37 protein-coding genes and 2 tRNA genes (2 of these 39 cut by a window edge) are annotated in these 57,671 nt (G+C 61.5%); 20 read left to right on the top strand and 19 right to left on the bottom strand.

Annotation, left to right across the window (positions count from 1 at the left end):
* On the bottom strand, positions 1-1,517 hold the 5' portion of the coding sequence (locus VJZ71_19410; GenBank protein HKQ50250.1) for a hypothetical protein. The gene continues 127 nt to the left of window position 1, outside the view; only the first 1,517 of its 1,644 coding nucleotides appear in the window; it begins with the start codon at positions 1,515-1,517; its stop codon lies beyond the left edge, outside the window.
* A gap of 124 nt (positions 1,518-1,641) precedes the next feature.
* Between VJZ71_19410 and VJZ71_19405 the strand changes: the two genes are divergently transcribed.
* Together VJZ71_19405 and VJZ71_19400 are read left to right on the top strand one after the other, a co-directional pair.
* Positions 1,642-1,724, top strand: a tRNA-Leu gene (locus VJZ71_19405).
* 139 nt (positions 1,725-1,863) lie between these two features.
* Positions 1,864-1,949: transfer RNA gene (locus VJZ71_19400), tRNA-Leu, on the top strand.
* A gap of 67 nt (positions 1,950-2,016) precedes the next feature.
* Here VJZ71_19400 and VJZ71_19395 read toward each other — a convergent pair.
* Complete coding sequence (locus VJZ71_19395; protein HKQ50249.1) at positions 2,017-2,502, bottom strand: GNAT family N-acetyltransferase; 486 nt, start codon at positions 2,500-2,502, stop codon at positions 2,017-2,019.
* A gap of 287 nt (positions 2,503-2,789) precedes the next feature.
* Here VJZ71_19395 and pip point away from each other — a divergent pair, with 287 nt between their 5' ends.
* Entirely contained in the window at positions 2,790-3,830 is a 1,041-nt protein-coding gene (gene pip / locus VJZ71_19390; protein ID HKQ50248.1) for a prolyl aminopeptidase, read from the top strand.
* A gap of 4 nt (positions 3,831-3,834) precedes the next feature.
* Here the strand turns inward: pip and tsaD are convergent, their stop codons facing one another.
* Both tsaD and VJZ71_19380 read right to left on the bottom strand, forming a co-directional pair.
* Positions 3,835-4,860: a tRNA (adenosine(37)-N6)-threonylcarbamoyltransferase complex transferase subunit TsaD gene (tsaD, locus tag VJZ71_19385; GenBank protein HKQ50247.1), complete on the bottom strand. Its 1,026-nt coding sequence runs from the start codon at positions 4,858-4,860 to the stop codon at positions 3,835-3,837.
* Positions 4,861-4,881: 21 nt separating this feature from the next.
* On the bottom strand, positions 4,882-6,285 hold the full coding sequence (locus tag VJZ71_19380) for a S41 family peptidase (GenBank protein HKQ50246.1): 1,404 nt from the start codon (positions 6,283-6,285) through the stop codon (positions 4,882-4,884).
* Positions 6,286-6,527: 242 nt separating this feature from the next.
* Between VJZ71_19380 and VJZ71_19375 the strand changes: the two genes are divergently transcribed.
* On the top strand, positions 6,528-7,283 hold the full coding sequence (locus tag VJZ71_19375; protein HKQ50245.1) for a hypothetical protein: 756 nt from the start codon (positions 6,528-6,530) through the stop codon (positions 7,281-7,283).
* Positions 7,284-7,841: 558 nt separating this feature from the next.
* Positions 7,842-8,138 (top strand): HU family DNA-binding protein, encoded by a 297-nt coding sequence (locus VJZ71_19370; GenBank protein HKQ50244.1) that lies wholly within the window; start codon positions 7,842-7,844, stop codon positions 8,136-8,138.
* A gap of 101 nt (positions 8,139-8,239) precedes the next feature.
* Here VJZ71_19370 and aat read toward each other — a convergent pair whose 3' ends face one another.
* The 3 genes from aat to VJZ71_19355 all read right to left on the bottom strand — a co-directional run bounded on the left by aat (position 8,240) and on the right by VJZ71_19355 (position 12,166).
* A complete protein-coding gene (aat, locus tag VJZ71_19365; protein ID HKQ50243.1) occupies positions 8,240-8,839 on the bottom strand; it encodes a leucyl/phenylalanyl-tRNA--protein transferase in 600 nt (199 codons plus the stop codon).
* A gap of 88 nt (positions 8,840-8,927) precedes the next feature.
* The gene (locus VJZ71_19360; GenBank protein ID HKQ50242.1) at positions 8,928-11,468 is read right to left on the bottom strand and encodes a S8 family serine peptidase; all 2,541 of its coding nucleotides are present in this window, start codon (positions 11,466-11,468) and stop codon (positions 8,928-8,930) included.
* 239 nt (positions 11,469-11,707) lie between these two features.
* A complete protein-coding gene (locus VJZ71_19355) occupies positions 11,708-12,166 on the bottom strand; it encodes a hypothetical protein (GenBank protein HKQ50241.1) in 459 nt (152 codons plus the stop codon).
* Positions 12,167-12,512: 346 nt separating this feature from the next.
* Here VJZ71_19355 and VJZ71_19350 point away from each other — a divergent pair, with 346 nt between their 5' ends.
* The 6 genes from VJZ71_19350 (at position 12,513) to VJZ71_19325 (ending at position 19,177) form a co-directional block, all read left to right on the top strand.
* Positions 12,513-13,235: an outer membrane lipoprotein-sorting protein gene (locus VJZ71_19350; protein HKQ50240.1), complete on the top strand. Its 723-nt coding sequence runs from the start codon at positions 12,513-12,515 to the stop codon at positions 13,233-13,235.
* A 546-nt stretch (positions 13,236-13,781) separates the two neighbouring features.
* Complete coding sequence (locus VJZ71_19345) at positions 13,782-15,647, top strand: hypothetical protein (GenBank protein ID HKQ50239.1); 1,866 nt, start codon at positions 13,782-13,784, stop codon at positions 15,645-15,647.
* Positions 15,647-15,955 carry a DUF4286 family protein gene (locus VJZ71_19340; protein HKQ50238.1) on the top strand — a complete coding sequence of 103 codons (309 nt, stop codon included), beginning with the start codon at positions 15,647-15,649 and terminating at the stop codon, positions 15,953-15,955. The genes VJZ71_19345 and VJZ71_19340 overlap by 1 nt, the downstream gene beginning before the upstream one ends.
* Before the next feature lie 114 nt (positions 15,956-16,069).
* A complete protein-coding gene (locus VJZ71_19335) occupies positions 16,070-18,325 on the top strand; it encodes an ABC transporter transmembrane domain-containing protein (protein HKQ50237.1) in 2,256 nt (751 codons plus the stop codon).
* A gap of 118 nt (positions 18,326-18,443) precedes the next feature.
* A complete protein-coding gene (locus VJZ71_19330) occupies positions 18,444-18,698 on the top strand; it encodes a hypothetical protein (GenBank protein ID HKQ50236.1) in 255 nt (84 codons plus the stop codon).
* Positions 18,695-19,177: a putative toxin-antitoxin system toxin component, PIN family gene (locus tag VJZ71_19325; GenBank protein ID HKQ50235.1), complete on the top strand. Its 483-nt coding sequence runs from the start codon at positions 18,695-18,697 to the stop codon at positions 19,175-19,177. Before VJZ71_19330 ends, VJZ71_19325 begins: the two co-directional genes overlap by 4 nt.
* A 22-nt stretch (positions 19,178-19,199) precedes the next feature.
* Here the strand turns inward: VJZ71_19325 and VJZ71_19320 are convergent, their stop codons facing one another.
* Both VJZ71_19320 and VJZ71_19315 read right to left on the bottom strand, forming a co-directional pair.
* Entirely contained in the window at positions 19,200-19,874 is a 675-nt protein-coding gene (locus VJZ71_19320; protein HKQ50234.1) for a cyclase family protein, read from the bottom strand.
* A 69-nt stretch (positions 19,875-19,943) separates the two neighbouring features.
* Positions 19,944-21,668 (bottom strand): class I adenylate-forming enzyme family protein, encoded by a 1,725-nt coding sequence (locus tag VJZ71_19315; GenBank protein ID HKQ50233.1) that lies wholly within the window; start codon positions 21,666-21,668, stop codon positions 19,944-19,946.
* A gap of 215 nt (positions 21,669-21,883) precedes the next feature.
* Here VJZ71_19315 and VJZ71_19310 point away from each other — a divergent pair, with 215 nt between their 5' ends.
* From VJZ71_19310 to VJZ71_19300, 3 genes are all read left to right on the top strand, one after another.
* Positions 21,884-22,609, top strand: a complete 726-nt coding sequence (locus VJZ71_19310; protein HKQ50232.1) for a hypothetical protein — start codon at positions 21,884-21,886, stop codon at positions 22,607-22,609.
* Between the two features lie 96 nt (positions 22,610-22,705).
* Positions 22,706-23,245 carry a hypothetical protein gene (locus tag VJZ71_19305; GenBank protein ID HKQ50231.1) on the top strand — a complete coding sequence of 180 codons (540 nt, stop codon included), beginning with the start codon at positions 22,706-22,708 and terminating at the stop codon, positions 23,243-23,245.
* A 149-nt stretch (positions 23,246-23,394) separates the two neighbouring features.
* On the top strand, positions 23,395-24,702 hold the full coding sequence (locus tag VJZ71_19300) for a PQQ-binding-like beta-propeller repeat protein (protein ID HKQ50230.1): 1,308 nt from the start codon (positions 23,395-23,397) through the stop codon (positions 24,700-24,702).
* Between the two features lie 18 nt (positions 24,703-24,720).
* Here VJZ71_19300 and cls read toward each other — a convergent pair whose 3' ends face one another.
* From cls to VJZ71_19275, 5 genes are all read right to left on the bottom strand, one after another.
* On the bottom strand, positions 24,721-26,169 hold the full coding sequence (gene cls / locus VJZ71_19295) for a cardiolipin synthase (GenBank protein ID HKQ50229.1): 1,449 nt from the start codon (positions 26,167-26,169) through the stop codon (positions 24,721-24,723).
* 61 nt (positions 26,170-26,230) lie between these two features.
* Complete coding sequence (locus VJZ71_19290) at positions 26,231-27,358, bottom strand: aminotransferase class V-fold PLP-dependent enzyme (GenBank protein ID HKQ50228.1); 1,128 nt, start codon at positions 27,356-27,358, stop codon at positions 26,231-26,233.
* 234 nt (positions 27,359-27,592) lie between these two features.
* On the bottom strand, positions 27,593-28,684 hold the full coding sequence (locus VJZ71_19285; protein HKQ50227.1) for a hypothetical protein: 1,092 nt from the start codon (positions 28,682-28,684) through the stop codon (positions 27,593-27,595).
* 215 nt (positions 28,685-28,899) lie between these two features.
* A complete protein-coding gene (locus tag VJZ71_19280) occupies positions 28,900-30,279 on the bottom strand; it encodes a dipeptidase (GenBank protein ID HKQ50226.1) in 1,380 nt (459 codons plus the stop codon).
* 85 nt (positions 30,280-30,364) lie between these two features.
* On the bottom strand, positions 30,365-30,652 hold the full coding sequence (locus VJZ71_19275) for a (2Fe-2S)-binding protein (protein ID HKQ50225.1): 288 nt from the start codon (positions 30,650-30,652) through the stop codon (positions 30,365-30,367).
* Between the two features lie 140 nt (positions 30,653-30,792).
* On the opposite strand from VJZ71_19275, the gene VJZ71_19270 reads away from it, so the two are divergent.
* The 3 genes from VJZ71_19270 (at position 30,793) to VJZ71_19260 (ending at position 33,585) form a co-directional block, all read left to right on the top strand.
* On the top strand, positions 30,793-31,464 hold the full coding sequence (locus VJZ71_19270) for a PEP-CTERM sorting domain-containing protein (protein HKQ50224.1): 672 nt from the start codon (positions 30,793-30,795) through the stop codon (positions 31,462-31,464).
* Between the two features lie 356 nt (positions 31,465-31,820).
* Positions 31,821-32,333, top strand: a complete 513-nt coding sequence (locus tag VJZ71_19265) for a hypothetical protein (protein ID HKQ50223.1) — start codon at positions 31,821-31,823, stop codon at positions 32,331-32,333.
* A 373-nt stretch (positions 32,334-32,706) separates the two neighbouring features.
* Positions 32,707-33,585: an IS1595 family transposase gene (locus tag VJZ71_19260; GenBank protein HKQ50222.1), complete on the top strand. Its 879-nt coding sequence runs from the start codon at positions 32,707-32,709 to the stop codon at positions 33,583-33,585.
* Positions 33,586-33,727: 142 nt separating this feature from the next.
* Here the strand turns inward: VJZ71_19260 and VJZ71_19255 are convergent, their stop codons facing one another.
* The 3 genes from VJZ71_19255 to VJZ71_19245 all read right to left on the bottom strand — a co-directional run bounded on the left by VJZ71_19255 (position 33,728) and on the right by VJZ71_19245 (position 49,201).
* The gene (locus tag VJZ71_19255; GenBank protein HKQ50221.1) at positions 33,728-38,416 is read right to left on the bottom strand and encodes a S8 family serine peptidase; all 4,689 of its coding nucleotides are present in this window, start codon (positions 38,414-38,416) and stop codon (positions 33,728-33,730) included.
* A gap of 261 nt (positions 38,417-38,677) precedes the next feature.
* Entirely contained in the window at positions 38,678-44,677 is a 6,000-nt protein-coding gene (locus VJZ71_19250) for a S8 family serine peptidase (protein HKQ50220.1), read from the bottom strand.
* Between the two features lie 138 nt (positions 44,678-44,815).
* The gene (locus VJZ71_19245) at positions 44,816-49,201 is read right to left on the bottom strand and encodes a S8 family serine peptidase (GenBank protein ID HKQ50219.1); all 4,386 of its coding nucleotides are present in this window, start codon (positions 49,199-49,201) and stop codon (positions 44,816-44,818) included.
* Positions 49,202-49,530: 329 nt separating this feature from the next.
* Here VJZ71_19245 and VJZ71_19240 point away from each other — a divergent pair, with 329 nt between their 5' ends.
* Entirely contained in the window at positions 49,531-50,166 is a 636-nt protein-coding gene (locus VJZ71_19240) for a sigma-70 family RNA polymerase sigma factor (protein HKQ50218.1), read from the top strand.
* Positions 50,156-53,047, top strand: a complete 2,892-nt coding sequence (locus VJZ71_19235) for a serine/threonine-protein kinase (protein ID HKQ50217.1) — start codon at positions 50,156-50,158, stop codon at positions 53,045-53,047. Before VJZ71_19240 ends, VJZ71_19235 begins: the two co-directional genes overlap by 11 nt.
* Before the next feature lie 39 nt (positions 53,048-53,086).
* On the opposite strand, the gene VJZ71_19230 is transcribed toward VJZ71_19235, so the two are convergent.
* Entirely contained in the window at positions 53,087-55,489 is a 2,403-nt protein-coding gene (locus tag VJZ71_19230; protein ID HKQ50216.1) for a tetratricopeptide repeat protein, read from the bottom strand.
* Between the two features lie 16 nt (positions 55,490-55,505).
* Positions 55,506-56,105, bottom strand: a complete 600-nt coding sequence (locus tag VJZ71_19225) for a sigma-70 family RNA polymerase sigma factor (GenBank protein ID HKQ50215.1) — start codon at positions 56,103-56,105, stop codon at positions 55,506-55,508.
* A 224-nt stretch (positions 56,106-56,329) separates the two neighbouring features.
* Between VJZ71_19225 and VJZ71_19220 the strand changes: the two genes are divergently transcribed.
* Positions 56,330-57,671 carry the 5' portion of a hypothetical protein gene (locus VJZ71_19220; protein ID HKQ50214.1) on the top strand. The gene runs 662 nt beyond the window's last position, so only the first 1,342 of its 2,004 coding nucleotides appear in the window; its start codon is at positions 56,330-56,332; the stop codon falls past the right edge of the window.

Here is a 57,671-nt window from a genome sequence, read left to right as displayed (position 1 = left end):
AAGTCCGGGACGTCGAAGAGATTAATCTGCGCGTCGCCGTTCATATCACCCAGGAGTGGCGGGAGGCCGAGTTCCGGCGGCGGAGCCAGTGGATCGCCGATGAACTCGCGATAACGCGTCAACCAGAATTGATAGTCCACCAGGTCCACGCACCCGTTGTCTTCCATGTCCGCCCCGGCGGAGTATTCAAATGCCTCCTGACAATATCCAAACGCCGCGAGAAAGAGCCCGAAGTCGTCGCCGTCGATGTCACAGTCCTTATCGATATCCCCATCCTTGAAACACCCGGTTCCGGCTCCGGGACCGATCATCAGCGTGTTCAGCGTCCGGCTCGGCGTGCGAAACAGACCCAGCGAGACGTTGCCGTAGCACGTCGGCGGCGCGTCCGCGTCGAAGCGGAAATTGTACAGCGTCGCCCAGCGCAGGGCGTTGGCGTTGATGTTGTCCGCAAAGGGCTGCGTGGCCCAGGAAATCGAATTCGACGAGACCGTCGCGGGCCAGTCCGCTCCGCTATACGGCTCGCCGCTGTGATAGTCCACGTCGTGAAACCCGATGTTCGTGACGGTCACTCCCTCGGGGAGGTCCACCGAAAAGGTCCCGCCGGATTGGAAGGAGTTGAGGTTCTGCACGGCGTACTCGTAGTGCCAGGTGCACCCGCCGAGGAACGTGGCCTGCCCGGCGACCCAGAAGAAGCCCAGGTAGCCGGGGCCTCCATCGTCCGTGACAAAGATTTGCGCGAACTGGACGGTCGGATCGTCCGCCACCCACGCCATGATTCCCGGCTCCATCTGATAGGTCGGGCCGATCGCCGAGGGCTCGAAGGGAAAGGTCGGCGTGAAGGTAATCTCACGCCACGAGGCGTTGTTCCAGGCGTTGTTGAAAAGGGCGTCGTCGGACGCGACATAGTGGCCCTCGACGAAGTAGCGCGCCCCGGGATTCAGGGCCGCTTCGAGGTCGCTGTCATGGACCTGAAGCCGACGACCAATGCCGGGCGGCGCGCTGGGCGCCGTAAAGGGGTAGGGAAACGTGCCGCGCGAGGCGTTGACCTGCGACTTCGGGCCCAGAAGCGTTTGGTTGCCGTTGAGAAACGCAATATAGGTATCGGAGCAGCCGACGCCGAGCGTATCGCTTCCTTCCGTCGGAATACAGTCACCGCAGAACGGCTCGTCTTCAGCAAGAAAGCCGTGTTTGAGCCAGGCCTGGCCGATTTGCTCGAAGCGGCCGTCCTTCAGCCGGAACATGTTTTGCGAGATGACGGGGTGCAACGCGCTGGTGGAATACCAGTTCACCGGCAGACTGCCGACGTTGCAGGACTGCGTGCCCATGGAGTAGGCGGAGATTCCGCCGGTCGATGAGCGGCGCAGTATGTCGCTGGCGTCATCGTTGCCCGCCAGCTTGCTGACGATCACATCCGGGCCCGTCGATTGCGCCGTCGCCCGCGCGCACCACGGCCCGAAGGCGGCAAAGGCGACCACCAATACCGGGCCGCAAAGGCGGCGCTTTAACGGGACGCGCATCGGGGACTCCCAGGCCGATTATCGGAGGTGCGACCTCTTTCCCTACCGGTTAGAAACGGACGAGACATTAAGTATAATCCGGCAGGGCCGGCGTTTTCCACTGCAGGAAGGGGTCGGTCCGGTCGGGCGTGTGGCGGAATGGCAGACGCTGGGGATTTAAAATCCCTTGTCCGTAAGGACGTGCGGGTTCGAGTCCCGCCTCGCCCATCAACTTGGTCCAACGACTCACCTATCAGCAATCCGCCCGACGTCGATTGGGTCGATGGCGAATCGTGTGCCTACGAACGATTCGTTGACGCACGGAGACTCAACGGCTACGCTTCATCCTGCCCTCAGGATCCCCCCAGCCCGGGTGGCGGAATTGGCAGACGCGCTAGGTTGAGGGCCTAGTTCCGGTTATACGGAGTGCAGGTTCGATCCCTGTCCCGGGCAGTTCGTATCCCCGAAAGGTCGACTCACCAATTGACCGGATCGCGCGACGCGATGGCCGCCGTTGGAACTAACCCGCCAAATCGTCCATTGCTTTTCCGGACAGGCTGAACACGCGCCACCCGTCCAGCGGCTTGGCGCCGAGGGTCTCGTAGAATCGAATCGCCGGCTCGTTCCAATCCAAGACCACCCATTCCAAGCGTGCGCATCCCCGGTCCCGCGCGATGGTAGCCAGCCGGGCCAAAAGGCGACGGCCGATGCCTTTTCCACGAAGAGCGGGACGAACGAAGAGGTCTTCCAGGTAAATCCCCGGCCGGCCCGCGAACGTCGAATAATTCTGGAAATAGACGGCAAAGCCGGCGGGTTGTTGGTCCACGGTGGCGATTAGGGCCTCGGCCGCCGGTTTGGGGCCGAAAAGCGTTTGCGCGACGCGCTCCTCCGACGAGACGACATCCTGGGAAAGGCGTTCGTATTCTGCCAACTCGCGGATGAAAGAGAAGATGAGCGGCACGTCGCTCCTGGTGGCAGGACGGATATCGATTTCCGGAGTGCTCATGTTTTCATCTCAACAAAAGGGCCTTCTCTCGAACACGTAGCGACGACCCCAGCCAAGGTGAGAGTGACGGCCGATTGTCTGAGTCGATCGACACTGCATTTTAAGGGTCGGTGGATGTGCATGTCAGGGTATTTCGTTAGGTACGTACAGGCCTGGTACTGATTGGCCAAAGATCGGGGTTTTGCATCACGGAGCAGCTCGCTTTTCGCCCGGGCGGAGATTCTTTACGCTACGGCTCTCGACAGCGGCGTTGTGGCCAAAGCGGAAACAGCCTGGAGCCCGGAATTATGCGCAGAATCGTCGCGTTCACCATCGTCTTTTTTCTCGCAGAGAGCACCGCAATCAGCGCAGGGCCGGGAGACGGCAAGCCGCTGAACGACTACTACCCGGAAATTGAACCCTACCTGACCGGGTACCTGAAGGTCAGCGACCTTCACGAGATCTACTACGAAGAATCGGGAAACCCATCGGGTTTGCCGGTGTTCATGCTGCACGGCGGGCCGGGAGGCGGCAGCTATCCGGAACTGCGGCGTTTCCACGACCCCAAAAAGTATCACATTGTCACGTATGACCAGCGCGGAGCGGGCAAGAGTAAGCCGTACTGCGAGTTGAAAGAGAACGACACCCCCAGCCTGGTGGAAGACATCGAGAAGCTGCGCAGGCTTCTCAGGCTGGAAAAGATTCATCTCTTCGGGGGGTCGTGGGGCTCCACGCTGGCCCTGGCGTATGCGGAAAAATATCCGAAGAATGTGTCATCGCTGGTGATCCGGGGCATTTTTACCGGGGCAAAGCGAGAAATCGACCATTTCTATCATGGGCCGGTCGGAGTTTACTTTCCCGAGGTGTATGAAAGGCTTCAAGCGGTTCTGCCGAATCCGAAACGGCTCGACTATCCCCGGCAGCTCTTGGAGATGATGACGGGGAAGGACGAGGCGCTTCGTAAGAAGATCATTCGGGCCTGGGCCGAGTACGAAACCAAAGTGGGCGCCCTCGAGGTCAGCGACGAAGAAGTCCAGGAATCACTCGAAAGTTGGGACCCGGCCAGTTTTTCGCTGATTGAAAACCACTACATGGCGAATCAATGCTTTCTGGAGGAAAGCCAACTCCTGCGCGACGCGGGCAAGTTGGCCGGCATCCCGACGGTCATCGTCCACGGGCGTTACGATGTAATCTGCGCGCCGCGAATTGCGTACGAGCTACACAAGGCCATTCCGGGATCTCGACTGGTTTTCGTGGAGGCGGCCGGCCACGGGGGCGGCGCCCAGCCGATGCGCTCCGCACTGATAGAGGCTGTTCGCTCGTCGGAAACTATGTCCACGAATAAATGACGACTCACGCAGTTCCGACATTGGCGCGTGCAGAGAGCAAGAGATCATCGGTCAGTCCACGCTGGAGACGATGGTGACCGAGCGCCGCAATCATCGCGGCGTTGTCGGTGCAGTATTTCATCGGCGTGAGATGAAGCGATAACCCCTCGGCGGCGCAGCGATCGCCCAGCCGTTCGCGGAGCATGGAGTTCGCCGCCACTCCCCCACCGACGACAACCGTTCGAACGCCGGTCTGCTGTACGGCCATCAGCGTCTTTTCCATCAGGACATCTACGACGGCCGCGGAGAATGATGCGCAGAGGTCGTTCACCTGCTGCTCGCCCAATCGCTCCAACCCGCCGCTCGTTTGACCCGGCCCATGCACGTGATAAAGGACCGCCGTCTTCAGGCCGCTGAATGAGAAATCGAGCGAACCGGGTTTCAGGAGGGTGCGCGGCAGCTTGACCGCCTCGGGATCGCCCGCCCTGGCGCGTCGATCGACGATGGGGCCGCCGGGAAAGCCGAGGTTCAGAATCATGGCGACCTTGTCAAAGGCCTCGCCGGCCGCGTCGTCAATGGTCGCGCCGAGGAGCGTGATGTCGTCGTAATCACGGACCCGATAGAGCGACGTATGTCCGCCCGAGACGACGAGGGCGACCGCGGGCCAGGGATCGTGATCAAGGTCGATGGCCGCACTCGTGGCGTGCGCGTGAATGTGGTTAACGCCGACCAGGGGCTTATTCCAGCACCAGGCCAGCGTCTTTGCGGCGGTCACTCCGACGAGCAGGGAACCGATCAGGCCCGGCGCATAGGTCACGGCAATCGCATCCATATCGCCGGGACTGCACGATGCCTGGCGCAAGGCCTCCTCCACCATCAGGTCCAGCGTTTGCAGGTGGGCCCGCGAGGCGATCTCCGGAACGACGCCGCCGTATTTCGCGTGCAGATCAAACTGCGTGGCGATCAGGTTGCAACGGACGTTACGGCCGTCCTCCACGACCGCGACGGACGTCTCATCGCAGGACGTTTCGATTCCCAGTAGACATGTCATGGGTGGTTGAGCATCTCGCGGTCAGCTTGCCGATGCCGAATTCGCCGGCGCAGCGGAATTCGCGGGCCGTTTCGGAGTCATGTGATCCTGTAAGTACTTCATCGCCCCCTGCAATTGAAGATCGCCTTCCACAAAGTTCGCCGCGGCCTGGTGATCCAAGTCCTCCAGCGTATCATCGGTTCCCGCCGGAGCCGATTCGGGAACCGGCTCGCGTCCGATGCGGCGCCATTTGGAGAGCCATTTCTCTCGTTCCTGCGGGGTGAGCGAGATCGGCAGCGTCGGTTCGACGCCCCACCGATCCGTCGCCGTGCTGTTCGCCGTTCGATGGATGCACTGGCCGCTCGGCAGATAATAATAGGCCGTCGTGAGCTTGATCGCGCCGTTTTTCTGGTCCAGTTCCACGACTTCCTGCACGCTCCCCTTCCCGTACGAGCGCTCGCCCACGACGGCCGCGCGCTGATGATCGCGCAGGGCCCCGGCGACGATTTCGGCGGCGCTGGCCGACGAGCCGTTGATCAACACCGCCATGGGAAACGGCGGGTAGGTGCCGTCGCGCATCGCGAACCAGGATTTCTCGTCCACCTTGCGGCCGGCCACGCGGACGATCAGCCCGCTTTCCAGGAATCGATCGGCCACGTCGCGGGCGCTGTCCAGAAGCCCGCCGGTGTTTTCGCGGAGGTCCAGGATGAGCCCGCGGAGGTTTCCGCGCAGGAGCCGCTCCATGCGCGCGTCCATTTGCTGGGCCACGTCATGGGTGAATTTCGTCAAGCGGAGGTATCCAATATGGTTCTCCGTATCCAACATGAACCGCCAGTCGCCGGTGCGGTCTCGCGACCAACCGCGTACGGGATCAAGGTCGATGGTGGCCCGCTGCAACGTGATCTCCCTCGACGCCTGCGGGGTCGATTCGCCCGGTCGAATCACAATGAGCGTGATGTCGGAGCCCGGCGGGCCGTTCAGATGGTTGTTGACCGCATCGACGATGGAGAGCCTTTTTGCAGCGATGCCGTCAATGTGGGTAATGACGTCTCCCGGCCGCAGGTCCGCTTCCGAGGCCGGCGACTTGGGCGCGCGGTTGATGATCTCCAGGCCTTCCGGTGCGGCCCAGACATCCACCCCGATCCCGCCGAAGAGGCCATCGGCCCGTCTCTTGAACCGCTCGTATTCCGCCTGATTGAAATAAACCGCGTAGGGATCGTTCAACCCCTCCACCATGGCGTGGATTCCGGCGCGAACGGCCGCGCCCGTCATCTCGGCGTCATCGACCTCATCCACGTAACGCTTGCGGATCTGGGCCCGAACGTCGGCAAGCGGACCGAAGGCCTTGTACACGGCGTCGCGACCGGCGATCGTCTGCGGCAATTGCCACATCAGGAGGGTGATCATCGCAATGACGAGAATCCATGCGAGATTGCGTTTGGGCATGTCGCCTCCTCGGGGCGGAGTGAAAAAAGGAATTGCTGAGTCGGACATTTTCACTCGGTCGATGCGTGGCGTCAAGCCGAGGGGGCAAATCGAGGCGGCAGCTCCGGATAAGAAAGAGCGTCCGACGGGGCAAAAAAAGTTGACGCTGAAATGGGCCGGCCTGAAGATATTTGATCGCCGCGAACGGCCCGCGCATAATCAGGGAAGGGACGATCCCGGATGCGGCGCGGGGAGGACAAGCGATGAGCATGGAGTTTGACGCGCACTGCGACGACTTTCACACGGCCACCCGGTTATTTCTCAAGCTCGATCTGGGCCTGGAGCGGGAGACGGTCCTTCATTTCTTCGACAGCGTGAAGCGGGAATTCCCGACGCTGCGAAAGCTGCGCCGTCGCGATGACGGCAGCATCCTTCTGGAAGAAGACGAGACGGAGGACGGCTCGCGGCGCTGGCTGCGGCTGGAAAGCTCCGCCCTGCGCCTCGGACATTACAACCCCCCTTCCCTCGAAGAGGCGATGCGCTTCGGGCAGGTGGTGCTGAAAATGGCTCCTTACCACCTGACCCTCGGCGAACTCGATTACGACCACCTGGAGGTCGTCTTCGGGTTTGATCTGGAGTATCGCGGCAACCACGATCAACTGGTGGCCGACACGCTCTTCGCCGACGGCCCCCTTTCAGGCCTGCTCAATCAGGAAGGCGTTCTCCACGCCATCGACTCTCAGCCGTTTCTTGGGGTATCCCTGACAGAAAGTTGCGACACACAACTCTACCTCGAGGTAAAGAGCCGGACGTCCACATACGAAGTTCGGACCCAGCAATTCGAGGCCCAGCCGCTGTCGGTGTTTCTGACACTCCGGCGATACTGGGGATTCGACCGCGCCGATGCTCTCTTGGATGCCCATCGCGAGCTTTCCGAACGCGCCGAAGAATGGGCGGCTTCCAAGATTGTCCCCCTCGTCGTAAGCCCTCTCGCTCATGCCATCGCCTCACGGCCCTAAGTCGGATGGGCTCCCGGCGGACTCGCCCGGCATGCGGTCCCCGCGCCCTTTGGCAACCGACGCGGAACGAGCCGTAATCGGCGCCAGCCTCTTGGCGCCAATCGCTCGCGGGCGATCCTTGTCCACCGGGGGACCCGATGGTCAGCTTCCATTGGGAAGAGCGGATCATTGACCGGGTAATGCCTTCAAATCCCCATTTTCAGCTTATCCTGCGGGGTATTCCCCCGGGTAGATTGGCTGTGTCCCGCCCCTGATCGATCGAGTGGTCTACGTCTTGGTCCATGTCAAAAAGCTGCCTGGATTCGGGGAACAGCCGCACGATTGCCCCCCCCTCGGAGGCTCTGGCCACCCGATTCGAATTCGTTCATACATTCAGCGGGGTCCGCTCGCCGTCGGCGGATTCTTGTACGGCAGGCGTGACAGGTTCGGGGCGATGCAAAAAACCCTTGCAAAATGGGCTTATTCGCTTGCATTCGCCGGCGAGTTGGTTAAATTGCCCTGCAAATGGGCCTTATGGAAGAGGCTCGAACATAGGCTTTTTTGCACCGAGGAGACACGATGGCAAACTCAAAATCCATGAGCAAATCCGCACTCATCAGCCACCTGGCCGAGACCAACGAAATGACGCGAAAGCAAGTGATCGCGTTCATGGAAGCGCTGGTCGAGACCGCCTACAAGCAGGCGAAGAACAGCTTCACGATTCCCGGCATCGGCAAGCTGGTCCTGGTGAATCGCAAGGCGCGAATGGGCCGCAACCCGGCGACGGGCGAAGCGATCAAGATCCCGGCGAAGCGCGTGGTCAAGTTCCGCGTCGCCAAGGCCGCGAAGGATGCGATCCTCACCGGCCGAAAGTAAAAGCGCCGCGACCCACAATTTCGCGCCAACGGTAACGACGCGCAATTGACGTATCGAAACAGAAGCGCCCCGACGACACAGGGTGTCGACGGGGCGTTTTTCTATGCGCGTTCGCTGCTGCTATGCGGCGCAAAAGTACAATTCTGTTGAAGTGCAGCGGCCAGTCTGCGCAAGTATTCCTCTCTCGGCAACTCCACGCAACCGAACCGCCGGAGGTGGTCCGTCGACCATTGCACATCCAACAGCGTATAGCCGCGCTCGCGCAAGCGCTGCACCAGGGCGACGAGTGCAACCTTGCTGGCGTCGCGATGCCGATGAAACATGCTCTCGCCGAAGAAGGCGCCGCCCAGGGCGACCCCGTAGAGACCGCCGGCCAGATCGCCGCCGCGCCAGGCTTCGACACTGTGCGCCAGGCCCGCCTCGTGAAGTTCGCCGTAGGAGCGATGAATGGACGGTGTGATCCACGAGCCTTCGTCGCGTTCCGCGCACCGCCGCATCACTTCCGCGAAAGCGGAGTCGACGCGAATCTCATAGACCCCGCGCCGCACGGTGGCCAGCAACGTCTTGGAGGCGTGAAAGGATTCGAGCGGAATGATCGCCCGCGGGTCCGGCGAAAACCACCGAATCTGCCCGGCCACGCCCATCGGAAAGGCGCCTTGAACATAGCCGGAGATGAGAAGCTCGGGGCTCAGTCGCGCCACGGATACACCGGGACGATCTTATCGTCGCCGACACCCTCCGGCGTCAAGCGGACTGGCTCAATGACGCGACGCTTGCCGTCCCGTTGCGTTAGGGGCAGCCCTCCAACAAGAGGCAATCCACGAAGTTCGGAATGTCGTCCTCATCAATCTGGTTGTCCGGTGTCCCCTCGACGTCGCCGGCGCACTTTTCGATGGCGATCGCCAAGGCGACTTCCTCGCCTTCGACCAGAATTTCCGTGAAGCGGTTGATATCCCGGGCATCCAGCAGGCCGTCGTGGTTCACGTCGGCCTTCAGGCAGGAGACGGTGACTGTGAAGCCATCGGCCAGGGTCGCGACTTGCAGGTCGGGGTTCGTCACCTCGACGTCCCAGGCGCCGATCTCAGCGACGCCGGTCAGGTCAAACGAGCAGTTGATCTTGGTGCTGTTCACGACGACTACGCCGGTGGCGACGATATCCGGCTGGCCGATCTTCCTGAGCTTGACGGTCGTCGTCCCGCTCAACTGGAAGTTCGTTCCCAGAAGCTCCGAAATCGCGACGACAGTTTCGGCGGCCCCGCTGTTCGGCAGGATCGATATGACCGTCGGCGTGGGCAGGCTAGTAGAAACATCGCCGCTCACGACCAGAGCAAACCCCTGCGGGCCGACAGTGTTGACGGTGGGGGCATTCACCTGGACGGTGTACGAGCCGACGGCGGGCGTATTGAGCAACACCTGCTCGACGTTGTTAACGGCGTCGGCCACACCACCGGAGGTAGACTGCCCGCCGGAAAAGACGTTGCCGCGATACAGCACGGCACCGGGGGCGGTAACTTCCAGGTTGAGATTGTTGATATAGGCGGGGTTGGCGTTTAACGCCGCCTCTTTTTCGGTCCAGACCAGCGTAATTTTCAGGGCCTGAGAGTTACTGACGACGTTGACGTTGTAGGCCTCAGAGGATTGACCCGTGGTGAGGCCGTTGGCGTTTCGAATGTCGTCCAAAACAACCAACTTTCTCGCATCACCGGTGAAGAACAACGTATTGTCCAGCAGGACGCGACCCCAGCCCTCGCTATTCGAGGGAAACCCGGCGATTCCCGTCATGTCCGTCGAGGAATTGAGAAGCGTGGCCTTGATGAGCGCGCCGGAGGGCGTAAATGCGTCCTCGGGCACCGCCGCGCCTGTCGGATAAAACCCCTCCGTATAGTATTGACGAACGAGGAGGCCGCAGCCTGCGACGGCGGGGCAGGCCATCGACGTACCCGTCCAACCGCTTCCGCTGAAGGTACATGTTGCCCCGGTCGTGGAGGAAGAAACCGTACTGCATCCCGGAGCCATAATCTCCGGCTTTCGGCGGCCGTCGGCGGTGGGACCGGCTGAAATCGAACCACAGGCGCTCCCTTGGCTGGGAGTGTCAGAACCGCGGTTCACGGCCAGACAGTTCTTGGCATTCTCCGGGGTATAAACCACGCCTCCTTGGTTGGTCACGGCGAAAAGAACTAAGTCATCTTCAATGTCGAAGCTAAACTTGTCCACGTCGCGGCACACCGATGTGTACGCGGTCGTCCCGTCGGTCCCCCAACTATTGCTGTGGACGCGAGCCCCGGCATTGTGGTTTTGGAGGAATTTGTTATAGACGCTTCCCGCACTGCCATAATTGGTAAAGGCGACTTTGGCCGCGTAAGCGATTCCGCGATAAGTGGCCGCCCCACCGGCAGGAACCGGGTCGCCGTAAAAAGTGCCCCCGGTGTGAGTCGCGTGCGTGTCGTCGCCGGTCGTCCCGAAATAGGCGACGACCTTTCGATGCGTGGGTCCGGGGGTGGCCACTGCGGGATCGCGGAACGCGCAGTGATCAAAGTTTAATCCGGTGGTGCTGCCGCCGTCGATGTGACCGGCTACCTGATTCTCACCGTGCAATCCGCGGTCCCAGACGGGCGTCTGGGCGCTCACATTGCTCTGCAAGATCCATTTGTTCGTGTCGTTGCGAAGCGCCGGCTCGCCCGCCTCCTCCACCCACTGAACCGCCGGCATGTCGCCGAGTTGAGGAACGACTTCTTGCGGAATCGTCAGTTCGATCGCCCCGGCGTCACCGGAAGTCGTGGCGTCGGCGATGACCGCGCCGGGCAGCGTCGCGATAGCGTTGGCCGCGGCCTGAACATCCTCACCGTCGAACAAAACCACGGTGAGTTTGACGATTTCCTGGTTTTTCAAGGCGAGTCGTTCGGGCGTCGTCACCGGAAACTGACCAATCGTCGGTTCGAGTTTCCACGACTTGTCGAACGGGCCGATCCATCGGACAAAATCGATGCTGCCGATTTTCGCCTTGACATCGAATCCCGCCGGCAGACGGACGATGTAAGAGTTTGCAGGGAGGTACGTGCCCAGGGTGACGCCGGCGTCGCCCAATCGGGCCACCCGCTGCGGTGTCAGTGCACCGTCGAGTTGAACGACGTAATAACCTGCCGTGGCGAGCGGTGCCGCCGTCGCCTTAACGTGCAGCGAGGTGGGAGCTTCCAACCGAACCTTGCCGGTTCGCAGGTGCAACGCCGTGGGATCGAGCGGCTCGGCGGCCGGTCCCGCCCCCCACGTCATGGTCGCCGACAAGAATAGTCCAATGAGCCCTGTTACTATGGGAGATATGGATTTCGACACGTATTCCCACTCCTGAACCAGATGGAGTTTGACGCGGCTGGGGAACCCCCAACTCGGACTCAAGACTCCTGATCCGAGCGACTAATTATATCGGGTAGCGACCCCAAAATAAACGGAAAAGCGGACTGATTTATCGCCCTTTTCGTCTTTCTCGGACATTCCCCAATGGGATCAGGGGGGACGTTAAGACCCAGCACACAGTCCGCCGCCCCCATTGGGCAAATGTACACATGGGTGCCCTAGGAGCGCGAGAGTAGGGCAAATTCCTCAACCACAAAGACCTCGTCCTCTTCAGGAACAAACGTCTCGTCACGGCGGAAGCCGACAAAGTTGCCGTCGACTTGAAGCTCCCCAACAAACGTCAAACGCGAAACGGTCTCGTCCGCGGTGTCAGGGTTGTATGAAACGTCCAAGACGATGGTCAGACCACTGCGGGCAATCAACGGTGACTCGCGGATTCGGGCGACGAGTCCAAGACCGTCGCTGCTACAGGAGAGGTCGAGAATCGAGACTCGCGATTCCTGGATGACCAGACAAGACCGTCGCCCATCGGCGTTGGCCAGGACCCACCTACCATCGAGCGGGATCAGGCTCGCGGACGGCGGGATGATCGGTATCGGGATGGGGACCGGCAGCAGCACCGAATCGGCGCCGCAACCCGCCAGGCAAAGTACGAACATCGGCACGAGCCTCTTCATAGCCCCCTCTTGCGAGCGCGACCCTCCCGCAGAGTGCAACCTCCCTGAACGCGGTTGGGTTAATGTGTATATCCCCCGATGCGGGCGAAGGGGCGTCGGCCGCCCCGAATCCCAAACCCATAAAACCGGGCCACTTGATCCTACTCCGCGCCAATTGCTGATTTCAATGTCGAGTTCGACAACGAATCGAAAACCACCGCCGATAACTCAAGACCGTGCGGGTTCGGCAACGCGTGGACTGGACGTTGCGGACGTTGCGGACAATAATCCATGCCGTCGGGCAAGGCCCGACAGGCCCTGGACGATTGCAACGTCTCCTGATGGTGAACGACGGCCAGTCCAAACCATGAACTACTTCACCGCTGTAGTCGCCGCGATTGCTTGTTTTGCGCCTCCCACCACGCAGGACAGCGATGATCTGCGCAGAATTGAAAAACAACTCCTGGAGATGGTTCCCCGGTTCAAGACGTTTTCGGCCACTCTCACGTTGAAAATCGATTTCTCCGGTGTGCAATCGTGGGATCGCAGCGATGGCCGGGGAACCGTCGAGTATCTCATTCAGGGCGACAAGATCGTGTCGCGCGTAGAAATCACCAGCGAAAGCACCGCCTCCATCGGCGCGTCGGAATCCACGACTCGCGATGTCCACACGATGTACGGAGACGGAAAATACACCTTCGATGTCGGCGAGACCAATGGCACAAAGATGGCGTTCAAGTTGGATACCGACCCCATACAGGTGGCGGTCCCCAGCAAGGAGATGTTTGACAAGTGGAGGAAGGACTTCGAAACGAAAATCCTCCCCGACGAAAATCTCGATGGCAAGGAGGTCTGGGTGCTGGAGGCGCGACCGAAAGACCCCGAAAAAACGCCTGCCGCGCGCATGCTTACTTATTTCCGCAAGGACATCCCCTTGATGGTCAAGACAGTCAGCTACGACAAGTACGACCGGCCCTTTCAGTGGACGACGCTGACCGAGATAAAGGTGGATCCCAAGATCGATCCCGAGCGTTTTGTGTTCAAACGACCGCCGGACTTCGAGTATTATGATGTAACCACGGAGAAATAGAGTCAGACGACCTCGCTGCCACGGTGCAAAAAAATGGCCCGCCGAACGCCGCGAGCAATCGCGGGCCGGCGGGCACATTCGTTACAAGCTGCCGTAGCAGCCACGTTCGCTGCACTACGGCAGCCACCTACGATTACCAATATCCACGGATCACCTCCCTTTCACAGGGCGACAACCCCGAGCCGTCGCCGAAGCGACTCTCGGGAATGGACCCATCCGCCGGCCGTCGTCGGCGGACACACCCGGCGGCATCACTGCCGGCCGAGGCGAATGGAACTCCCGTCGAGGTCCGCCGCCCATTTTCGGCGTTCCGCTCGATCGGGAACCCACGTCCGCAAAGCTAGTTTAGTCACTTGCGCCGAAGGGGGTCAAGAAAAAACCGCCCCCCGCCCACATACTGCATCGAGTTTCATTGTATGACCTGCCGTCTAATACGCCGCATCCACCGACCGAATCCGTTATAATGGATCTCTAAGCCCGCCAGGGAGTAGCCGGTCACCGACGGAGGGGGTACCCGACGAAACTACGGCCCACGAGGATGAAAGAGTGGCACTCCGTACTCTGATCGCCGGTCTCATGTGCGGGACCGTCCTTGGTTTCGCACTCGCCAATCCGGTGGCCGCACAAGTCCGCGTCGTCAACTACAACATCGCCGGCCTGAACGGGAACCCGGCCGCGCTGCAGGACGTGTTCGCGGCGCTCGCCGCCGACGACAAACCCGGATTCGCCGTGGCCCCGCACGTGTACGTCTTCCAGGAAGTCCACGATTCCGACGTCGCGCCGCTGCTCATCTTGCTGAACGCGTCTGCCCCGCCGGGGGTCGCCTATTCGCAAGGAACCTACACGAACAACAATGAAAACGCGGCGAGCGGCGCGCAGGCGATGTTCTATCGCGCCGACACGCTCAGCGAGGATGTGACGGGACATGCCGACATCTATACGCAGGCGAGCCGTTACGCCGACCGTTGGAAACTGCAGCTCGCCGGGTATTCGTCGCCCGCGGCGGGGTTCTACATCTACAGCGCGCACCTTAAAGCAAGCAACTCGTCGGCCGACGCGAATACTCGCCTGACGGGCGCGACGGCCATCCGCAACAACGCCGACGCCCTTCCGGCCGGCACGCACGTCATCTATGCCGGCGATTTCAACGTCTACCACAACGGCGAAGCCGCCTACCTCAAGTATCTTTCGACGGGGAACGCACAAGGTTTCGACCCCTTGGGAACCGGCTCCTGGGCCGGGTCGGCCAACGCCATTAAGCACACCCAAGCACCGTGTGCGGCGGGCTGTTCGCTCGTCGGGGGCGGCATGGATGATCGTTTCGACCACCAGCTCTCGACCGCGGCATTTCAAGACGGCGAAGGCCTCAGCCTGATCCCCGGCACATACCGTTCGTTCGGCAACGATGGAAATCACTACGATCAGGCAATAAACACCGGAAACAACACGTACTATCCCGGCGATATCACACGCTCCAATGCCCTCGCGGCCGATCTCTACGTCGCCAGCGACCACATCCCGGTCGTCGCGGATTACCAACTCCCCGCGGTGATGTCGGCAACGATGGTGTCCGACTTCGATCGCATTATTGAGGGCGCGTCCCTCGTTCTGACGGTGAGCATCGCCAACGCGGCGGACGTCCTTGTGTCGGCAGGCGCGGACGAGTTGGATTACGTGGCGGTCGCCTCAGGCGCCTTGACAGGTACCGCGGAAGGCAGCGTGGCCGCACTTTTCCCGCCGGCCATGCCTTCCTTTCCCGTCGATACATCGTCGGTGGGCAGCGTCAGCGGGGCCGTGGAAGTAACCAGTACGAGTCAGGCCGTTCAGGACACCTCCATTCTCCTCCCGACCGACGGCACCGTCGTCCGCCATGCCAATGCGAGCTACTCCTCTGTGCAAAATGAGGACGTCCTAAACATCACACAGACGATGGAGCCCGATACCGGCGTGCAGGCCGTCAACGTCAATCTGTACAATCTGGACTACGACAACCTGCAAGCGGCCCTGGATGTGGACGCTATCGATGGTCTGAGCGCTCCGTTCGGTTTGCCCGGCGCGCTCCCGACCAACATCGGTGCAGGCGCCGGGATCATCCCGCTTTCCATCGATACGACCGGGCTATCGGCGGGGACCTATACGGCCAACCTGAATGTCCAGGTCAGCGACGAAGACCTGCCCGGCGAGATGACGGCGACGATGAGCCTGATTCTCGAAATACAAATCGGGGCGGCCGCAGTCCCCGGCGACGTCAATTGCGATGGCGTGCTGACCCTGGGCGATGTTGAAACCTTCGTCGACGTGCTGCTCGAATTGGACGCTACGGCGTGCCATGTCCAGCGGGCCGACTTCGACCAGTCGACCGTTATCGATGGGCTGGACATTCCTTCCCTGGTGGATATCTTCCTCAACTGATGGCTCCGCGCATTTTGTATGAGGTCACAACGATCCTCCGGGACGAGGGCGTCGCGCAGCGCTGGGTGCGCTGGATCCTCGACGAACACATCGCCGATGTCGTCCGGGCCGGCGCGGCGAGCGGAAGACTCCTGCACATCGACGATGCGCCGCATACCTACGTCGTGCAATACGAATTCGCCTCGCGTGACAGCCTGAACACCTATCTTTCCAGCCACGCACCGCGGCTCCGCGCCGAGGGTGCGCTGCGCTTCGACGCAAGCGAAGCCGCCTACCATCGCCGTACTGCTACGATCATTGAGCGGTAGCCCCCCGCGCCGGCCCGCGATTTCGTGTTTCCCCGCCGCGGTTTCCGCCCTACAATGCACCCAATCGTCGCCATCCGGCGACGAGATTCCGCACCGGCTTGGAGCCCTTTCCGAATGGCATTAGGCGGCCCATCTGCAACGCGAGGACGTGACGCGGCCAAAGGCGCATCCCCCTTTCACTTTCTGCGCGTCCTGCGTTTTGCTCGTCCCTATTTCGCAATGCTGGCCGTCGGCGTCGGTTGCATCGCCATGGTCGCGGTCACCTATTCCGTCAATATCGCGGCCCTCCTGCCCGCCGTGCAGCTCATCGCCGACCGACAGGGTGTGCCCGCCTGGGTCAATCAAAGCATCGCGGAGCGCCGGCTGGACCTGGTCCTCACAACCGATGACGCCCAGTCGAGCATTCGGGTGGCGAAGGTCAAGCCCGCATCGAGCATCAAGGGACACATCAAGCGAAACGACGAGATTGAGGCCGTTGATGGTAAGGTGCTTCCGCCCGACGCGATCTTTCGGGATTTAGCCTATAGCCCGGACGGTCGCGAAGTCGCGCTGCGCGTTCGCCGCGCGGGCGAACCCGCCCCTCTCGAATTTCGCGCGGTACCGGAGGATATATCCAGGCAGGACCGCTGGTTTCGGTGGGGCGCATCCTGGCTGCCGCAGGAAACCGGCGCCGACGCTCGGATGCTGACGCTCCAACTCATCCTTGTCGGCGTGCTGTCCATCGGGATCATCGGGGCGATATGCCGTTTCTTCGGCGAGTATCTGATCGCCGTCGTTGCCGCGCGAACGGTCCTGAACATCCGCAAGCGGATGTACCAGCGCGTCTTGAGCCTGCCGGTCTCCTACTTCGCGACCCAAGGGGGCGTCAGCGACACCATCAGCCGGTTTGTCGCGGACAGCCAGGACGTCTATCGCGGCCTCAACTTCATCTTCGTCAAATCCCTGCGCGAGCCGCTGAAGGCGATGTTCGTCTTCTTTGTCGCCCTGGCCATCGACTGGCGGATCACGTTGATCACCGTCGTGTCGGCGCCGCTCGCCGCCCTGCTCATACGCAGGCTGGGCAAGATGATCCGCAAGGCCAACCGGCGGCTGCTTCAAAATTACGGCCGCATGCTTTCCACGCTCGAAAGCGCCGTCAACGGCATCCGCGTCGTCAAGGGTTACACGATGGAGGCGTATGAGCGCGTCCGTCTGCACACGGTTGACCGCGAGATGCTTCGCCAGCAGCTTAAGATCGAACGCATCGACGCTTTGTCCAGCCCGGTCTTTGAGACCATTGGCCAATTCATCGCCGCCGGGGCGATTCTCTATTTTGCCCAGCAAATGTTCGACGGCCTGATGGAATTCTCCAAGTTCGCCACGCTGGCCGCCTGCATGGCCGCCATGTTCGACCCGATCCGCAAACTCTCGTCCTTCTACAATCGGGTGCAGAGCGCCAATGCGGCCATGGACCGCGTCTTTGAAATCATCGATCTGCCGGATGAAACGACCGGCTCGCGGGCCGGCGAGACCATGCCGCCGTTTGCCGAAAAGATCGAGTTCCGCGGCATCCGCTTCACCTACCCGCATGGCGAACGGCCGGCGCTCGACGGCATCAACCTGACCCTCCGCCGCGGCGAGCGCGTCGCCATCGTCGGTCCCAACGGCTCCGGCAAAACGACGCTGATGTCACTGCTGCTGCGCTTCTTCGAGCCGGATGAGGGCACGATCCTGATCGACGGCCGCCCGATCCGCGACTATTCGATCCCCTCGCTGCGGCGACAGATGAGCCTCCTCACGCAGGACACGGTCATCTTCGCGGACACGCTGGCCGCGAACATCGCATATGGCGACGACCGATTGCTGCGACAATTGATTCTAAAGCGGCGCCACCCCGAGCGAAAATACGACCTGGCCGAGGGACAGGAGCGCATCCGCGCCGCGGCCCAGTCCGCCTTCGCCGACGAATTCATCCGCGAGAAACCTCAGGGCTACGACACCGACGTCGGCGAGCACGGCGTGACGCTCTCGGGCGGTCAAAAGCAGCGCATCGCCATCGCCCGGGCCATCCTCCGCAACGCCCCGATCTTCATCTTCGACGAGGCCACCAGCCAGATCGACAGCGACAGCGAGCACAAGATTCATGAGGCGGTCGAGCGCTTCCTGGAAGGCCGCACCGCGCTCATCATCGCGCACCGTTTCTCGACGATCCTCCAGGCCGATCGGATCGTGGTGATGGATCGCGGGCGGATTGTGGACGTCGGCCGCCACGACGAGTTGATCGAACGCTGCGGGTTGTACCAGACGTTGTACGGAACGCAGATTCTTGACGACTCGCGGTCAGCCGCAACCACCGCTGCCGCTCCGGTCGTCGCCGACGCGTCGCCCTAACGTCTTCGAGATTCTCGCGGCCAATAAAAAGATTGCCGCCGTGTCAGTTTGCCAAAATCGTTGCCAAATGATCTCGTATTCTCTATCATCCCCCGTGAGGTATTGTTAGGATCGTCTAATGACGCTCGTGGTATCCATTTCGTCGGACGCGGAAGCCAAACTTCGCGAAAAGGCCGCCGCCGTGGGGCAGGATGTCTCTGATTACGCGGCGGGCGTGCTCGAACGAATGGCAGACGCCCCTCTGAGCCTCCGTGACATCAGCGGTCCCTTGTTGGACGAATTCAAAGCCTCCGGCATGAGCGACGAGGAATTAGGTGAACTCCTCGAAGCCGCAAAGCATCGGATGCGCAGGGAGCGGAGAGCGACTCCGTGAATGGTACGCGCGCGGTCTTTGATTGCAACGTCTACTTCCAAGCTCTGATTAATGAAGAAGGTCCTGCGGGAAGATGTCTTTCCGCCGCGCTGCACGGCGAGATTGAACTTTACATCAGCCGATTTGTTATTGACGAACTTCGGCGTACCGGCATGGACCTTGATTTGCGGGCGAAGTTCCGTCACATCACCGATCAACGATTGAATCGGCTCATTGCCAATGTCGAAAAGGTCGGGCGGGTCTTGGCGCAGGTGCCTGAGCAGTTTGTTTATGAGAGGGATCCTGATGACGCTCACTATGTAAATTTGGCGCTGGCGGCAGCGGCCAAGTTCGTGGTATCGCGCGACAATGATCTACTGGCATTGATGGATGGGTCGCGCACGGAGGGACGCGAGTTTCGATCCCGATTTCCTTCGCTCGAGATAGTTGATCCAAAGACCTTTCTTCGAATTCTGGAGCTGCACCGCACCGGGTCCTAGCCCTGTGCGACCAAGTCTCAGTCTACCGATTTCGCGCGATCGCAAACGCCCGCACCGGGCAGCTTCCAAGTCCTTCAATCGGTAACGGCGCGGCAAAGAGGCGGACGTCGCGGCCCAAAAGATCTTCGACGTTGGTCAAGTTCTCGATGATCGGGATGCTGGCGCGCAGAAGGATGCTGTGGACCGGGCGGGCCTTGTCGGCGAAGGAGTCGGCGTTGAGCGTGTCGATCCCGTAGAGGGTCACGCCCTTGTCGGCGATCGCCTGCGCGGCAGCACCGCTGATCCACGGGTGCCGACCGCTGCCGTATTCGTCGGTCCCCCAGTGTTTGGACCAACCTGTACAGAGCAGAAGGGCGCGACCGGGCTTGGCGGCCGATGCGATGGTCCTGTCATCAATCCGCCCGGCTGCATCGATATGATCTCGCACGTCCACCACGACCGTGGGCAAGTCGACGAACCGCTCCAGCGGGAAGTTCCAGACCCCCAGGCCGTCGTCGTACCGGTGCCACGGGCAATCGACGTACGTCCCCGTGTTCTGCGCGAACTCCACCCTGGCGATCTGAAAGGACACACCGGGCGCATAGTTCTTCGCCGACGCCGCGCGGCTCCAGACTTCCCCCACGTTGACCGCGGGCAACCGCGGATCGGTCACCAGACCGTGTGAGATGGGATGAGTCAAATCGATGACGGAACCCATTATCCAAACCCGACAATAAGCGGATGCGCACTCCGCGCTTGCATTTCGCTATTAGCTATTCGACATTCGCTATTCTTTAAACTGCCGATCCTTGTGCGCCTCGTACAGGTGCTTCAACTTCCCCCGTTGGTACTTGCCGGTCGATGTGACCGGGATGTCGTCGCCGAAGATCACGACCTTCGGGCATTTCGACCACGGTAGCTTCTCCTTGCAGTGCGCGATCACCTGCGCCTCGGTCAGCGTCGTGCCCTTCTCCACCTGCACGTACGCCCCGACCTCCTCGCCGTAGTAGCGGTTGTCGAACCCGACGGCCAGCCCCACACGAATGCCCGGCATCGAGTTGAGCACCTCGTCGATCTCGAACGGCGAGAGGTTGATCCCGCCGCGGATGATCAGCTCCTTGATCCGCCCGGTGATGAAGAAATAGTCCTTGCCATCCTCCCCGCGGAGCTTGAAGCCCTCGTCGCCGCTGCGAAACCAGGCGAACTTGAACGCCGTTGCGTTCGCCTCGGGGTTGCGGAAATAACCGACCATGACGTTGTGCCCGCGGATGACGATCTCGCCTTTCTTGCCATCTTCAACCGGTTGCCCCTGATCATCGTGGATCGCCATCTCATTGGTGATGACCGGCGCGCCGATCGATGGGAAGCCGTGGTCGTACATCCACGCGCAGTGCTCGTCCCACTCCAGGTCCGTCGGGAGGAAACACGAGTAGCAGACCGTTTCGGATAGGCCGTAGCCGTGCATGATCTTGAGACCGAAGCGGTCCTGAAAATCCCGCGCGAGTTCGACCGAGAGCGGGCCGGCCCCACAGATGAAATGGCGGAAATTCGGCAAATCCTCCGGCGCGAATTCTTCGTTCGATTCAAAAAGGAATTGCAGGAGCGTCGGCACCACGCTGACGATCGCCACATTGTTTTGGGCCAGTTTTCGCCAGAACCCCCCGCTTCGGAACCGCTTATTGACCACGACGTGCGCCCCGCCGAAGGCCGGCGTGACCAGTGTCACGATGATCCCGTTGACGTGGTGGATCGGTAACACGTTCATCATGACGGTGTGCTCGTCGATGCCGTGCCATTGGCTGATCGCATAGGCGTCGGCAAACATCTGCTTCTGCGTCAGGACGACTCCCTTGGGGTTGCCGGTCGTGCCGGAGGTGTAAACCACTAAAGCCTCGGAGTCCCACGATACCGACGGGACCGTCGATTTGCCGCTGGACTTGACGCCCTCAAGTAAACTACCGAAGTCTTCCCACCCCACCGGTCCGCCGGCGGCGTCGAGCAGGATGGCCCGGGATACGGTCTTGGGAATGGCGGCCTCCACGCCGGCCCAATCTTCGCGGCAGGAGCGATGTGCAATGAGAACCGTAGCGCCCGAATTCTGCACAATGTATCCGACGCGATCGTCCGCCTCGCTCGGATTGACTGGCACCACCCGCGCGCCCAGCCGCCAGGCCGCGAAGTAAATCGCCACGGTGAGCGGCTGGTTGATCGTCAGCGTCGCGACAGCGCCGCCCGCCTTGATTCCGAACTTCTCAGACAGCAGCGTGGCGACCCGTTCGATCAAATCAGCGAACTGCGTGAAGGTGAAATGCGTCGGCGTCTCGTCATCCGCCGCACACGGATAGTACGTCATCCACGTTCGCTGGCCATGCGCCCCTGCCAACGATTCCCACATCTCGCCGAAGTTGTGATACGGCAGGTAATCCTCGATCGACGGCAACGTGTCACAGCGATGCGCGGCGTCGATCAGTTTTGCGGTCTGCGCGTCAAACGATTCTGTTGCCGAACTCATCGAAAAAACTCCATAACGTTGCCGCGATCGATCTATTGCAAAGATTCTTTTCCCTATTTCAACACCGCTGTTTTCGGCCCGCAAGCAGGGCCTTTTGACGTGTGGCGGGGCGCTCTAACGGCGACCCACGCCGGGTGTCTATTCGATTAGCCGTTAAGCGGGACCGGCAACCGAAAACAAGAAAAAAGTAAACCCCGCAAGAAAGGAGTTGGCTCATGTTCCGTTCATGTGCAGTTTGTTTCGCCCTCGCCGCTCTCCTACTCGTCGCTCCGATCGCCTACGCCGGGCAGGCCGTCGCGACCTCCATCGCCACCAACGGCGGGAGTTCCAGCGCCACCGCCGTCGCCCATGGAAATGCCGCGGCCACGGCCGACGCCGTCGCCACCAACGGCGGCCGCGCCATCGCCAACTCCGAGGCCGTTGGCCGCGGCAACGGCGTCGCCATCAGTAACAGCATCGCCATCGCTGATCGTGGACTGGCCGTCAGCAACTCGCGCGCCGATGCCCGCGCTCGCCATGGCAGCGTCGCGTTGGCCGTCAGCGAGAGCACGGCCGCCACGGTCGGCGGAACCGCCATCTCCAACAGCGTGGCCGAGGCCGACGCCCGCCGCAACGCCTTCGCCGACAGCCGCTCGACGTCGCTCGCCCTCAGCCGCTTCGGCTTCGCCAACAGCGACAGCCACGCAGTGTCCGACGGCTGGCGCGGTGGCCGGGCGGTCGCCGTCAGCGACTCCATCGCCGACACCGAGTTTGGCGTCGCCGACAGTCGGGTCCGCGCTCATGCCGGCGCACGCCTGTTTGGCTCCGCGAATGCCAACGGCCTCGGTGTCAGCCTCAGCCGCCGCGGTCGCCATGCCGACGCCCGCGTGACCGCCATCAGCCGGTCGGAACGCTGGGGCCGCAGCCAATCCGATGCCGCTGTGGTAGAGGTTCGTCCGTAAGCAAACGCCTCCGCTCCCCTCTCCCTCCGAGGGAGAGGGGTCGGGGGTGAGGGTAAGAAATTCCAAGTGGTTCAAGTTGAAAGGAAGTAAATAGCCATGACTCGTTGCAGAACAACCAATTTGTCACTGATCGCATTAACCACCCTCTCGACCCTGATCGCCTCGCTGCCCGCCCAGGCGGGAGAGGCAACAACCTCCGCCGGAGTGACCCAGATCGGTTCACGACCCGGTACGGCGAACGCGACCGCCGCCTACACGGGCGAAGGCCGCGGCCGGGCCCAAACGACGACCCGCAGTGGCCGAGTCACGTTGGCTGAGGGCCTGGCCTTTGGAGTGGATCGTGATGGCATCGACTTCTCCGTCAGTTATGCCGTCGCCGGCCGCTTCGCCCCGGCCCTGGCCAGCACGTTTAATCTGTCCATCGGCCGTGATGGAAGCGTCGCCAGCTCCGGCGGACTGAGCGTCGCCGGAAATGCCCCGGTCCGGTCGGTTAACGCCGGCGGATTCGCCCGCTCGCAACCTGGAGGCTCGATCTCGGGCGCGACGGCGGGCGGACGCTCCGACCCCCACGGCACGGTCCTCGCCAAGACCTGGTCCGAAAGCCGCCGGCCGCTGCGAACCTTTCGGTATCGCTAGCGTAGGAACGTAGGGCGGGCGGGAACCCGCCTCCAAACTCGAACCCCCGCGACTCACGCGGGACGCCGCTGAAGCCCGCCGACTGCAACCGGCGGGCTTCTTTTTTCGCCTCATGGCCGGTGTGCTATCATCCGCGGTTGGAGGATCGAATGCACAAACGACCGCTGGTTCGAAGTCTCGCCGTATTCCTTGCGATGGGAGTCTGCACCGCGTGCCTCGCGGATGATTGGCCCGAATGGCGCGGACCGGCGCGCGACGGAGTCTGGCGCGAAACGGGCATCATCAAGAAGTTCGATAAGCCACAGCTCGACATCGTCTGGCGGCAGAAGATCGCGAGCGGCTACAGCGGCCCGACCGTCGCCAACGGCCGCGTGTATGTCACGGACCGCATCGTCGAGCCCAAGCAGATTGAGCGCGTACATTGCTTCGACGTGAAAACCGGCAAGCCGCTCTGGTCACACACCTACGATTGTCCGTACAAGGGCGTAGGCTACGACGCCGGGCCGCGGGCCTCGGTGCTCATTGACGGCGGGCGGGCTTATTCGCTGGGGGCCATGGGCCTCTTCATCTGCTTCGATGCCGCGAGCGGAAAAATCATCTGGCAAAAGGACCTGAACAGCGAATACAAGATTCGCATGCCCATCTGGGGCATCTCCGCCGCCCCGCTTATTGAAGGTGACCTGATCATCACGCAGCTCGGCGGCGAGGGAGATCACTGCCTCGTCGCGTTCGACAAGGCCTCCGGTTCCGAACGCTGGCACACCCTGAATGACAACGCATCCTATTCCGCGCCGATCGTCATCGAGCAGGCCGGTCGGCGCATCATGGTCTGTTACACCGGCGACAACGTGGTCGGCGTTGACCCGACAAATGGCCGGGTCCATTGGAAGGTGCCGTTTCCCCCGAAGCAAATGGTCATCGGCATCGCCACGCCGGTCCATCACAACGGCATGGTTTTCGTGAGCAACTTCTTCGACGGATCGATGCTGATCAAGCTCGACGCCAGAAAGCTCGCCGCCGAAAAGGTCTGGCATCGCGTCGGCGAAAGCGAAAAGAAGACCGATGGTCTGCACTCGATCATCTCCACGCCGTACCTTGCCGGCGACTACATCTACGGCGTAGACAGCTACGGCGAACTCCGCTGCCTGAAGCTCATGACCGGCGATCGCGTCTGGGAGAGCGACCAGGCCGTGCCGCGCGAGCGCTGGGCGACGATTCACTTCGTCAAACATGACGACGATGTGTGGATGTTCAACGAAAAGGGTGAACTGATCATCAGCAGACTGTCGCCGGAGGGTTTCGAGGAGATCAGCCGCGCGAAGCTCATCAAACCGACGACCCCGCAGCTCCCGTCCCGCCGCGGAGGCGTCTGCTGGGCGCATCCGGCCTTTGCCGATCGGCATGTCTTCGCCCGAAACGATGAAGAGATCGTCTGCGCGAGCCTCTCGGCACTCTAATTTCAGTTCGACAGGCCCTCACAGCATCGGGCTCGCCAGCCGCGCCAGCCCCGCCGCCATCGTCTGCCAGTGATTCCAACCCTCCACGTCCTTGACGCTCACCCGGCGGGCCTTTTCGCGCAGGCTCTCGAAGTCCGCCTGCACCTGTTCCGCGACTTCCGCATCATAAATCAGGCTCGTCACCTCGAAGTTGAGCTTGAAGCTGCGGATATCCATGTTGGCCGACCCGACCATCGCCCAGCGCTTGTCAATGACCGCGACCTTCGAGTGGAGCATCCCGTCGGCGTATTCGTAGATCTCCACGCCGGCCTCCAGCAGTTCGTGATAGAAGCTCCGCCCTGCCCACATCAGAAACCAATGATCCGACTTACTCGGCAGGAGCAGCCGCACGCGCACACCCCGCCACGCCGCCGAGGCCAGGGAGAGCGCAATCGCGTCGTCGGGCACAAAATACGGCGTCACCAGCGAGACCGTGTGCCGCGCGTCATTCACCGCGGCATTGAGCAACTGGTACATGACGTTCGGCCGCCGGTCAGGGCCGCTGGCCACGATCTGCACGAGCTTATCGCCGGCGGGCGTGGGATCGGGAAAATACCGGTCCGCCGCGAGTTTCTCGCCCGTCGCGAAATGCCAGTCCTCCACGAAGATCTCCTGCATGGAAGAGACCGCCGGCCCTACGATTTTCAAATGCGTGTCCCGCCAGGGACCGAGCTTCTTCAGCCGGCCCAAATACACATCGCCGATATTCTGGCTCCCCGCAAATCCGACGCGGCCGTCGACGATGATCAGCTTGCGGTGGTTTCGAAAGTTGACGTGCAGTCTGCGGCCGGTAAGTCCCCACGGCAGGAAATACGCCACTTTGATCCCCTCGCGGCGCATCTCCCGGACAAACGACCGCGGCAGCCTCCAATTCCCCATCGCATCGAGGAGAACCCGTACTTCCACGCCCTGCCTGGCTTTTTTGACCAACAAGTCACGCACCGCGCGTCCGGTCTCGTCGGCGAAGAAAATGTAATACTCCAGGTGAATGTGCGACTGTGCCGCCTCGATCGCGAGGCTCATGGACAGAAACAGTGCTTCGGCATCGTGATAAACAACGACGTCGTTGCCCCGCATGACGACCGATTCACTGACTCGTGTCGCCAGGCGGATCAACGACCGCTGCGAGGGGTCCAATTCCGCCAGGTCCATCGCGTCGAACGGCCGCACCCATTTCTCGCGGCGCTGGCTCAACTCCGGCTCGATCATCCCCCGCCGCCGCTGCCGCCGCTTGACCCGCCGCTGGATCGGCATCCGACCGATGACCAGAAACAGGAAGAGCCCGATGAAGGGGAGAAAAACCAGCGCTAGAATCCACGCCATCATCCCCCGCGGTTCGCGCCGCGCCCGCAGCAGGTGGACGACGGCAACGGCCACCGCGAGATAATTGACGAGGTAAAGAACGGTCCAGAGGTGGTCAAAGATCATGAGCCGTCCCTGCTGTCCGAATGGAAAGCGGGTGCAACTTCACGCCTACGATCGGCCTTTGTCAATGCCCGGGGAGGTGATCGACCATCTGGTCAATCTCCCCCTCGGTGTTGTAGAAATGCGGGCTGGCGCGGAGCCGGCCCTCGCGCGCGGCGATGACCGTGCGGTATTCCTGCCGCAGATGCGACACGATCCGCGCATGGTCGTGCGTCGCGGAGACGAACGAGACAATCCCGCTGGCCTCTCCCGGCTCGCGGGGGCTGACCACGCGGTATCCTTTGAGCCGCACTCCCTCGGTCAATCGATCCGTCAACGTGCGCACGCGTTCCCAGATCTTGTCGATGCCCATTTCCAGGAGCCACTCGATCGAGGCCCCAAGGCCCCAGATCCCTGCGAGGTTGTAGCTGCCGCCGTCGAAGCGCCGCGCGTCGTCGCGAAAATCCAGCCGATAGTCGCCGTGGTTCATCGCGTCCTTCACGCCCAGCCAGCCGATGCTCGTCGGGCGCAGCAGGCCCAGCAACTCGTGGCGGCAATAAAACAGCCCCGCCCCCTCCGGACCGAGCAGCCATTTGTGGCCATCGGCGCTAAGAAAATCGATCTTCATCGCCCGCACGTCGATCGGCATGACTCCGAGGGCCTGAATCGCATCCACGCAGAACAACACGCCCCGTTCCTGACAGATGCTGCCCAGCGCCGCCAGATCCGCCCGAAACCCGCTGGCATACTGCACCGCTGAAATCGTCACCACGCGCGTCCGGTCGTCGATCAGCTCCACCAGTCGCTCGAGCGGCACGCGGCCCGCGTCCTCCGGCGCCATCTTGAGCTGCACGCCCAGCGAGCGCAGGTTCATCCAGGGATAGATGTTGGCGGGAAACTCCACGCCGCTGGTCACGACGTTGTCGCCCTTCGACCACGTCAGACCGTTGGCCACGTAGGACAACCCTTCACTGGTGTTCTTGACGAACGTGATTTCTTCGGAATGGCAGTTCAGCAGTTTCCCCGCGAGCTGCCGTACGCGCTTGGACTCCGGGTAGAGCCCGCCGCGCGAATAGGCGTGACTCTCGGCCTCCTCGATGAAGCGCCGCATCGCCGCCGCCGCACGCCCGGAGATCGGCGCCACGGCCGCATGATCCATAAAGTTGTACTGGCGAGTGATCGGCATCTCTTCGCGCAGTTGGTTGACGTTCATCCCGCCGATACCTCCGGCTTGCACCTAATCCCGAATATCAGGCAAGCGCGTATGCAAAATTCCCCCGCAGGGCCTCCGGCCCGGGAGCCTCGCTCCTGTCTATTATACGCTGAGAAAACCGCCGGCAGGGAGAATCGTCAACGGCCGCCTGACTAAAAATTGAAACGGGTGACGATGACCGGCATCGGCGAGTACGCCCCGGCGAGCCTTCCTGCTGCTCTATTGGAGCATGCATCAAAAACTCGGACGCCGCTCCATACGGGGCTCCAGCAGCCACCAAAGGCCCAAAATCCCCGCCACGAGCAGCAGCGTCCCGGGTTCCGGGACGTTGGCCGGCGTCTCCGCCGCGGAGGCATCGGGCTGTTCTTCGGCTAACTCAACCGTCAGGGCCTCGAAACCCGGCACGCTCGTCGGAAGACCGTTCTGCATGAAGCCCAGCGGGTCGTTGAGAAACGCCGCCTGGAACATCTGCGTCATCAGAAACGACATATCCTCGTCACTGACCCGTTCCCCGGCCTCCAGTGACGCCAGTAGTTCATCCACGGTCTTGCCCCTGGAGGACGTGGCCGCAGAGACGACTCGCGGCGTGACCGCCTCGTCCGGATTTCCCAGCCCCTGCGCCAGACCGGCGAACGCGTCCATCAGGATATGTCCGGAAACGTTGACGGGCCCGGTATCAAAATCCGTGACCTGTTCGTCGTGAACCCCAAAACCATCAGCGGTATAGGAACCGATGTTCATCACCCGCATCTGAAGATCGTAAAACCCCAGCGCGTTGACCGTCCCCTCCGTATTCACAAGGACGTTTCCCGTCCACTCGAAACTCTGCACTCCGGCGTCAAATGTCACGGTGTAATTGATTGGAACGGGAATAAAAGCGGTCTGACCGCTGAATTGGTCGAAAGCGCGCTGACCGGTCTGTGATTCGAAAAAAACCTCCGGGATGAGCGTCGTTGTATAGCCGACGCGATTGTGCATGCCGACGGGCTGGGAAGTTGAGAGCACGTTTGGATCGCTGCCGAGCTGAATCTTGAACGGCCCAAGATCGAGGGTATTCGGGTTGTTGAACGAATCGGTCCCGAAGAAGTGAAACTGCTCGTAGGTCCAACCTTGCCCCGCCCGGTTGAACTCGACCCGCTGATCGAAAATGTTGTTATCGAAGAGCGGGCCATTCTGGGGACTCGAAAGAAAATTATGGTTGCCGGTATAAACCGCGCCGCGAAAGAGGGTTCGCTGCAAACCGCCGAACTGCGCCCGCGCCGGCTCACCCGACGCGGCCACCGCGAACGTAACAAATACCAGGATCCTGATCCGCTGAAGCTGCATGGTCGACTGCCTCCGTGATCCGCGGCCGGACGAACCCGGTGTCGCGATCGATTGAGCGGCCTGATCAACGGAGTCCCGCCGGCGTTTATGCCAGACCAGTCTCCACGAACCCCAGGCTCGCCGTAATCAAATATCGGTCGGCGTCGCGAGGCGATTCAGCGCAGAATAACTGTTTTGAGATGAGCGATTTGCGGCGCGGGAGAGTCCAATAACGTTTAGGACTTTCCTATCAGTCCAAATAACGCCGCGGACGTGCGCATGCCGGCCTCGAAATCGCGAATATGAAAGAACTCGTTCGGCGAATGGGCGTTGCAGTTTGGCTGGCAGTAGCCCAGCATGAGGCTGTCCGCGCCCAAAACTGCCTTGAGCATCGGCAAGATCGGCAGGGTGCCCCCCTCCCGGATGAGAACAGGCTCCTTGCTGAATCCCATCTTCACCGCCTGGCGCGAGGCGATCATTCCGGGCGAGTTTACGTCCGCAAGGTAGGGATCAGCCGCCGCATGTGACTTGATCTCGCACTTCACCGTATCCGGCACGCGTTTTCGAACGGTCTCCTCGAACAGCCGGTCAATCTCGGCCGCCTGCTGATTGGGCACAATCCGCATGGAAATCTTGGCCCCCGCGAACGACGGGATGATCGTGCTCGACCCCTCTTTCATATACCCCCCAAAGATGCCGTTCACGTCGAGCGTCGGACGCGACCAGCGGCATTGCAGCGCATCGTACCCCTTTTCGGTATAGGTCTTTGGGCTGCCGACGTCCTTGAGAAACTCGGCCTCGTTGTACGGCAGCGAGCGCATCATCTTGACCTCTTCCGCCGTCATGTCCTTCACGCGATCGTAGAAGCCGGGAATGTTCACGCGACCGTCCGCATCCTTGAAGCTCGCGATGAGTTTCGCCAGCTCGACCGCCGGATTCGCCACCGCCCCACCGTACGAGCCGCTGTGCAGATCTTTCTTCGGACCGGTCAGTATGACTTCCTTGTAAACCAGACCCTTCGTCGCCGAGGTGACCGCCGGGACGTCGATGCCGAACTGCGCCGTATCGTGAATGACGACGTAGTCGCACGCGAGACGATCCTTGTGCTTCTTCACGAGGTCCGCCAGGTTCGGCGAACCCACCTCTTCCTCGCCTTCGATGCAGAATTTCACGTTGATGGGCAGCGCTCCAGCCGTTTTCATCCAGGCTTCCGCCGCCAGGATAGCGCAGAACATCTGCCCCTTGTCGTCCGCCGACCCGCGGCAAATGATCATTCCGTCCTTGACGATCGGCTCGAACGGACCGGTATGCCAGAGCTTGAGATCTCCTTCCGGTTGCACGTCGTAGTGGCCGTAGACAAGCAGCGTCGGGCGCCCCGGCTTTTGTTCGCCCTGGGCAAACACGGCGGGCCACCCCGCGGTCTCGACGATCTCCGCGGTGAGTCCAGCCGCCTTGCAGCGCTGCGAGACCCACTCCGCCGCCTTGCGAATGTCTCCGGCATGGTCCTTTTGTGCCGAGATGCTTGGGATCTTAAGAAAGTCGAACAACTCGCCCTGAAATCGGCCCTTGTTCGCCTCCAGATACTGAAACGACTTTTCGATCGCAGCGCTGGACATGACGGAACCCTCCATGTCGGTGTTTACGAAACCATCGGAATTGTCCCCCAACCACCGAGCGTGGGCAAGCCGCGGCGCCGCCCCGTCAGAACGCGTTTTTTTCTTCTGATTTGAGATACTCACGACGGCCGGCAGCGTAATCGTCCGCCGTCGCCGGAAGTCCACTGGTCGAGGCGGCCGCGTCCGGCGCATCCTGGGAGAGCGCACTCTCGTAGATGCGCTTTAGAATGGGAATGCACCACCCGCACCCCGTCCCCGCCCCCAGGCAATTAGACATCTGGCTGGCTCTCTGAGGTCGCTCGCGCCGCGCGAAGTTCGTCAGCTTGCGCAACGAGACGTGGTAACAAAAGCAAATCTGATCGTCCAGGTTCACGTTGGCATTTTAGTGCCACGATCCATAATTTACGCTGGGAAACGGGATTAGCCCCATTGGAAAGCTTGACGCGGGGGTCCCTTTTACGTATAATAGCTGTCCCTATGGGTGAAATGCGCCCAAGGGGAGGAAGCGTGAGGATGAAGAAGCCCCTTTTAGAGTCCATGTCCCTGTTCGCACTCCTCGCCGTATTGGCCTGGGGCGTTGCTCCGGCCCAGGCGACGATCGTCTTTGGACAAATCGACGACTTTGAAGATGCAACGACTCAATCCTGGAGCGGGGGCGCAGGTCCGGCGAATATTCCCACCGGTGGTCCCGCCGGCGTGGGCGACCATTTCCTTCAAATGATCGCCACCGGCGGTAGCGGCCCTGGCAGTCGGCTGGGCTCTTACAACGACAACCAGTGGACCGGCGATTACCTTGCGGCCGGCGTAACCTCCATCGAAGCCGATCTTCGCAACTTCGGCTCCACGGGCGACTTGAGCATTCGGCTGCTCTTCTTCGGCACCGGCGGCAACTTCACCTCCACCATCCCTTTGATAATCCCTAATGATGGCGACTGGCACCATGTCATTTTTGGAATTACGCCGGCGGACCTGACCGCCGTCGACGGCGGCTTCGACGTCAACGCGACGTTGTCCGGAACGAATCGCCTCCTGATCCGACATCAGGTTGGCCCGCCCGGCGGCCAATTCGCCGGAACCTCGATCGACGGCGAAATGGGGATGGACAACATCACGGCGCTTCCTGAGCCAGGGACGCTGAGCCTTTTGGTCTTCGGCATGGCGGCCCTACTTCGCCGTCGGCGTTAATTCTCCCATCCAATCCTTCGAGTCCCTCAGAACCAACCTCGACAATTGCCCGCTGATTGTCGACGCAAAGCGCTAACGGCCGCCCGCCGCCTACGGTTTCCGGCCGATCAACCCGCGTATCCACTACCCAAAAAAAAATACGGAATTATCCCGCTGACTCAGGAAGCCGTTGATTAGCGCCAAGGCGCAATACACGCCCGAAATTACACTAACATAAATGCCTATTGTATAACAGGTTGTAGCTTTTACGCACAATCAATGCCGCCTACGTATTGACACGCGGCAAAGACCTGTCATAATCTTGGCGTTGTCGGAATCGGCCTTTACCAGAGGCCCCGACAGAAAGGACAACGCCAGTGGAAACACATCGCGTCCGAGCCAAGGTCGGTATTCACGAATTCGATGCGGAAGGCGACCGTGAGACAGTAGATCGCCAGTACGCTGAGTTTCTAAAGCGCATTGACGGAGTTGGCTCTACGCCAACTCCGGCCGCACCAGCGGCAAAAATTGAAACACCACCAGCGAATGGTGGAACAAACGCCATCGACGACACGATCATGGCGAGAATCTTCAATCGATCCGGCGACAGCGTATCTCTTAACATCCTTCCACGAACACCACAGATGCAAGCGGATGCCTTGCTCGTACTTCTTTACGGTTTTGAGCGGCTTCTATCAAGGCAGTTTGTCGGTTCATTCCCGCTTATTGCCGCCGCCAGACAGTCCGGAATCCAATTGGATCGCCTTGACCGCGTGATAGATTTCCACGAGCAGTTCATTATCAGCGGCGGATTTGGGCGCGGGAGAAGATACGCGCTGAACAACCAAGGCAAAACGTTTGCAGAGACGGTTATCAAGGGAATGCTTTAAGAAAGTAGGGCTGTGGCGTTACCAGCACCACAGCCCCGAAACCCATTAGCGGACAACGCCAAAAGGGTTGTAGATCAATGAAACACGTGGTACGGGATCAGATTGCTAAGGCCGGGATTAGACGGCCGAACGGTGGGCACACCACAAGAGAGCTTCTCCCTCTCTCGCGGTACGTGGGTCCAAACCGGTCCATCGGGGCGTCCAAAGCCTGCAATCTGGTCTCGTTACCTTTATCTTCAAATCGGAGCGTTCGGGTTGCACCCCAAACGCTCCAGAACCGAGTCAAGACCGCGAAGCCCAGACTCGATCCGCACGGGGATTGTAATTCCCCTCCGGGCTTTCGGTCAAGACAAAACCACCGAAAGGCCCGATCATGTCACGACCGAAGCCCCCCAGCCTTATTGAGTTAGCCGAGAAATACGACACGCGCGAAAAGTGCCTGACGCTATTGGAATCGCTCCGATGGCCGAACGGCCCTAGCTGTGTCCGATGTGGATCGAAATCCGCATATCGGATCGAGGCGCGGCACCTGTATGAGTGCGGAGATTGTTCGCACCAATACAGCGCGACGAGCGGTACGATCATGCACCGCTCGCACCTGCCGTTGTCAAAATGGATTCTCGGTGCGGCTCTACTGTCAAACGCCCGCAAGGGCGTGTCCGCTTGCCAACTTTCGAGAGACCTGCATATCACCTACAAGAGCGCGTGGTATCTCGGAATGAGGCTGCGCCGCGCGATGCGCGAGTACGATTGGCTTACGCGATTCACAGGAATCTGCGAACTGGACGAATGCTACATCGGCGGAAAAGCTCGCAAAACACGTGCACGCGGTGCGAAAAACAAAACGGCCGTGTTTGGAGTTAGGGAGCGATCCGGCGAGGTACGTATCCAGGCGATTCCAAACGTAACCTACAAGACTATCGCCGAAGTGGTGCGGCAATACGTGGATACCAACGCCGAGATGGTAGTGGCTGACCAGTTTCCTAGTTACAACCAACTCGGCGCGGAGTTCACACTGAAGCGCATCAACCACGCTCGCCAATACGTCCGTGGCGAAATCCACACAAACAGCATCGAATCGATTTGGGCTATCCTACAGCGGCAGGTCCACGGGACGCACCACAAGCTATCCCGCCAATACCTGCCGCTGTACCTCAGCGAAATCAGCTATCGATTCAACCATCGCAAAGACCACAACCTATTTCTGGGCGTCTTGAGAAACGTATTGGTAACGGACAGGGAAGTGGCGTAAGAACTACCGGGGCTTCGGCCCCGGTTTCTTATGGCGATTTACCTGAGTGAAGGGGATAATTCCGAAAAAATAAGCCCCGGCCGCGCGTGTCGCGCGACCGGGGCATCCAAGAGCGTTCGCCATCCGACTCACATCGTGCGAATCAGATCGGATCCACAACCCGCACGCGAACGGCGATCGAGTAGGCCCGGCTACCGGGGCAGCCGGCCGAATCCGTGGCCGTCACTGTGAAGTTGTAGGTCCCGCCGACCGCGCTCGTTCCCGAGATCACGCCGCTTGGCGAGAGTGTCATGCCCGGGGGCAGCGCGCCAGCCGTCACCGCGTAACTGTAGGGACCGCTCCCGCCGCCGGCGGTGAGCGTCTTCTCATAGGTGCGATCTACAAACGTCGCTGGCAGCGACGTCGGCGAGAGCGTGATCGTCGCACAGTTAACGGCCAGGGCGTAGGCCCGCTCGCCCGTACAACTGTTGGCATCGGTTGCCGTGATCGTGAAGTTGGCGATCCCGCCGGGACCCGAGGGCGTGCCGGAAAGGACGCCACCGGCCGAGAGCGTCAGACCGGCGGGCAGACTGCCGGTCGTCACGGCGAAGCTGTACGGCCCAGTCCCGCCCGAGGCCGTCACCACCTCGTTGTACGCCCCGCCGGCTGTCGCGTTGGGCAAGGAGGCCGGATCAACCGAGATCGCCGGGCACGATGGCGCGAGGGCCCAGATCTCGACGTCGTCGATGTTCCAACCGGGATAGGTGATGGACGTATCCGTCGTGCCCATGCCCCAGCGAATATAGACCGTGGGTTGGCCATCGGCGACGGCCGCGATGTTGTAAGTCTGGAGCGACCATGAGGACTCGCTCAACGCTCCACCAGTGTGATTCCAAACAGTGGTCCACGTAGACCCATTGTTGGAAACCTCGATATTGGCGTGGTCATAGGTCGCAGATTCGATGCCCAACCAGCGCCGGAACCGAAGTTCGGTCTGCGTCACTCCTGAACAGTCAATAGCTAGAGTTGTGAGGTACTGCACCGGCGACAAGCTATTCGGGTAATCTCCGGTGAGGTTGTAGCCGTAGACGTTGGAGCCGGTAAAGCCGGACGGAGGATCAAAATTGTGGCTTCCACCGCCTGTGGGCTGGCCCCATGCCCATTGTCCGCTCGTGGTCCAACCGGGATTGGTATCCATATTGAACACATGAATCGCCTGCGGGCCACCAACAGTAATGCTGACCGTCGCAATGTTTGAATCAGACATTCCGTCGTTCGCCTTCCACGTGAAACTATCGGGACCGTTGTAGCCCGAGGCAGGCGTATAGCGGACGACGTCTCCTCCGCCGACGAGCGTATAGGGAACGCTTCCGATCACGGTGTATCCCGTCCCGGGATCGCGCAGATTGCCGTGAATGGGCAGTGACACAATGATGAAAGTCAGCGGATCGAGATTGGGATCGCCCGCCACCAGCGTCACATCGGCGGCGGTGTTCACCGGCGTATTGATCGACGAATTGGAGGCCGATGGAGGCAACGGTCCGCACGCCGCCGCCGCTGAAAGATCGGTTTCAAAGAAATCCGGCGAAAGTCCCGTCCCGCCCGACAACCCCGCCAGACCGTCGGCCACAGCGACCGCGAGGTAGGCGATTTGGATACGGCCGTCGAAGTACAGTTCGATTTGGAAAGTATTGGAGTTCGTCGTGCTGTACTCCGGCACGCCCTGCCACGTCACCACGGCCCGATCCGCGAGCTGCTTCCAGCTCACGGTGCCGCCCGTTCCTGGATTGAGATCGTCCCAGACGGCCGCCACACGCCGGGCCGCGAAATGATCGCCCAGCGTCTCGGTATAGTCGTTGTCGCCGGAAACGAACGTGACGTTTCCGTTCGTGTTCACGTAGAAGCTACCGTACGTATCCCCATAGATCGACACGGTATTGCCACCGGTCAGCGTAATGAGCGCGTTGCCGTCATCCGCCGTTCCGGTCCAGCTGGTGATCGGTGTCCCCCCGGTTGGGTCCGTGGGCAACGCTACGATGGGCGCGCCGCACATCGCATAGAAGTCGAAGGATCCATTCGGCGTAAAGAGGACGCTCCGATTGTCCATGTCGTTATCGTTGCCGTCGAAATTCTCGGTGAAGAAATTGGGAATATCCGGCGTCTGAAACGTGTAGCAAGCGCCCGAATTGTCATCCGACGCCGCGTTGGCCGCCTGGTCCGTCGCCTCGACGGAAAAGAAGTACGTCGAATTCTCATCGATGCCGCTAATCACCACGGAATGCGCCGTATGATCGCCGCCTTCTGCCGCAGACGAAGTCAGCGTCCCACAAGTCGTCCCGTAATGAACAACGCCGTTGGCCAGTTCGTCGGTGTCGAAGGTCACCGTCGCCGTGTGCGGGCCAATCGCCGAAACCTGTACGTTGCTGATGATGGGCGGCACGCAATCCACGGTCGCCGTATCCGTCACGACGACATTCAGGCCGCCGAGGCCGTCATCGGCGTCGATGTACGTGGCCGTCACCATGTCGGCATGGGCGATGTGCAGCACCCCGGGGCTGTCCGTTGTCGAGAGACTAATCGAACCCTGGAACGTCGCCGTCTGGGCGCCCGTTTCCGTCAGGAGAACGGTTTCGCCCGCCGGCTCCGTCGTGGAACCAATCGTGACGTTGACAGTCTCAACGACATTGTCATTGGTGTTGAGGTCACAATCGACGACACGGATCGTGGCCGAACTGCTGCACGCATACTTGACACGATCAAGCGTGATCAGGCCCTGCCGCGAGCAGTTCACCAGCAGCGGCGAGGCGCAAACCGAGAACGGCTGCGGGCCCTGCGGCACATTGAATCCCCGCACCTCGACGCGATACACACCCGGCGTAGGGGCATTCACCAAGACCTGCTCGATATTGTCCACGTGATTGGCCTGCGTCTGCACCGCCGGGGCGCTGGGATTGGCCAGACCGCCGAGCGTCCACGGGAAGCGTTGCACGTTGTTCGGATCGAAGACCACGAGGTCGAGATCGTTCACCAGCGCCGGATTGACGTTCGGCGTCCCCGGCACGTCATCCCACGCCAGCGTCACCTTCATGACCGGATCGCCGGGATTCACCACCACCAGCGTATTGTACGAGCCCCCCTGGCTAACCTGGTTCTCGATGAAGTTGCCGTAGTTGTTGCTGCGCATGAAGTCGATGGCCGGCTGCACCCGCACCGAGCCGTAGCCGAACTGGTTGTCCGGACCGACATTGCCGCGATCCACCGCCGTATGCGCCAGCAGGATCTTCAGTGTCGAGTTCCGCATGAAGGGCGTCGCCATCCCGAAGTGCGCCCGATAGTCCTGCATGATGAGCGCCGACAGGCCGCACACCGTGGGGGAGGCCATCGATGTCCCGCAGAACGATCCGTACGCCGTATCGCTCGAAGCCAGACACGATGTCACCCCACCGTCCCCACCGACCTGGCAACCCGGCGCGGACACATCGGGCTTCATGCGATCATCATCCGCCGGGCCCCAACTAGTAAAACTAGTAAGAGAATCGTCGTTGGCGTTCAGCGCCCCAACCGTTATGTGGTTCTTCGCGCACGCCGGCGGCGCGGTCGTATGATACGTCGTGCCGCATGCGCCCGATCCCCGCTCATTGCCATTCGCCCAGATAACCCGGAACGGCGACCCCAATGAACCTCGGACAATGGAATCGATGAGGGCGGAAGTGGTGCCGTAGTCGCCTTCCCATGAACAGGGAAACCCGTTCGGAGCAGTGTTTGTGCCGATCGAGTTGTTGGAAATATGCGCCCCGTCCACGTTAATCGCCGCGTCGTAGTCATGATTTAAGTCGCCGGGGTCCGTATACAGAAAGCCCGCGCTCAGCGACGGACACGTCGTTCCCGATGCGCTTTGCTGGAACCCGTAGGAAATAATGTTGGCGCCCGGGGCCATGCCCTTGTTATTCGCATTGGCCACACCCCCACCCGCGACCGTACCGGCCACGTGAGTGGAGTGATCACTAAGCCCGCTGCACGGGGCTTCGGCCGATCCGATTACGGCGCGCCCCTGAAAATCGACGTGAGTCGTTCGAACACGTCCACCGTCATAAACGAGAACGTTCACCCCCGCGCCGGTCAAACTGTACGGCGGGGCCTGTACCGTGTTCGCCCCCGTCAACGCCCGGTTCTCCGCGTTGACTTCCTGCAAGGCGGGCAACGGCGGCTCGATCCACTCCACGATATCCTCCGCCGCCAATGCAGCGATCATGGCGCTCGGCAACTCGATGACCAACGTATTCACGATTGGAAGCTGCGACTTGACGTTCGCCCCATACTGCCGGGAGACATTCACCGCCTCTGTCGCCAGCGGCACATCCGCATGAAACTTGATATACACCGCCACCATGGCGTCCGCCGCCACCGGCTCCACCGCGCGCGAAACAGACTCCTTTTGGTCGTCGGTCTCCTTCTTCTCCGGCGTGACGATGGCCCAGGCGGGAATATCCCCCATCGCCAATGACGGGTGCAGCTTCCAACTCGGATCGACGGCCGCCACCCGCGAAAAACCCGGGACCGCCGCCAGCCCCGCCGCGTCCAGCGGGCGACCGTTCACTGCCGCGAAGAATGCGTTGTCGCTTAACGGATCAAGGAGCTGAACCCCCGAGGCTTCCAGCTTCGCCCGATCCTCCTCTGTGATCGGTTGGTCAAATTGCACCACCATGTGCCGCGCCCCGACCCCGCGCGTGAGCTCCTCGATCGCGGGACCGATCTGTCCGGCCTGCCGGCGGGCTAACGGCATCGCGCCGTTTCGCCAGCGAATGTCGGCATCCGCGCGGGCAGCGACCGCGCCGACCACAACCAGAGTCACGATCCGGAACACTCGACGAGCGCGCATTTTGAACACGTTATTTTCCTTGATTGAAATGTCTCATGGAGCCCGCCCAGGCGACCTCTCCACCCCAATGTGGATTTGTCCGACTCGCGGTGCACTCCCTCACGCCCCCCCATCGTATCAAATCACCGCGGAAAACTAAAGGGCAACGCGGGGGCGGGCGTCGCCTTTATCCCCAATTCTGCAGTGCGGGTGCGTTGCCACCATCGTTTTGAGGCCGACGTCCCCTTGGTTCGCCTAGGGCTGGGCGAGTAATAGCTCCACGAATTCCTCGAGGTCCAAATCGTCGATTGTGCCATCCGCATGAACATCCGCGGCGCATTTTTCCGCAGCAGTGGCCCCGCCGGGATTAAGCAGTACGTCAGTGAATTTCTGGGCGTCCCCGGCGTCAATCGCCAAATCGAGATTAACGTCCCCGTAGGTCCCGCCGCTGCACGCGCTGGGCGCAAGGGCGAGGATTTCGATGTCATCGATGTTCCAGCCCTGATAGGTCACGGACCCGTCCGTTGTACCCATCCCCCAGCGCAGGAATACCGTCGGCTGATTGTCCGCTACGCCGAGCAGGCTGTATGTCTGAAGCGACCAGGTGGAGTCGTTGATTGCCGTGGTGGCCGTGTGATTCCACACGGTCGTCCAGTTCACCCCGTCGTTCGACACTTGAATGTTCGCGTGATCGAAGTTCGCCGACTCGACGCCCAGCCAGCGCCGATACCGAAGCTGCACGCTGGAGAGGCTCGTGCAATTGATCGCCGTCGTCGTCAACCAGCGCGTAAACAACAGATTATTCGTATAACATCCCGCCAGGTTGTAGCCGTACACAGTGGCCCCGGTGAATCCGCCCGGTGGATCGACACGGCCCGTTCCGCACGGCGGATCGGTGTTCGTTGGTGTGCCAAATGCCCACCCACCGCCATTGGGTCCCGAGCCGCCGCCCGGTCCCGCATCCGCCGTCCAACCCGGGTCGCTATCCAATGGGAAAACATGCACCGGCTGCGCGCCGCCAACCGCGATCGTCACCGTCGCGGTATTCGACTCGTGCGTTCCGTCGCTCACCTTGAATTGGAACCCGTCATTCCCGGAAAAACCGAGGTTGGGCGTGTAGCGCACCCCGTCGCCTCCCCCGATCAGTGCGTACGGCGCGACCATGATCAGCCCGTTATTCAGATCGCGAAGTGATCCGTTCGTTGGCAAAGTCGTGATGAGGTAGTCCAGTGGATCCAGGTTCGGATCGCTGGCCACCAGCGTGATATTCACGAGGGTGTCTGACGGGGTCGACACAGCGCCGTTCACCGCCGTCGGCGCATTCGCTACCACCAGCGAAATATTATCGACAAACCAGTCGTCGAACGCGCCCGAGGTGCCTGAGTTGCGAATCCGAAGGCGGAAGCTCGAATGCATCGCCCCCGCCGGAAGCTGCATATCAACCTGCTGATACGTGGTCATATCCGGAAGCGAGCCCGGATGCCGTTGCAATTCCCTCCAAACACCGAAGCCGTCGAGGTACTCGATGATCAAATCATCGCCGGAATCCGGACTTTCTCCCCCGCCCCTGCACTCGAAGTAGTAGGTGAGGCGCGCGACACCGGCACTCGATAAATCGATCGCATAGGTGCGAATCTCGTCGCCGGCGGCCGGGTCGCCGTTGAACCGTGCCGAAGACGGCTCGCTCGGCTCGGCAATGCCCAGCCCGTCGATCGTCGCGTTGGATATGAATCCCCACTTGCCGGGATCGAAAGTCGTGGTCGGGAACGTGTCGATGAACGGGAGTGTCAACACCGGTTCGACGGTAACCGATACCGTCGCCACATTTGAATCATTCACTCCGTCGTTGACCATAAACGTGAACGGGTCCAGTCCGCCGAAGCCGGTATCGGGCACATAACGGACAAGGTTGCCGTTGGCGGCGAGGGTGTAGGGGACGGTGGTGATGTCCGCCAGGCCGGCGCCCGGATCCTGGATCGTTCCATTGCTGGGCAGCGACGCGATGATATAGGTCAAGGGATCCATGTTGGGATCGCTGGCGATGAGTGTGATGTCCAGGAAGCCGTTGAACGGCGCGGTCACGGCGCTGTTGCTCGCGGTCGGGGCGCTGGCCACTGTCACGCTTACGTCATCGACAAACCAATCGTCGAACGCGCCGGACGTGCCGGTCGTGCGGAAGCGCAGCCGGAAGGCGGGGTGGAAGGCCGATGCCGGCAACAGCACATTGACTGGCTGATAGGTCCCCATATCCGGTTCGGAGCCGAAGTGCTGGTTTACGAGTTCCCAGCTTCCAACGTTGTTATAGAATTCCACGAACAAGTCGTCTCCCGCGTCTGGTGATTCGCCGCCTCCAGCCTGTTGGTAGAAATATATCAGCCGTACGGCCGTTTCGTTCGCCAGATTGATCAGGTGCGTGCGGATTTCGTCGCTGCCGTTGGGATCGGCATTGAGCCGGGCCGAGTTCGGCAGGCTCGGTTCGGCGATTCCGACGCCGTCGATCGTGGCCGTATCGATCAGATGCCACTTCGCCGGATCAAACGTCGTGGTCGGGAACGCATCCGAGAACGGCAACGCCAGTACCGGCTGAACCTGCACGGTAATGGTTGCAAGGTTGGAATCGCCGCCGGTCGGAGGCGTCCCGCCGTCGTTGACCTTGAATTGGAAGGGATCGGTCGTCGGCGCCGCGCCGGAGTGATAACGGACCTGATTGCCCCCGCCAAAGAGCGTGTAGGGCAAGTCTCCGGGTGTAATCGAGTAGCTGTTGCCGACGTCTTCCAAAGGTGCGAGGGGTAACGACGTAATGATGTAGCTCAGCGGACCGGGGACGCCGTCGTCGCCGGCAACCAACGTAATGTCGGTCGCGATACTGACGGGGGTTTCAATGGTCCGACTCGCCGCGGCCGGCGGCTGCGGACCACAGCTGGGGGCCAATGCCGACAAGTCCATTTCAGCGTAATCGGGAGGAATGCCACCGCCCCCCGACAGGCCGGTGATGCCGTCGGTGAGGTCCACCCTCAGGAAACTCAATCTTAGCCGGCCGTCGAAAAACATCTCCACCTGAAGCGTGTTTGTATTCGCGGTCAAAGCTTCCGGGACGTTCTCCCAGGTGACGACCGCGCGATCGGCGAGTTCCTTCCATGACACGGTTCCGCCCAGCGCCGGATTCAGGTTGGCAAACAGGGCGGAGATCCGAGCCGTATCGAAGTGATCCCCGACCGTCGGCGACGAGTCGGTATCTCCCGCCGTAAACGTGATATAGCCATTACTGCCGATGAAAAAGCTGGCGTAGTTTACGCCATAGAGCGAAACCTGGTTGGCACCGGTCAACACCACGTTGGCGTTCGCGTTGTCTGCTAGTGTCAAAGCGGTGCCACCGGCCGGGTCCGTCGGCAGTACGCTGATCGAAGTTGAGCACAGCGAGTAGAAGTCGATCGACGCGTTCGGCGTGAACAGAAGCGACGTATCGTCGAGGTCAAAATCGCCCGCCGTGAATTCCTCGGTAAAGGAGTCCGGAATCTCCGGCGTAGTAAACGCGTAACAGCCGCCGGCGTTGTCGTCTGTGGCGGAGTTCGTGGCCGGATCGACGGCGTCGATCGCAAAGAAATACTGCGTATCGTCCAGGAGACCCTGGAGCACGAGAGTGTGCGACGTGCCAAAGGCGGATTCCAAGACCGACTGGGTCAGCGAGGTGCAACTCGTCCCGTAGCGAACGGTGCCCTGCGCCGCTTCGTCCGTTGTGAACGTCACGGTCGCCGTGTGCGGGCCGAGGTTCGATGTCTGAACATTGGAAATGACAGGCGGCTGGCAATCGACCGCCGACGTGTCGGTCACAACCACGTTGATCCCACCCAACCCGTCGTCCGCGTCGGTGTACGTCGCCGTCACCGTATCGCCATGGGCCACTTGCAGGACGCCGGAGGAATCCGTTGAGTCCAACGAAATCGCACCTTCGAACGCCGCCGTCTGCGCCCCGGTCTCGGTCAAGAGGACCGTCTCGCCTCCCGGCTCGGTTGTCGAATCGACCGTCACGTTAACCGTCTCGACGACGTTATCATCGGTGTTGAGGTCGCAGTCGACGACTCGAATCGTGGCGCTTGCGGTGCACGTGTATTGATTCCGATCGAGAGCAATTAACCCCTGCTGGGAGCAGTTCACCAACAACGGCGACGCACAAATCGAAAACGGCTGCGGACCCTGCGGCACGTTGAATCCATGCACCTCGACGCGGTACACGCCCGGGATCGGCGCATTCACCAGCACCTGCTCGATATTGTCCACGTGATTAGCCTGCGTCTGCACCGCCGGGGCGCTGGGATTGGCCAGACCGCCGAGCGTCCAGGGAAATCGCTGCACGTTGTTCGGATCGAACACGACGAGGTCGAGGTCGTTCACCAGCGCCGGACTGACGTTCGGCGTCCCCGGAACGTCATCCCAGGCCAGCGTGACCTTCATCACTGGATCGCCGGGATTCACCACCACCAGCGTATTGTACGAGCCCCCCTGGCTGATCTGGTTCTCGAGGAAGTTCCCATAGTTATTGCTCCGCATGAAGTCGATGGCGGGCTGCACGCGCACCGAGCCATAGCCGAACTGATTGTCCGGACCGACATTGCCGCGATCCACCGCCGTATGCGCCAGGAGGATCTTCAGCGTCGAGTTCCGCATGAACGGCGTGGCCATCCCGAAGTGCGCCCGATAGTCCTGCATGATGAGCGCCGACAAGCCGCACACCGTGGGGGAGGCCATCGACGTACCGCACGATGACCCATAAGAGGTGTCGCTGGTACTGGTGCAGGAAGTCACCCCTCCATCCCCTCCCGCCTGACACCCCGGCGCTGAGACGTCGGGCTTCATGCGATCGTCATCCGCCGGACCCCAACTCGAGAAACTGGTCATCGAGTCGTCGTTCGCATTGGTCGCCCCGACGGTGATATGGTTCTTCGCACACGCCGGCGGCGCGGTCTTGTGATAGCCCGCCGGAACGTTCGGGTTCGGGTCGTTACAGGTCGAGGTTTGCCGTTCGTTCCCGTTGGCCCAGATCACCCGAAAGGGCGTCCCCAGCCCCCCGCGGACAATCGAGTCGATGAGCGTGTCGGTTACGCCGTAATCACCTTCCCATGAACAGGGATACCCGTTCGGCGCCGTGTTTGTGCCGATCGAGTTGTTGGAAATATGCGCCCCGTCCGCGTTGATCGCCGCGTTGTAGTCATGGTTCAAGTCGCCGGGGTTGGTATAAAGGAACCCCTGACTCAACGGCGGACAACCGGTCCCCGATGCATCCTGATCAAAGCCATATGAAATGATGTTCACACCTGGGGCCATGCCCTTGTTGTTCGCATTGGCCACGCCCGCGCCACCGACCGTGCCGGCGACGTGAGTCGAGTGACTGCTAATGGTGCTGCAAGTCGCTTCTGCCGAACCGATCACGGCGCGGCCTTGAAAATCGACGTGCGTAGTACGCACTCGCCCGCCGTCATAGATCAAGACATTTACACCCGCGCCGGTGAGGCTGTAAGGCGGTGCCTGTACCGTGTTGGCCCCGGTCAGCGCCCGGTTTTCGGCGTTAATCTCCTGAAGCGCCGGAAGCGGCGGTTCCATCCATTCCACCGCGTCTTCCGCCACGAGCATCATCAACATTGATTGAGGAAGTTCGATCACGAGCGTGTTGACGAGCGACAGGGATGACTTCACGTTGGCCCCATACTGCCTGCAGATATCCACCGCCTCCGTCGCGAGGGGCACATCCGGATGAAACTTCACCAGGACGGCCACGATCGGATCGGCCGGCAGAGGACCCTCGCGCGACGAACCCGCTTCGCCTTCGTCGAGTTCCTCCGGGGCCTGGATCGCCCATTTCGGAATCTCACCGATCGACAGAGATGGATGCAGCTTCCAACTCGGGTCGACGACCGTGACGCGCGAAAAGCCCGGCACTGCGGCAAGGGCTGCCGCATCGAGGCGACTGCGATCGACCGAGGCAAAGAACGCGTTATCCCCCAGGAAGTCCAGCAGGCGAATTCCCGCCGCCGCCAGCGTCGTCTTGTCGTTATCCGTGATGGGCTCATCGAATTGCACGACGATATGGCGCGCGCCGCCCCCTCGCGTGATCTCTTCGATCGCCATACCGATTTGGCCTGGTTGGCGCCGCGGAATTGGCGCCGATCCATTGCGCCAGCGAACGTCGCCGGCAGCCACACTCGACAGGACCGCCATCCCCATCAGCCATGAAGCGAGGAAAACGACGCGCGAAGACATCTTGGTCACTTCAAATCCTCCCGAACCGGACTTTCTTGGTCGGCGTTATCGGGCATTGTACCCTGAAGTTAACGCAAACAATAACGGAATTTGATGGGTGGAGGTTGCCGGCACGCGGCGGTGCCGAAACTGGGCCGGTTACTTGAGCAGCTCGCCGGCCAGGAACTCGACGTCCTGCAAGTTGACAATGCCGTCCACGACCAGGTCAGAAGCGCATTGTTCGTGAACACCCGGCCCCGGGGGGTTGAGTAAGACCTCGACAAATGCCGCCACGTCCCGGCCATCGACGACTCCGTTCAAATCCGCGTCCCCCGGTATTACTTCGTTGCACGGACCCGGCGGGATGCCCCAGATTTCGATGTCGTCGAGATTCCATCCGCAGGAAGTTCCCGAAGCGTCCGTCGGGCCCAGACCCCATCGCACTCGCACTCCGGTCTTCCCGTCCGCCAATCCGGAGATGTCCAGATCCACGAGCGTCCAGCTCGTATCGCCGATCGCGGTCCCAACGTGCTGCCATTCGGGCGTCCAGGGATTTTGGCTGGTCGCCACTTCAACCTTCGCCTGATCTCCGCTCGACGCCTGGATGCCCAGCCAGCGTCGGAAGCGAACGCGCGTTCCTGCCAGCGTCGAACAGTCCATGACCGACGTCGTCAGGAATTGGGGCGATCCAATATTGTTCGAATAGGCGCCGGCAAGGTTGAACCCAAAAACATTGGAGCCGGTCCATGCAGTGGCAGGATCACCGCTCAATCCCAGCGGCGGTCCAAACCCCCAGGCGCCCTGGACCGTCCAGCCCGGGTTGGAGTTCAGCGGAAACTGATAAGCAGGTTGCCGTGTCCCCACCAGGACGCGAACCGCCGCCTCATTGGATACAAAGTAGGCATCCGCCGCCTGAAAGCTGAACGCGTCCCCGCCGGCAAACCCGGAATACCCTGCATAATGGACCTCGCGGCCGCCCGCCGCCAGTTCGTAGGGGACGCTTTCAATCGGCCCGGACAGGGGATCGCTCAATCGTCCATGCGTCGGTAATGACGTGACAATATAAGTAAGCGTGCTGTCGTTCTCGTCGGTCGCCGTTAGCATCACCGCGGCGGACGCGTTCATGGGCGTCTCGGCGGTCTCCTCCAACGCCATTGGCGCTTCCTCGTTGCACGGAATGATCGCAGAAAGGTCGGACTCGTAATAATCCGGCGACAAGCCCGAGCCGGCTGAAAGCCCGACCAGCCCGTCAAAGGCGTCGAGGTTCAGCAGGGTGATTTGAATCCGACCGTCAAAGTAAAGCTCCGCCTGAAACGTGTTGGAGTTGAAACCGAACCACTCGGGGACATTGAGCCAGGTGACGGCCACGCGGTCGGCGAGCTGTATCCAACTCACGGAGCCGCCCATGGTCGGATCCAAATCGTCAAAGAAGGCCGAGATCCTCGGAAACAGGAAATGTTTCTCCGTCGTCTCCAGGAACCAGGTATCCGGAGTGCCGAACACGATGTAACCGTTGGGGCTGACATGGAACGTCGTGTACGCCTGGCCGTACAGCCAGACGCTCGCCCCGCCGCCAACGTTGATCGTAACGGGAGGGCCGTCGTCCGGCATGGCCAGGACCGTTCCGCCCGTGGGATTCGTCGGGAGAATGGTGATCGGCTCGACACAGGCCGTGTAGAAATCCGCCGAGCCGTCCGGCGTGAACAGGATCGAGCGCATTTCCAGATCGTTGTCGTCGCTCTCGAATATCTCCGTGAAAAATTCCGGCACGACCGGCGTCGTGAACGACAGGCACGATTCGTCGCTGGGCACGACGCTGAAATTTCCCGCCTCGTCCATGATCCAGACCACATAATAGTACGTTGTTGTCTCGACCAGGTCTTTTAGATTGATCGTATGCTGCGTGCGAATCCCGCCGGAGGACGCCACGCTGCTCAGCGCCTCGCAATCCGTCCCATACAGGAGCGACGCATAAACGGGTTCATCCGTATCGAAGGTGATTGTCGCGCGCCGCGGACCCAGCGAGGCCACTTGTAGATTGTTCGTCGCCGGCCCCTGGCAATCGACGTTCGCGGAATCACTGACCATAACGTTGCTGCCGCCCTCCCCATCATCGGCATCGACATAGCTGGCCGCGACAGAATCGCCGTGCGTCACTAGAAGTTCGGCCCCTGGCTCGCCGGACAACAATCGCCAGACCTCAACCAACTCGGGGTCCCCTTCGACGACTTCGGGGATCAGAAACTCCGTCCCACGCTCCATCCGGGGACTTAACGTTTCGGTCAGTTGCACCGTCCCCGTGAACGTCGCGCTGTCTGCCGCGGACTCCGTCAATTGCACCATCGATCCGATCGGGTTCGTTCCCGACGCCACGTGCGCGGTGGTCGTCTCCACAGTTTGGTCGTTCGCGTTCAGGTCGCAATCGACGACCTGCACGGTAAGGCTGTCGAAGCAGGAATAGGTGGAACGGCCGATCGCCAGGCTTCCCCTGCTCGAACACGGGGCGAGCCTCGGGGAGGCGCACAACGAAAAGGTCTGAGGACCCATTGGCAGGGTAAAGCCCGTAACTTCAATCCGATAGACACCCGGCGCCGGCCCATCAATGACCACCTGTTCCATGTTGTTGAGGTGATCGGCCTGGATGCGTATCGCCGGCGCCGCGGGATTCGCCGCATCGAGGGTCCAGGGAAAATGAACGCCGTCGGTCGGATCGTAGACGCGCAGCTCCAGGTCGTTGACCAGCGTCGTAACGACGTTGGGCGCCGCCGGCGCATCGTCCCAGGCCAGCGTCACCCTTAGGGGAGCCTCGCCATCGATCACCGTCACGCTCGCCTGATACACCGATCCCAGTTCCAACGACCCTTCCACAAAATATCCGCTGCGGAGCTGCTCGATCGCGGGGACCACGCGAACCGATCCATACCCGAATTGATAATCCGGGCCCGTATTACCAAGATCGATTGCGGTATGCGCCAGCACGGCCTTCAACGTCGCGCTGCGAAAATCCGGCCGCTCCGGGTACTGCGCGCGATAGTCCTCCAACAGGAGGGCGCCCAGACCGGTGACCGTCGGCGCCGCCATGGACGTTCCGCAGAAAACCGAATAGGCCACGTCGCTTGACCCCGACGTCGAGGTGACGCCGTTATCGCCGCCGACCTCGCACCCCGGCGCGCAGATGTCCGGCTTCAACCGCCCGTCGTCGGTGGGCCCCCAGCCGGAAAAGCTGGTCATGGAATCGTCGTTGGAATTGACGGCCCCCACGCAGAGCGCATTCTTTGAGCCCGAAGGTGGCGCAATGGTTCCGTACAGCGCCCCACACCGCGAAGGGAACTTCCTCTCATTCCCCGCTGCCCAGACGATCGGCAGAGGAGTGCCCAGCGAGCCCCGCGCAATGGCGTCAATGACCGACGAGGTCAACCCGTAATTCCCTTCCCACTCACATGGAAAACCGTTGACCGCCACGTTAGTCCCGATCGAGTTATTGGCGAGGTTGGCCCCGTGCGAATTAATCGCGTCGCCGTAGTCCGCTTCGAGATCGCCGGGGTCGGTATAAAGAAATCCGGGCGCCGGTCCACCGGACTGCTCAAACCCATACGATTCAATCTGCACGCCGGGCGCCATTCCGCGGTGAAGTCCCCCGCTGGCCGCGCCGCTGCCCCCCAGCGTCCCCGCCACATGCGTGGAATGTTCGTAAAGCGGTGCGCCGTCTCTGATCGAAAGTCGTCCCCCGAAATCAACATGACTGGCCCGCGCCGTCCCGGAGTCGTAAACCAGGGCGGTGACGCCGGCGCCGGTCAGTCCGTAGGGCGGAGCCTGTGCGGTGTTGGCCCCAACTCGCGCACGAATCCCGTTATTGGTCGGGCCCAGGCGCGGCAGCGGCGGCTCGATCCATTCAACAATGTCTTCCTCCGCCAGCACGGCGACATTGGCCAGCGGCATCTCCACGACCAATCCGTTGATCGTCGACAGGTAGGAGCGGATCTTCGCTCCATGGCGGCGACAGGCCTCAACCCCCTCTACCTCCAGTCGAACATCGGGATGCAACTTGACGTAAGCGGCGATCGTAAGTCCCGCTCCCGCTTCCGTTTTCTCGATCGCTCCAACCTTTGCAGTGGGCCCGTTTCGACCAACGATCGCCCAGGGGGGCACGCGATCCGCCGTCAAATCGGGATGTAGTTTCCAGCTCGACGAGATGGCAACCACATTCTTGACGCTTTGAGAATTTGCCAGTCGTTCGGCGTTCTGAGGAGTCGCCCGTAGTGTCGCAAAATAGGCGTCGTCACCGACATAGTCGAGGAGAACCAGGCCATCGGCCGCCAATTGGGCGGCAAGCGCGCGCGGTGCAGGCCCGTCCAATTTGACCAGGACATGGCGATCCGTTTCGTTTGTCGCCAACGCTTGAATGGAAGAGTGAATCTGATCGCGCGTCGCCGCCGGTACCGACGTTGATCCGCTGTGCCATCGAACCTGTGAGCGAGCAGGCGAAGGCGCACTCAAAGCCAACGCCCACAAGGCGAGCGCAGAACCCAGGAACCCGCGAGCCACGTGCCTCTTCCTTCCCCTCGTGCGGGCGTTCCATCGCCCCGTACAACACGACCTGACATCCGCTACCTGCAGCCGGCACCGGCGGTATCCGAGCAGGCCGTATTATACCTCCGCGGCCTTCCATTGCTATATTTGCCCTGCCGGTTGTGGCGACCCTGTAATGCCCCTTTTGCCTGTCAAATTCCTCATTCTTGAGGTGTGACGCGTGTTTTTACAATTTATTTCGTTGCGCCCATCCAGGCGACCACGACAATTATTTTACGAACTGACTTCGATCCCGCGCCGAATGGCGGCTGGCGCAGGCATCTGATAACCTATTGCCATTTCAGATGTTCGGCGCAGAAGCAGTAACTGATGCCCAGATACTCGAGGCCACCCAGGGGTCGGTGCCTGCTCGGGAGGCCATCGCCGAAGCGCTGGCGCCCCAAGTTCGGGCCATGGTGCTTGTCCGATTGGCCCCCGGAATCAGCCAGGACCATGCGGTCGAGGACCTCTCTCAGCAGGCGCTTATGGACATCATCGCCGGACTGCCAACGCTACGAAACCCGGTGGTCGCGGCTTTGAAACGCTTTGCCTCCACCATCGTGAGCCGGCGTGTGGCGGATTTCATAAAGAGCGGCCGCATCGCCCAGGGCCGCGCCGCCGCCTCGCTGGACTCTTCCATCGCCGCACTGAGCAGCGTCGCGTTTATGAAGGACCTGGTCGCCGCCAGGGACCATTCGCCCCGCAGCGTCGCCGCGCGGGCCGAACAAACTCGGGCCGTCCTGGAGGAAATGGGACATCTGAAACAGGAGCATCGTACGGCGATCGCCCTGGCCTTTTTCGATCAACTGCCCATCGTGGATATCGCCGAACATTTTGGCATCAGCAGGCCGGCGGCGTCGATGCTCCTGCTCCGCGCGGTCAGAACGCTCCGTCGAAACCTGACGGGTTCAAGCAAGGTGGTCCCACGCAATGACGCTTGAAGATCCGGACGCCGGCGCAAATTCTCCCGAAGCGGTCGATGAAGCGTTGCGCGCTTTTTGGAGAGGTTCGTCCGGGGCCATCGACGCGCTGGCTCCCGATGAGGCCGGCGCGCCGAGCCTCGGCGCCGCGTTGGCTAACCTCTATCAGCCGCCGGCCTCAGCGCCACCGATCGAGATGGTCACCGGCGATTACACGATCGTCCGTGAGATCGGCCGCGGCGGTATGGGCGTCGTGTACGAGGCGCGGCAAGAGTCGACCGGGCGATCCGTCGCCCTGAAGGTCATGCTTCGCCGCTCGGACTCGGACCCCACTCATGTCAAGCTCTTCCGCCGCGAAGTGCAATTGCTGGCTCGACTCAAACATCCCTTTATCGCCACGATTTACGACGCCGGACAGACCGATGCGGGGCAGGACTATTTTGCAATGGAGCTGGTGAACGGGCGGCCGCTGCGCGAGTGGTGCCGACCTTGCGGCGCTTCCCGCCCTTCGGCCGATGCGTTGGTCCTGTTCAAGAAAATCTGCGAGGCGATCAGCTACGCCCACCAACGCGGCGTGATCCATCGCGACCTTAAGCCATCCAATATCCTCATTGACGACACCGGCAACCCCAAGATTCTCGACTTCGGTCTGGCCCGGTTGCACGATCCTGACGGCGAACTGGGCACGAATGTGACTGAGAGCGGCCGCCTCCTCGGTACGCTGGCATACATGAGTCCCGAGCAGGCGCGCGGCGAGACCGAGGCCGTCGACGTCCGCAGCGACGTCTATACGCTGGGGCTCATCCTTTACGAATTACTGACCGGTGCGAGGCCCTATGAAGTCAAGACTTCGGCCTGGGCGGAAGCCGTGCGCACCATCAGCGATCGACCGGTCGCGCACCCCAGCGCTGCGCATCCCGGTCTTCGCGGCGACCTTGAAACCATTATTCTCAAGGCGCTCGCCAAGGGACCTTCTGAACGCTATCCCAGCGCCGCAGCCTTTGCCGAAGACATTGACCGGTACTTGACCAATCTGCCCATCCTTGCTCGGCCGCCCAGCGGCCTGTACCAGCTCCGCAAGCTCATACTTCGGCACAAGGTTCCCGCTGCGCTCGGCGCGGCCCTGATCCTCGTCATGGCCGTCTCCGCCCTCACGCTCGGCGTCCAGAAAGCCCAGGTTGCCAGGCAGCGCGATGCCGCGCGAACCCAGGCTCGACGTGCCGAGCGCATCAGCGCCTACCTCACCAGCATGATCGAGTCGATCGATCCCCGCGCCGTCGGCGCCAACGTCTCCGTCCGAGACCTGCTGGACCGCGCGGCGGAGAATCTGGAAACCGAACTGGCCGATGATGCAGCGACGCTGGCCTCCATGCACGAGACGCTGGCCCGCGGCTATTTGGCGTTGGATCAATACGAGGCGGGCCGGCGGCACGCCCAAAGGGCGTTGATCCTTCGTCAATCATCGACGGCCAACGAGGATGCCGCATACGCGGCGACGCTCCACCTCGTCGGAGTGTTGGCCGATCACCGGGAGGATCCAAGGGAGGCCGAGAAGATACTGCGCGAGGCATACGAACTGCGGGTTCGACTGTTGGGAAACAAAGACCCTGCGGTCGCCGAATCACTGGGAGCCCTGGCCAACAATCGCTTTCGACGCAATGAATATCCGGAGGCGGAGCGCCGGTATCAGGAGGCGATCCGTCTTTGGCGGGCACTGCCCGGCCAGGACCTTCACCTCGCGGCCGCGCTCAGCAGCTACGCGGAAATGCTCACCGCTGCGGGTCGCTACGAAACGGCCGCGCCGCACCTGGTCGAAGCACTGGCCATCCGTCGCCGCCTTCACGGGAATGACCATTTTGACGTGGCCCAGACGTTGACGAACCTGGGAGAAATCTACTCGCAATGGGGACAATTCCAGCAGGCGGAGTCGATGCATCGCGAACAGGTCCGCATCCTGCGCAAGCTCTTCCCCGACGGTCACCGGACGCTTTCCCATGCCCTGTCCGATTTGGCCAACCTGCTTGCCGCGCGCGGCGCGGCGGTGGAGGCCGAAACGCTGTTCGTCGAGTCCGTCGAAATGGAAGAACGCGTCGCCGGAGAGAGCGACAGCAATCTCACCAAGAACAACTATGCGACATTTTTGAGGGAACAGGGACGCTATCGAGAGGCGGAACCGTTGTGCCGGATCGTCTACGAGAAATGGGGAGGAGCCTCGAAAATCCACCATCGCGCCAAGGGCTATGCCTGCCAAAACCTCGCGGCTGTGCTATTGGAGATGAACCGTCCGGAGGAAGCGAAGAAGCTCTACGACGACGCGGAGGAATGTTGGCGGGCCTTGTTTGGTGATCGCCATCCCAAGATGACTAATGCCCTCATCGGCCTGGGCCGCATCGCGGCACTACGTGGCGACCGCGCCGCCGCCGAAGGACTAATTCGCGAAGCCTTGGATATTCGCCGTGATCGCCTGGGGCCCACGCACCCCGAAACCGCCGTCGCCCAAATCTGGCTGGCCGGCGTACTGCCGACGGATCAACCGGAAGCGACTCAACTCTGCCAAAGTGCGCTCGAAAGTCTGAGCAAGCGCTGGGGTCCCGATCACGCCGACAGTGCGTGGGCCCTCGCCCGTCTGGCGATCATCGATCGTTCACAGGGTGATGCCCAATCCGCCGAATCGCGTCTGCGCGACGCGATTGACATCGAGCGCGGCCTGGAGCGCCGGCAGCATCCGAACCTCTCCGTCTGTCTCGTCGAACTCGGTGAAATCCTCCTGAAGCGAGGCGACAGCCAGGAGGCGCGCACCTGCTTCAAAGAAGCCCTGGAAATCCAGCAACTCCGGCTCGCGCCGTCGGACCCCCGGATCGATCGCACCCGCAAGAACCTGGACCGGGTCCGCGCGGATTAGGTAAGCAGAACGAAAGTGATGTGACCACGCGCTCGCGAATCAAAGCCCGGCGCCATCCGCTGCGCGCCGCCGCCATTCCGCGGCCATCTCTGCCCGCCCCCATCGCTCATAGAGCTTTGCCAGTCGCTCGGCCCCCTCGCGGCGGATCAGGGAGTGGGCCTCGGGACTCCGACGCATTTGTTCGTAGCTTTCGCGCAGCGACTTGTCGGCGTCATCAAAACGCCCCAACTCGACGAAGCATTCGCCCAGAAATCCCATCACCTCCGCCACCGGTAATGCGTTTTCGCCCAATGCATCCCGCCGAATACTCAATGCTTCCTGGAAAAGCGGCTCCGCCTCATCGGCCCGCTCCCGTTTGAGGCAAACAACACCGAGCGTCACCAACGACGTCGCAATCTCCAGATGCCGTGGCGGCAGAACCCGTCGTCGCTCCGCCAGGACCTCCCGGATCAGCGGTTCTGCCTCATCGAGTCGCCCCGCCAGCGCCAGGAGCCACGCAAAGTTCCCGCGGTATTTGAGCACCGTGACCGGACCGACATGTTTCGTGGCTGCTAGACGTTGGATCGCTTCCTCCTGAACGGAAACCGCTTCCTCATAACGTCCCAGCTCCGCCAGCACGCCCGCCAGGGTATTCAGCGCTGCCGGCAATCCAATCTCCCCATTCGCCGACTTTCGCATCGCCGCGATGATCTCGCGACACGCCGCCTCCGCACCCAGAAGATCGCCCTGTTGCGCCCGGAGTTCCGCCAGATTCTGCAGGAGCATCAGGATGTGAAAATCATCCTCGCGCCCCCGCCGCTTCATGATCGTCACGGCCGCTTCAAAAAGCGTGCGCGCACCCTCTTCATCGCCGGTCCGGCGCAAAATGTCGGCCAACTCGGAAGCGGTATCGGCAACCTCTGTCGACGTTGGGTCCTTCGCGTGCCGCAAGGTCAGCGCCTCGCGCAAGAGCGACGCTGCTTCCACGTAGAGCCCCAGATTCGCATAGACGCTGCCAATCGTGTGCATGATGGACGCCTGCACCTCCTCGTCAACGCCTTGGTACTTTCGCACGCGCTCGGCGGCCCGATCCAGGAGCTGCCGCGCGCTCACCGTCGTTCCCTGTCCCACTTCGGGATCGGAGACGCGGAACGTCGCCATCAGGAAGTCCTTGATCGTTGTGGCGACCTCCGCCTCATGCCGGGCCCGCCGGGCATCCGCGTCAGCCCGGGCCTCCGCCTCGCGGGCCCGCGTGAGATTCGTCGACGCCCGGGCGTACAAAACGCCCGTCACAATCGCGGATCCCGTCGCCAACGCGACGATGGCCGCTAACAATACAAAGGGCACCTTATGCCGGGCCACCAGTTTGCGCAGTTGATAGGTCATCGTCGGAGGGCGAGCGAGGATCGGCTGATTGGCCAGTAGCCGCCCGATGTCCTCCGCCAGTGCCGCCGCGCTGGAATACCGTTGGCCCGGCTCTTTCTCCAGCGCCTTGCGGACAATCGTCTCCAGATCGCCGCGCAAGTCCCGGTCGATGCTAGAAAGCGCCGCCGGCGCTTGCTCACAAATGGTCCGCGCCGCCTCCGGCAGACTTCGGCGTTCAATCGAGTAGGGCAATCGGCCCGTCAACAGCTCGTATAACACAACGCCGAGCGAGTAAATATCGCTGCGAACATCGACCTCCGCCGGATCGCCGCGTACCTGCTCGGGGCTCATGTACGGAAGCGTCCCCTGAATCCGCCCCTCCTCGGTTACCGCCGTCACCGGTGTGCCGCCTTCTTCCAATTCGAAAATCTTGGCCAGACCGAAATCCAGGACCTTGGGATCGCCGCCCGCATCCACAAGGATATTCGACGGTTTCAGGTCGCGATGGATCACGCCGCGTTGGTGCGCGTACGCGATGGCTTCGCACACCCTCTGAAAAAGACCGAGTCGTTGTTGCAGGGGTGGCCGCTTTGCGCGCACAAAGGCCGTCAGTGCCGACCCCTGTACAAGCTCCATGGCGAAGAACGCCCGCCCATCCGCAGCCCGGCCCGCCTCGTGAATCGCCGCAATGCCGGGATGCCTAAGCCGGCCCAGGACGTGCACCTCGCGCCGAAACATCCGCTCCAATCGCGCATCGACCCCCAGCCCCGCGTGCAGCACCTTAACGGCGACCGCCCGCTTCGGATCGCGCTGCTCTGCTTCATACACGATGCCCATGCCCCCGCGGCCGATTTCCCGAACGATTCGGTATTCACCGATAAACTCCGGCATTCCAAACGAGCTTGGAGAAATCTTCAGACGCGTCATGACCCGGTTCATGGGAGCGATCAGTTCGAGGTTTTCCTTGATGTCGCTCAGTCGATCCCGGCACGATGCGCAGCCGGCGAGGTGGGTTCCTATTCGGCCGGTCGGGCCACCTTCCATGGCGCCATCCGCCAATTGTTCGAGTTCGAAGATGTCGGGACAGGGATTATCCATCGTCGTGCCGCCGCGTTCAGGCGACGCACTCCAATTCCGAACGTAGCTCGCGGATTCGGTGCAACACGCGGTGCTTGGCGTTGTACACGAGCTTGATATTCACCCCCAGCAACTCCGCGGCGCGCGACGCGTCGCAATTCTCCCTCACCACCAGATCAAACGCCCGGTACGTCGTCGGTTCAACCTCGCGCTGCACCTGAGCCAGGCATTGTTCCAGCACCGCCTGTTCCCACTCCCGATCCCACGACACCGCCGCGGTCGTCTCGTCGGGCCACTGATCCGCCGCAATTGCATCGACGGCGGAGGACCCGCCGTACGCCGCGCGGCCCACTCGACGCCGAAGATCGGCCGCCTTTCGATAGGCGATTCCAAAGAGCCATTGACTCAGTCGGCCGCGGCGGGGGTCATATTTCCCCTCGCGAAAACCCTCGGCAAACGCCGCCAAAGTGTCCTGTGCCGCATCCTCGGCATCCGCGGGCGTCAGTCCCATCGACACGCCGAACGAGACCACCGGCCGCCGAAACCGCTGAACGAAGCGCTCCCAGGCCTGCGCGTTGCCGAAGTCGCGTAGGTCGCGCAACACGGTCGTAGTGGTAATCCAGTCAACGGGTTCCATTGATGAGTCGCCGAACGGTTTCATTATACCAAGTCATAAGTCCATGGTGGGCCTGCAATTCTGGTTAATCTGCGCACTAAATCTCGCCTGATGAGAAAAAACGGGCGGTCGAACGATTACTATGGGAGTTTCCACTCTTGGGGGAGCAGCGCCCAAGGCGGGAGCTGCGACGGGGGCGAGAGTACGTCCCCCACTCATTGCTCAAAAAACGAAGGAGACCACAAATGGTCCGCTTGGATTTCGTAGGCACGTCGTCGAATAGTCGCCGTCGCGACCAACGTTGGATGGTACTGATCGGGGCGTTGGCCCTCGTATTCGACGTCGGTTCGGCTCAGGCAGCAGCGCGCTCCTGGGACGGCTCCGCGGCCGACGGGTTGGCGGCGACGGCCGCGAATTGGACACCCGCCGGGGTCCCTGCCGCGGTTGATGACCTCACCTTTAACCTCGCGGGCGCGTTCGGCGTCACGTGGGGCGCCACCGTCACCAGCAGCGACACTCACATCTATCGCAACGGCACGGTGACGAACACCATGTCCAGCCCGCACACGGTGGGCACCGGCATCACCGTAGCCGATCAGGCGGGAGATATCGCCACAATGACGCTGACCACCGGCACGCTCACGTCCAACGCGTCCATGATCGTTGGCAATGCCGGGACAAGTTCGGGCACGCTCAACGTCAACGACGACGACGCCGATCTCATCATCGCCGGGGCCACATCCGACCTGACCATCGGCAGCAACGGCGACGCCGCCATGAACATCACCGGGCGTGGGCACGTTCAGGTCGCGGACCAATTCGTCGCCGGGTCCAATTCGGCTTCGTCGCCCACGATCACCGTCTCGGGGGCCCTCGCCACGCCACCGTTCGGCGTGTCCTTCCTGGAGGTACTCGGCACCAGCCAGTCCCGCATTGGCGCGGGCGGTGACGTGACCATGACCATCTCGAGCGGAGGAGTCGCCGATTTTGCGGGCGATCTGGTGATCGCCAATGGATCGGCCTCTCTCAGCACTGTGACCGTTCAGACCGCCGTACTCCTGAATGCCAGACTGCAAGTCGATGGCGACCTACTGGTCGGTCGCAACATTTCCGCAGCGGTCGCCGCCGGAACCGGCACGCTTGAGATCAATACTGGCGGGACGACCACGGTTGGCGGAGATACCTTTTTAGGCGATCCCGACGGCGGCACCGGCACTCTCGACATGGGCGGCGGCACCTTCAACGGGACCTTGCCGGTCAACATGGAAAACGGCTCGGCCATCCTTGGATTCGGCAGCCTGAACGCAGACGTGAATGTGGGTCCCGGCAGCATCGTGCCCACGGGCACCGGCATCAACATGGGTGGCGTCATCAACAACACCGGCGCGGGCGTGTTCGGAACGATCATTCACTTCGGCGCCACTGGTGGCTACACCGGTTCGGGATCCTGTGCGACGGAGATCACTGGCGATCCGACGGCTCAGATCACCGCGACCGGCGCCCTGACGCTCGGTAAGAACGTCGTCAACGGCGTCAATTATGACGGCATCCTCGATGTCGGCACTCAAACCGTCACGCTGTCGGATT

The organism is Phycisphaerae bacterium (assembly GCA_035275405.1).
Lineage (GTDB): Bacteria > Planctomycetota > Phycisphaerae > UBA1845 > UTPLA1 > DATEMU01.
Note: the sequence above shows the minus strand (reverse complement) of the source record. Positions and strands in the feature narration are given on the sequence as shown.

Bases quoted from the DNA above. Each gene is read 5' to 3' on its own strand.
- VJZ71_19315 (HKQ50233.1), bottom strand. From the start codon at position 21,668: ATGAGTTCGGCAACAGAATCGTTTGACGCGCAGACCGCAAAACTGATC.
- VJZ71_19370 (HKQ50244.1), top strand. From the start codon at position 7,842: ATGGCAAACTCAAAATCCATGAGCAAATCCGCACTCATCAGCCACCTG.
- VJZ71_19395 (HKQ50249.1), bottom strand. From the start codon at position 2,502: ATGAGCACTCCGGAAATCGATATCCGTCCTGCCACCAGGAGCGACGTG.
- VJZ71_19335 (HKQ50237.1), top strand. From the start codon at position 16,070: ATGGCATTAGGCGGCCCATCTGCAACGCGAGGACGTGACGCGGCCAAA.
- VJZ71_19260 (HKQ50222.1), top strand. From the start codon at position 32,707: ATGTCACGACCGAAGCCCCCCAGCCTTATTGAGTTAGCCGAGAAATAC.
- tsaD (HKQ50247.1), bottom strand. From the start codon at position 4,860: ATGACATGTCTACTGGGAATCGAAACGTCCTGCGATGAGACGTCCGTC.
- VJZ71_19270 (HKQ50224.1), top strand. From the start codon at position 30,793: ATGAAGAAGCCCCTTTTAGAGTCCATGTCCCTGTTCGCACTCCTCGCC.
- VJZ71_19320 (HKQ50234.1), bottom strand. From the start codon at position 19,874: ATGGGTTCCGTCATCGATTTGACTCATCCCATCTCACACGGTCTGGTG.
- VJZ71_19380 (HKQ50246.1), bottom strand. From the start codon at position 6,285: ATGCCCAAACGCAATCTCGCATGGATTCTCGTCATTGCGATGATCACC.
- VJZ71_19230 (HKQ50216.1), bottom strand. From the start codon at position 55,489: ATGGATAATCCCTGTCCCGACATCTTCGAACTCGAACAATTGGCGGAT.
- pip (HKQ50248.1), top strand. From the start codon at position 2,790: ATGCGCAGAATCGTCGCGTTCACCATCGTCTTTTTTCTCGCAGAGAGC.
- VJZ71_19225 (HKQ50215.1), bottom strand. From the start codon at position 56,105: ATGGAACCCGTTGACTGGATTACCACTACGACCGTGTTGCGCGACCTA.
- VJZ71_19235 (HKQ50217.1), top strand. From the start codon at position 50,156: ATGACGCTTGAAGATCCGGACGCCGGCGCAAATTCTCCCGAAGCGGTC.
- VJZ71_19300 (HKQ50230.1), top strand. From the start codon at position 23,395: ATGCACAAACGACCGCTGGTTCGAAGTCTCGCCGTATTCCTTGCGATG.
- VJZ71_19305 (HKQ50231.1), top strand. From the start codon at position 22,706: ATGACTCGTTGCAGAACAACCAATTTGTCACTGATCGCATTAACCACC.
- VJZ71_19355 (HKQ50241.1), bottom strand. From the start codon at position 12,166: ATGAAGAGGCTCGTGCCGATGTTCGTACTTTGCCTGGCGGGTTGCGGC.
- VJZ71_19350 (HKQ50240.1), top strand. From the start codon at position 12,513: ATGAACTACTTCACCGCTGTAGTCGCCGCGATTGCTTGTTTTGCGCCT.
- VJZ71_19285 (HKQ50227.1), bottom strand. From the start codon at position 28,684: ATGCAGCTTCAGCGGATCAGGATCCTGGTATTTGTTACGTTCGCGGTG.
- VJZ71_19250 (HKQ50220.1), bottom strand. From the start codon at position 44,677: ATGTCTTCGCGCGTCGTTTTCCTCGCTTCATGGCTGATGGGGATGGCG.
- VJZ71_19240 (HKQ50218.1), top strand. From the start codon at position 49,531: ATGTTCGGCGCAGAAGCAGTAACTGATGCCCAGATACTCGAGGCCACC.
- VJZ71_19310 (HKQ50232.1), top strand. From the start codon at position 21,884: ATGTTCCGTTCATGTGCAGTTTGTTTCGCCCTCGCCGCTCTCCTACTC.
- VJZ71_19340 (HKQ50238.1), top strand. From the start codon at position 15,647: ATGGCTCCGCGCATTTTGTATGAGGTCACAACGATCCTCCGGGACGAG.
- VJZ71_19290 (HKQ50228.1), bottom strand. From the start codon at position 27,358: ATGAACGTCAACCAACTGCGCGAAGAGATGCCGATCACTCGCCAGTAC.
- cls (HKQ50229.1), bottom strand. From the start codon at position 26,169: ATGATCTTTGACCACCTCTGGACCGTTCTTTACCTCGTCAATTATCTC.
- VJZ71_19280 (HKQ50226.1), bottom strand. From the start codon at position 30,279: ATGTCCAGCGCTGCGATCGAAAAGTCGTTTCAGTATCTGGAGGCGAAC.
- VJZ71_19375 (HKQ50245.1), top strand. From the start codon at position 6,528: ATGAGCATGGAGTTTGACGCGCACTGCGACGACTTTCACACGGCCACC.
- VJZ71_19330 (HKQ50236.1), top strand. From the start codon at position 18,444: ATGACGCTCGTGGTATCCATTTCGTCGGACGCGGAAGCCAAACTTCGC.